This window comes from Rhizobium quercicola (genome assembly GCF_021168455.1).
Lineage (GTDB): Bacteria > Pseudomonadota > Alphaproteobacteria > Rhizobiales > Rhizobiaceae > Ferranicluibacter > Ferranicluibacter quercicola.
This window is the reverse complement of the sequence record NZ_JAJOZR010000015.1, coordinates 1-55,916: the sequence shown is the minus strand read 5'-3', so window position 1 is coordinate 55,916 and position 55,916 is coordinate 1. Positions and strand designations below refer to the sequence as shown.

Sequence of the window (55,916 nt, the reverse complement as noted above, 5' to 3'; positions counted from 1 at the left end):
TCGGCTCGGAATATCGCGCGCTGGTCAACCTGCCGGGCATCGAGACGGCCCGCGTGTGGGAGCCCGAGCCCGCCACCGTCTATTTCTGGGACCACGCGAAAGCCGCCTGAGACCCGAGGGGCGCCAGCAAAACGGGACCCGGTTTTCCGTCCGGCGTCCCGGCCATAGAGGAACACAATGCCGACATTCGATCTGTCCTCCACGCCGCTGCGCGACCTCAACAGTGCCCTCCACGCGCTGTCCGAGGGCGCCAACGACACGGCCTTCGACGTCGTCAATCCGCGCGGTGCCCATGCGGTCGCCGTCGGCATCGATGCGCCCGTCACCGTCGAGGTGCGGGGATCCGTCGGCTACTACTGCGCCGGCATGAACGACGGGGGAACGGTCACCGTCCACGGTTCGGCAGGTCCGGGTGTCGCCGAAAACATGATGTCCGGCACCGTCGTCATCGAGGGCGATGCCAGCCAGTATGCCGGTGCCACCGGGCAGGGCGGCCTGCTCGTCATCAAGGGCAATGCGGCCTCGCGCTGCGGCATTTCCATGAAGGGCATCGATATCGTCGTGCATGGCAATATCGGCCATATGTCGGCCTTCATGGGCCAGTCGGGCCATCTCGTGGTGCTGGGCGACGCGGGCGATGCGCTGGGCGACAGCCTCTACGAGGCGAAGCTCTTCGTGCGCGGCACCGTGAAGAGCCTCGGCACCGACTGCATCGAGAAGCCGATGCGGCCGGAACATCTGGAGACCTTGCGCGGGCTTCTCGACAGGGCGGGCGTCACCGATGCGACGCCGCAGGAGTTCCGGCGCTACGGTTCTGCGCGGACGCTCTACACGTTCAACATCGACAATGCCGACGCGTATTGAAGGCCCGAGGGATCATCCATGAGCTATCACAACCCCTATACCCCGCCGCGCAAGTCGGCGACCTTCGACGATGCGACGCTGGCCGAGATCCGCCGCGCCGCCGCCACCGGCATCTACGACATTCGCGGGGCGGGCACGAAGCGCAAGCTGCCGCATTTCGACGACCTGCTGTTTCTCGGCGCCTCGATCTCGCGCTATCCGCTCGAAGGCTACCGGGAGAAGTGCGACACCTCCGTCGTGCTCGGCACGCGGTTCGCCAAAAAGCCCATCCGCCTGAAGACACCGATCACCATTGCCGGCATGTCGTTCGGGGCCCTTTCCGGCAATGCCAAGGAAGCGCTCGGCCGCGGTGCGACGATCGCCGGCACCTCGACCACCACGGGCGACGGGGGCATGACCGACGAGGAGCGCGGGCACAGCGAGATGCTGGTCTACCAGTATCTGCCCTCGCGCTACGGCATGAACCCGCGCGACCTGCGCCGGGCGGACGCGATCGAGATCGTCATCGGCCAGGGCGCCAAGCCCGGCGGTGGCGGCATGCTGCTCGGCCAGAAGATTTCCGACCGCGTCGCCCAGATGCGCAACCTGCCGAAGGGCATCGACCAGCGCTCGGCCTGCCGCCACCCCGACTGGACCGGCCCGGACGATCTGGAGATCAAGATCCTCGAACTGCGCGAGATCACCGACTGGGAAAAGCCGATCTATGTGAAGGTCGGCGGCTCCCGACCCTATTACGACACGGCGCTGGCCGTGAAGGCCGGCGCCGATGTGGTGGTGCTCGACGGCATGCAGGGCGGTACGGCGGCGACGCAGGACGTCTTCATCGAGAATGTCGGCATGCCGATCCTGGCCTGCATCCGCCCGGCCGTCCAGGCGCTGCAGGATCTCGGGCTTCACCGCAGCGTGCAGCTCATCGTGTCGGGCGGCATCCGCTCGGGCGCGGATGTGGCGAAGGCGCTGGCGCTCGGCGCGGATGCTGTCGCCATCGGCACGGCCGCGCTGGTGGCGCTCGGCGACAACGATCCGAGATGGGAAGACGAATATCAGAAGCTCCGCACGACGGCCGGCGCCTATGACGACTGGCACGAGGGCAAGGACCCGGCCGGCATCACCACGCAGGACCCGGAGCTGGCCGCCCGCCTCGACCCGGTGGCGGCCGGACGCCGCCTTGCCAACTACCTCAAGGTCATGACGCTGGAGGCGCAGACGATCGCGCGCGCCTGCGGCAAGAACCACCTGCACAATCTGGAGCCCGAGGACCTCTGCGCGCTGACGATGGAAGCGGCCGCCATGGCGCAGATCCCGCTCGCCGGCACCAGCTGGTATCCGGGCAAGGGAGGATTTTGAAAGACCGTCCTCTCGCCGTCGCACGCCCCGAAGACGCAGCAAGCAAGCTTCGCCGGGGAATGCTGCGGCCGGACGGCACGGCGGGACCGCGTTTGGGAGGATGCGGTTCGCCCTCGTTGAGTGTCTGATAATCCATAAGGGGAACGACGTGACACTGGATCTCTCGACCTATGCCGCCGAACACGGCATCCGCTATTTCATGATCAGTTACACCGATCTTTTCGGTGCCCAGCGCGCCAAGCTCGTGCCGGCGCAGGCCATCGCCGACATGCAGGCGGATGGCGCCGGCTTCGCGGGCTTTGCCACCTGGCTCGACCTGTCGCCGGCCCATCCCGATCTCTTCGCCCTGCCGGATCCGTCCTCCGTCATCCAGCTGCCGTGGAAGAAGGACGTGGCCTGGGTAGCGGCCGATTGCCGGATGGATGACGCGCCGCTCGACCAGGCGCCGCGCGTGCTCCTGAAGCGGCTGGTGGCGGAAGCCGCCGAGATGGGGCTCAGGGTCAAGACCGGCGTCGAGCCGGAATTCTTCCTCACCACCGCCGACGGGTCCGTGATTTCCGACGTGCACGACACGGCGGAAAAGCCCTGCTACGACCAGCAGGCGGTGATGCGCCGGTTCGACGTGATCGCCGAGATCTGCGATGCCATGCTCGAGCTTGGCTGGAAGCCCTACCAGAACGACCATGAGGACGCGAACGGCCAGTTCGAGATGAACTGGGAATATGACGATGTTCTCGCAACGGCCGACAAGCATTCCTTCTTCAAGTTCATGGTCAAGTCCATCGCCGAGAAGCACGGGCTGCGCGCCACCTTCATGCCGAAGCCCTTCAAGGGGCTGACCGGCAATGGCTGCCACGCCCATATCTCGGTCTGGGATCTCGCGGGCAAGACCAATGTCTTTGCCGATGCCGACATGCCCTTCGGGCTGTCCGCGACCGGCAAGACCTTCCTCGGCGGCATCATGAAACACGCCTCGGCGCTTGCCGCCATCACCAATCCCACCGTCAATTCCTACAAGCGCATCAACGCGCCGCGCACCGTCTCCGGAGCCACATGGGCGCCGAACACGGTGACATGGACCGGCAACAACCGCACGCATATGGTGCGCGTTCCCGGTCCCGGCCGCTTCGAGCTTCGCCTGCCGGACGGCGCGGTCAATCCCTACCTGCTGCAGGCGATCATCCTTGCCGCCGGCATGTCGGGCATGCGCACCAAGGCCGATCCGGGCCCGCACCACGATATCGACATGTACCGCGAGGGTCATACGGTGACCGACGCGCCGCGGCTGCCGCTGAACCTGCTCGACGCGCTGCGCGACTACGAGAAGGACGAGGCGCTGCAGGCGGCGATGGGCCGGGATTTCTCTGCCGCCTATCTCAAGCTGAAGCATGGCGAGTGGACGAGCTATTGCAGCCATTTCACCGCCTGGGAGCGCGAAACCACGCTGGATATCTAAAGTTTGTCAGGGATAAGTGGAATCCGGTTATCCCGAGGAAGCAAACGACGACAAAGGACTCTCGGACCCGTCGTCCCCTCGACATCAACCCCGCACCCCCAAGGAAAGGACGCCTCTTGAACCCGTTCGTCCTCACCGTCACCTGCACGTCGCGGCGCGGCATCGTCGCCGCCATCTCGACCTATCTCGCCGACCGGCACTGCAACATCGTCGACAGCGCCCAGTTCGATGACCTTGAGACCGGTCGCTTCTTCATGCGCATCGGGTTTCGCTCGGAAGACGGCCTGCCGCTCGACGCGATCGAGGCCGGCTTTGCCGCGATTGCCGAACCTTTCGCCATGGACTACCAGTTCCACGATCCGGCCGCGCCGATGAAGGTCGTGCTGATGGTGTCGCGCTTCGGGCACTGCCTCAACGACATTCTCTACCGCTGGAAGATCGGCGCCCTGCCGATCGAGATCGTCGCCGTGGTTTCCAACCATTTCGACTACCAGAAGGTGGTCGTAAACCACGACATTCCGTTCCACCATATCCCCGTGACCAAGGCCAACAAGCCGGAAGCGGAGGCGCGGATTCTCTCCCTCATCGAGCAGTCCGGCGCCGATCTCGTCGTGCTCGCCCGCTATATGCAGGTTCTCTCGGATGCCATGTGCGCGCGCATGCCGGGCCGGATCATCAATATCCACCACTCCTTCCTGCCGAGCTTCAAGGGTGCGAACCCTTACAAGCAGGCCTATGGCCGTGGCGTGAAGCTGATCGGCGCGACGGCGCATTATGTGACGGCGGACCTCGACGAGGGCCCGATCATCGAACAGGACGTCGCCCGCATCACCCATGCGCAAAGTGCTGCCGACTATGTGTCGATCGGCCGGGACGTGGAGGCGCAGGTTCTGTCGCGCGCCATTCACGCGCATATCCATCACCGCGTCTTCCTCAACGGCAACCGCACCGTCGTCTTTCCGGCGAGCCCCGGCGGCTACGCCTCCGAGCGGATGGGCTGACCCCTCTCAGTCCTCGAGAAACGCGGCGCTCATGCGCGCGAGGTCGTCCCACAGGCTCTGGGCGAAGCCGCGCAGGACCATGATCTCGAAGGCCTCGTCTCCGACACGGGTGATATGGGCGGCGATATGGCCGATGAGCGTTGTCGTGGCGTCTCCCACCGGAAAGCGCGACACGGCGAGATCGGCCGCCGTGCCCTTGGCCAGCATCCGCTCGACCATCGGGCCGCTCGCCCGGATCCGGACGCGGCCCGCACTCTGGTCCACGCCGAACGCCTCCGGCTGAAGAGCGGCAAAGAGATCGGCAAGCTCGGCGTGCGTCTTGGCCCGGTCGCCGACGATGAACCACTGACCGGGGCCGGCCGCACGCACCGCCTGCGGCATGCCGTCGGAGAGGGGCGAAAGCCGTTCCATCGCAAGCGGGGCGTCAGGCGTGCCCAGCACCTGGATGACGTGACCCTCCGGCAACGCCTCCAGCCGGATCGCCCGGCTGACGAGGCGCGTGCAGCCCCGGAGCGCCGGCTGTGGTGTGAGGAGGGGCGTGATGCGAGGATCAGACATGAAGCTTCTCGTTTCCCGGATCGACGAACACCGGGTCGCAGAGGCGCCCGGGTGTGATTTCGTTGCGGATGCCGTTCCAGATCGTCACCGCCTCGCCATGACGACTGGCGCCGCGCGTGACGAGCGCAAGACCGATGGTGGAGCCCACATGGGGCGAACAGGCGCTGGAGGTGACATAGCCCTGGTCGTTTTCGAGCGTCGTCGCGGCCCCCTGTGCCAGAATATGCGATCCCGTGCGGAAGGACGTCGTCGGGTCGAGCGGCACGACGCCGACGAGCTGCGCGCGCGCCGGGTCCACGAGGCCCAGACGCCCGACCATGGCCTTGCCGATGAAATCGGGCTTGGTGGCCGAGACCATCTTGCCGAAGCCGAGATCGGCGGCCGTCGCCGTTCCGTTGATCTCGTTGTGGGTCACGTGGCCCTTCTCGATGCGCAGCACGCCCAGCGCCTCCACCCCATAGGGCTGGATGCCATGCGGCGCGCCGGCCTCCATGAGGGCCTCGGCGACGCTCTCGCCATAGCCGGCGGGCACGGCCAGCTCATAGGCGAGCTCGCCGGAAAACGAGATGCGGAAGAGACGCCCGTGCAGCGCGCCACCGAACAGCGACACCTCGCGGGCGGCAAGGAAAGGGAAGGCGTCGTTGGACAGATCCTCGTCCACGATCGTCTGCAGGATGAGACGCGCCTTCGGCCCCGCGATCGCCATCTGCGCCCACTGGTCGGTGGAGGAGGCGAGGCGCACGTCGAGATCCGGCCACAGGACCTGCGCGCAGAATTCGAGATGGTTCATCACCCCGGCGGCATAGGCCGTCGTCGTGGTCATGACATAGTGGTTTTTCGACAGGCGGCTCGTCGTGCCGTCGTCATAGATCATCCCGTCCTCGCGCAGCATCAGGCCGTAGCGTGCCTTGCCGACCGGCAGCTTCAGGAAGGCGTTCGAATAGACGCGGTTGAGGAATTCCGCGGCATCGTGGCCGCAGATCTCGATCTTGCCGAGCATGGAGACGTCGCAGAGCCCGGCATGGGCGCGCACGGCCAGCACCTCGCGGTCGACGCTCTCGCGCCAGGAGGTTTCGCCGGGGCGCGGGAAGAAGGAGGAGCGGTACCAGAGACCGGTCTCCACGAAGGTGGCGCCCTGTCTTCGCGCCCAGTCGTGCAGTGGTGAGCGGCGGACGGGCTGGAAATCATGACCGTGATGCGGCCCGGCGAGCGCCCCGAAGGACACCGGCGTATAGAACGGCCGGAAGGTCGTGGTGCCGACATCGGCCGGCGACAGCCCCCGCGCTTCCGCAAGAAGGCCGATGGCGTTGACGTTGGAAAGCTTGCCCTGGTCGGTCGCCATGCCGTTGGTCGTGTAGCGCTTGGCGAGCTCCACATGGCCGTAGCCTTCCTGCACGGCGAGGTCGAGATCGCCCCGGTGCACGTCGTTCTGGAAATCGACGAAGGCCTTGCCCCTGACGCCGGGCACGGTCCAGAGCGGTCTTGCCGGCACAGGGGCAGGCCCCGAGACGATATCGCCCTCGACCGCACCGAAGGGTGCCGGGGTCGCGTCGAAGGACATCTGTTCAAGGAGGGCCGCGGCCTTTCGCGCGCCCTCGCCGAGGCAGGCGGCGATGCCGGCCGTGGTGGCGACGGCGCCGGCGAGATCGAGGCCGACGAGATCGCCGGGCGCCAGAAAGGCCGAATGCGCATCCGACCATTGCGGCTTGCCGCCGCGATGGCAGGCGAGATGGATGATCGGGCTGAAGCCGCCGGCCATGGCGAGCGCATCCACCTTCACCGTTTCCGTTTGGCCGTTCCGCAGCAGCGTGATGGCGGAGAGGGCCTTGCCGCCCTGCGCATCGGAAACGACGGCGCCTGTGACGATGCGCGCCTTGCCGGTATACAGCGGGGCGGCGTCCGCCCGGCTGTCGACGATCGCGACGGGCGTGATGCCGCGGGCTTCGAGGTCGGCCGCCAGCGCATAGCCGCTGTCATTGGTGGTGAAGATCGCGACCTGCCGGCCGGGCGCAACGCCGTAGCGGTTGAGATAGGTGCGCATGGCGCCGGCCATCATCACGCCGGGAATGTCGTTGCCGCCGAAGACAAGCGGCCGCTCCTCCGCCCCGGTCGCAAGCAGCGCCTTCTGCGCGACGATGCGCCAGAGCCGCTCCACGGGCCGGGCTGCGGCGGGCACGCGGACATGCTTCTGCACGCGCTCCACAGCCCCGAAGACTTGGCCGTCATACCAGCCGAAAGCGGTGGTGCGCAGCAGGATGGTCACGTTTTCGAGCGCTTCCAGCTCGGCCATCGTCTGCGCCACGAATGCCGGCGCCGACTGTCCGCCGATCCGTGCCGTCTCCGACAACAGCGTGCCGCCGGCCGCCGCGTGCTCGTCCACCAGAACGACCCGGGCGCCCGCCCGCCCGGCCGTCAGTGCAGCGGCAAGCCCCGCTGGACCGGCGCCGATCACGAGCAGGTCGCAATGCGCCCAGCATTTTTCGTAAGCATCCGGGTCCGCCACGTGGGCAGCCGTGCCGAGGCCGGCGGCCTTGCGGATGAAGGGCTCGTATAGCTTTTCCCAGAGGGGCGCCGGCCACATGAATGTCTTGTAGTAGAAGCCGGCCCCCAGAAAGGGCGAGAGGAGGCCGTTCAGAGCACCGATATCGAAGGCGAGCGACGGCCAGCGGCTCTGGCTGCGCGCTTCCAGCCCGTCGTAGAGCTCCTGCATCGTTGCGCGGGTGTTCGCCTCGGTGCGCCCGTCCCGTCCGATCGTCATCAGGGCATTCGGCTCGGCGGCGCCGGCCGTGAGAATGCCGCGCGGCCGGTGATACTTGAAGCTGCGGCCGACGAGCAGCCGGCCATTGGCAAGCAGGGCCGAGGCGAGGCTGTCGCCGGCAAAGCCCTCAAGTGGTTTGCCGTCGAAGGTGAAGGAAAGCGGCGCGCGGCGGTCGATGAGCCCGCCGGCGGCAAGGCGATAGGGGGTCATGGGTGTGCGCCCTCCGTCCGTTCGGCCCCGACGGACGCGTCCCGGCTCGCCGCGATCTCGTGCGTGGCGGTGTCGCGCGTCACCACCAGCCAGCGCCGGCAGCCGGCCGTGTGGTGCCAGTGCTCCTCGTACCGGCCGCGCGGATTGTCGCGCAGATAGACGTAATCCATCCACGCCGCCGGATCGGCATCGGCGCGCGGTCGCGCCAGGGCCGCACCGCGGATGGTGAACTCCTCTTTCGGTCGGGCGCCGCAATGCGGGCAGGGAACGAGACTGGCCATGTCGGGCGTTTCCTTGAGCCGTGTCAGTGCAGGTTGGGCTGCGCGCCCTGACCCTTTTCGTCGATCAGATAGCCGCGCTCGAACCGGTCGAGCCGCATCTGGCGCGTGGTCTCGTGCGAGACGCCTTTGGCCAGAAGATGGGCGAAACAGAAGCCGGAGGCCGGCGTCGCCTTAAAGCCGCCATAGCACCAGCCGGCATTGAGATAGAGATTCTCCAGATGCGTGCGGTCGATGATCGGCGATCCGTCCATCGACATATCCATGATGCCGCCCCAGGCGCGCAGCACCCGGATGCGCGAGAGCGCGGGGATCATCGCCTTGCCGGCTTCCGCGACATGCTCGACGGTCGCGAGGTTTCCGCGCTGCGCATAGGAATTGTAGCCGTCGATATCGCCCCCGAAGACGAGGCCGCCCTTGTCGGATTGCGACACATAGAAATGCCCGGCCCCGAAGGTCACGACGCCGTCGATAAAGGGTTTAAGGCCCTCGGACACGAAAGCCTGCAGCACATGGCTCTCGATCGGCAGTTTCATGCCCGCCATCTCCGCGACGCGCGAGGAGTTGCCGGCGGCCGCCAGAGCGAGCTTGCCGCAGCCGATGAAGCCCCGGCTGGTCTCCACGCCGGTGACGAGGCCGTTCTCGCGGCGGATACCGGTGACCTCGCAGTTCTGGATGATATCGACGCCGCGCTGGTCGGCGCCGCGCGCGTAGCCCCAGGCCACCGCATCGTGGCGCACTGTGCCGCCGCGCTTCTGCAGCAGGCCGCCCTGGATGGGAAACCGCGCATTGTCGTAATCGAGGAAGGGCAGCATCTGCCGCACCGCAGCGCGGTCGAGCAGCTGCGCATCGACGCCGTGCAGCAGCATGGCATTGCCGCGCCGCGTATAGGCATCGCGCTGGGCATCCGAGTGAAAGAGATTGAGCACGCCGCGCTGCGACACCATGGCGTTGAAGTTGAAGTCCTGCTCCAGCCCTTCCCAGAGCTTCATGGACAGCTCGTAGAACGGATTGTTGCCGGGCAGGAGGTAGTTGGAGCGGATGATCGTCGTGTTGCGGCCGACATTGCCGGAGCCGATATAGCCCTTCTCCAGCACCGCGACATGGGTGATGCCGAAGGTCTTTGCCAGGTAGTAGGCCGTCGCCAGCCCGTGGCCGCCCCCGCCGACGATGATCACGTCATACTGCGCCTTCGGCTCCGGCTGCCGCCAGGCCGGCGTCCAGTCCCTGTTACCGCGGAGGCCGTTCATCAGAAGGGAGAGGGCGGAGTAGCGCATGGTCGGTGCCGTCGTGCCGGGAATCGTCCCGTCAGACTAGAGGACCGGTCGCACATACGATTGCACAAAAGGGACAAGTCGATATAGATTCGGGCCATGTTGTCCTCCGATACGCGCGCGCTGCAGCGCATGGGCTTCGTGCTGATGCCGAATTTCGCGCTGATGTCCTATGCGTCCGCGACCGAGCCCCTGCGCGCGGCGAACATGCTGGCGGGCCTGCCGCTCTACGCGCCGGTGACGCTGTCGCCGGGCGGCGGGCCGGTGCGCAGCTCGTCCGGCCTGACCGTCGATTGCGCCGACCTCGCCGAAGGCGGCTCCGGCTGCCATACGATCTTCGTCTGCGCCGGCGGCGAGGTGGCCGACTGGGGCGACACCGGCGGGCTTCACGCGGCACTGCGCCGGTTCGCGCGCCAGGGCATCCGTATCGGCGGCATTTCCAGCGGCGCGTACATCCTCGCGGCAGCCGGGCTTTTGGAAAACCGCGATTTCACCCTGCACTGGGAACACGCGGCCCTCTTTCGCGAGGCCTTTCCGCATCTCCAGCCCCGGCAGGCGCGCTATGTCGTCACCGGCGACCGCATCACCTGCGGCGGTGGCGTCGCGCCGCTCGACATGATGCACCGGATGATCTCGGAGCGGATGGGCACCGACTTCGCCCGCCGCGTCAGCGACTGGTACCTGCACACGGCCGTGGCCGAGCCGACGGCGCCGCAGCGCGGCTCCGCCGCCGAGCGGTTCGGCACGCATCACGCCGCACTCCTCACCGTGCTCGAAAAGATGGAGGCCGCCATTGAGCAGCCGCTCGACCGGGCGACGCTCGCGCGGCTCGCAGGGGTGAGCCCGCGCCACCTCGATCGCCTGTTCGCACAGGAGCTCGGCCGCGGCTTCCTCGAAACCTATCGCCGGATCCGCCTGCATCACGCGCGGCGCCTGCTGGAGCAGAGCCCCCTTTCCATCTCCGCCATCGCCTTTGCCACCGGCTTTTCCAGCGCCAGCCACTTCTCCCGCGCCTGCAGGACCGTGCTCGGGCAATCCCCCGGCGCCTTCCGCCGCAAAGGGATGGCTGCGCGATCGGCGTGAGCATGAAGAAGGGATGTGACCGCACTGCTTAAAGCAGGGTCTTTTGTGCCGGCTCCGGGGCGGGGTCGGGGCTTAAGTCCTGCCGTCCTCGACGCCGCCGCTCGAGCTCGGTCCTTGCGGTAAAGCGAATATCGACATCGCGGCTGCAGGCAAAATCGTCCAGCACCTCGTCGCTCAACCGATCCCAACTCCGCCCCCGTTCCAGGCCCGCCGGGACGCGCGGGAGGAGGCCGGGGAGGACACTCCAGGCGAGCAGTTGCTCCATCGGAACCGTGTTCAGCATGTCGCGCAGATGATGCGCCGTGACGTAGGCATCCGGCATGGCCCGGTGCGCCGGCAAGCCGATCTCGTGCACCAGCCCCTCCGGCATCCGCTGATAGCGCAACATTTGATTGGAAAAGCGCGGAAGGTCCGGCCAGATCCGCAACGCGCATTTCCAGGTGCAGATCCAGGGGAGGCCGCCTGTCAGCCTCGGCGTGCAATAGCGCTGCTCGAACGACGCGCGATGCGCCGCCAGGGCATCGATGCGCCCCTCTGGCCGGAGCACGCCGGGGGCGACCGCCTTCCAGAAGGGTGCATCGGTCACATGGGCATCGAGGATATGGTGCACGGCGATCGTATCGGGCGACATGGGGCGCCCGGGATTGACCAGCCGTGCGCCGCGCTCCTCGGTGACGTGCCAGGTCTCGTCATCCCCGAGCACCACATCCTGCCACCCGATCTCGCAGACGTCGTCCGGCCCGTTCCCGCCGGTTTCCAGGTCGATGACGCGAACCCTTGCGCGTGCCGTATCGGAAATGCCGCCCCCTTCCACGACATCGGTGCCGTGATGTTTTTTCGCTGCCGACTGTCGGCTATCCGTGTAATCCGCAGACGAGCACCATGGTTCCGCACGTCTACAGGGTCAACTTCCCTATACGTCTTTGCTGTCCGCCCCGATTTTCCCGCTGCGCGATTCCAGTCGATAGCGGCTGGCAGGGTAGACAAGGCGGGCGAGCGAGACGGTGTTCTGGAAGGACCAGGTGCGGCGGCGGATGGTGAGGCAGGGCTCCGACGGCAGGATGACGAGAAGCTTGCACTCCCAAGGCTGCGGCATGGCCGCTTCCACCACATGCTCGGAGCCGCTGAGCGGGGCGGTCTCTGTGAGGTAGGAATTGGGCGTTTCCAGCGTGAAATCCTGCGCCAGATAGTCCGGCGCCATGTCCGGATTGACGAAGCGGTCTTCGATCTGCACGGGGACGCCGTTCTCGCTGTGAACGATGAGCGAGTGGAACACATCCGCGCCGATCGGAAGGTCCAGCCCATCGGCCACGTCCGGCGCGGCCTGCTCGCGCGCGAGAACGATGACGCAGGCGGTGTGGAGATGCCCGCGCGACGTGATCTCGTCGGCGATATTGCGCACTTCGAACAGTTCGGAGTAGCCCTTGCGCTCGGCGACGAACGAACCGACGCCCTGGATGCGCACCAGTTCGCCCTCGCTCGCCAGCTCGCGCAGCGCGCGATTGGCGGTCATCTTGCTGACGCCAAGCTCGGCGACCAGCTCGTTTTCCGACGGTACACGGTGGCGCGGCGGCCATTCGCCGCTCTGGATGCGTCCGAGGATCATCTGCTTGACCCCGGCATAGAGCGGCGCCCCGTCGCCTTCCGTCCCGTCCCAACTCAAAGCCGGGGACTTGCCGTCCTTGCGTTTCATCTGCTTAATCCCTGGGCAAAGAAAAATTTGCTTCGAATGAAGCCTGGCATCTTGCATAGCACATCAAAAGGCATATGGTACCATATACAACGTGGTTTTCCGGTCTGTTCCGGAGGCACGGAGAAAGCCGGCGCAGATCGGCTCAGGGAATATGTGCAAACTCCGAGAGGAACCGGATCATGAACTTCGCCAGACTGCTCAGCGCAGGCGCCGTCGCGCTTGCCGCCCTGTCCACCGTCGCGCTGACCGCACCCGTCGCCGCGGCCAAGGACTGGAAGACCGTCACCATAACGCTCGAAGGCGCCTATGCGCCGTGGAACCTGACCAATCCCGACGGCACGCTCGGCGGGTTCGAGCCGGAGCTCGCCAAATATCTCTGCGACCATATGAAGGTCGAGTGCACGCTGGTCGCGTCCGACTGGGACGGCATGATCCCCGCGCTGACGGCCGGCAAGTACGACGTCATCATGGATGCGCTGTCGATCACCGAAGAGCGTAAGAAGATCATCGATTTCACCATTCCCTACGCCCATACCCACGCGGCCTTCGCGACCGCGAAGGACAGCCCGCTGGCCAACGCCGCCGGCACGGGCACGGTCATCAAGCTCGATCCCGGCGCCACCGGAAAAGAGATCGACGCGCTGAAGGAAGCCTTTGCCGGCAAGACCATCGGTATCCAGGCCGCGACCGTCTATTCCAAGTTCATCTATGACAATTTCGGCAGCATCGCCACGGTGCGCGAGTACAAGACCGGCGCCGAGCGCGATCTCGACCTCGAAAGCGGCCGCATCGATCTCGTCTTCGACGACGCGGTCTATCTGATCTCGGCCTTCGAGAAGGCCAACGGCACGCTCGGCTTCACCGGCCCAGAAATCGGCGGTACCATCTTCGGCAGCGGCGAGGGCCTCGGCCTGCGCCAGGCGGATACGGACCTGCGCGACATGTTCAACAAGGCGATCCAGTCGGCGCTGGATGACGGCACCATCAAGACGCTGTCCATGAAGTGGTTCAAGACCGACGTCACGCCCTGACGCGACATCTCGCGCCGCCGTCGGCCCCCGGGCCGGCGCCGGCGCGCAAGAGGGGTGAGGCAGCCACCCGATTCGCCACGGCCGGCGCATCGGGCAGCAGGGAAAAGGGCATTCCGGATATGACAATCCTGCAAACCATCGGCTTCGGGCCCACGGGCTGGGGCGGGCTTCTCCTCGTCGCCACGCTGATGACACTTTGCGTCACCGCGGTCGCCCTCGTCATCGGCATGGTTCTCGGCACGCTCGTCGCCTGGGCGAAACTTTCCGGAAGCCGCATCGCGCGCAGCATCGGCAGCGCCTATACCACCGTGTTTCGCGGCGTGCCGGAGCTGCTGATCATTTATCTCGTCTATTTCGGCGGCTCCAGCCTCGTCACCGCCGCAGGCGCGGCCTTCGGCTATCAGGGCTTTCTCGGCATGCCCTCCTTCGTCGCCGGGGCGCTCGCCGTCGGCATCATCTCGGGCGCCTATCAGGCCGAGGTCTATCGCGGGGCATTCCTCGCCATCCCCAGGGGTGAGCTGGAGGCGGCGCAGGCAATCGGCATGAACAGGACCTTGCGGTTCCGCCGCATCATCGCGCCGCAGGTGCTGCGCTTCGCCATTCCCGGCATCGGCAATGTCTGGCAGCTGAGCCTGAAGGATTCGGCGCTCGTTTCCGTCACCGGGCTTGCCGACCTGATGCGCACCAGCCAGATCGCGGCGGGCTCGACCCGGCAGCACTTCCTGTTCTTCATCGTCGGCGGCTGCCTCTATCTCGTGCTCACCAGCCTTTCGGACCGGGTGTTCAACGGTGCGGAACGCCGCGCTAACCGCAGCATGCCCGCCGGCATCGGCCAGGCCTGAGGAGACACGCATGGACCTCGACTTCATGGCCTCGACGATGCTGACGCTGGTGGCGGCCCTGCCGATGACGCTGGCGCTGTTCTCGCTCTCGGTCGTCTTCGGAGGCCTTCTGGCGCTGCTCGTCGTGTGGATGCGCGTCGGCGGCCATCCGGTCGCGCGCGGCTTTGCCAAGGGCTACATCTTCGTCTTTCGCGGCTCGCCGCTGCTCATCCAGATGTTTCTGGTGTTCTACGGCCTCGGCCAGTTCGGCTTCATCCGCTACAGCTTTCTCTGGCCCGCCCTGCGCGAGCCCTTCGTCTGCGCCGTGCTGTCGCTGTCGCTCTGCACGGCCGGCTATACCGCCGAGATCTTCCGCTTCGGCCTGCGCTCCATCCCCGCGCGCGAGATCGAGGCGGCCCGCGCGGTCGGCATGTCCGGTTTCCTGCTGACGCGCCGCATCCTCGCCCCCATCGCCTTTCGCAATGCCTTGCCCGCCTATTCGACCGAGGTGATGATGATGGTGAAATCCACCGCGCTCGCCAGCCTCGTCACGGTGTGGGAGGTGACGGGCGTCGCCCAGCGGCTGATCGCGCAGACCTATCGCACCATGGAGGTCTTTCTCTGTGCCGCCGCCATCTATCTCGTTCTCAATTTCCTCATCCTGCAGCTCATGGCGCTTCTCGAATACCGCCTGAACCCGCACCGCCGCGCAGCCCCGCTCTTTCCGGCGGCCCTGCAATGACACCATCCCCGTCCAGCCCGATCGGAACGCTCATGGCCAGTGCGCCCCCTCTTTCCGGCGCTCCCCGCCTGTCCGTCCGCAACATCACCAAGAGCTTCGGCCCCCACCAGGTGCTGCGCGGCATCTCGCTCGACGCGCAGGACGGCGACGTGATCTCGTTGCTGGGCGCCAGCGGATCGGGCAAATCCACCTTCCTGCGCTGCATCAACATGCTGGAGATCGCCGATGCCGGCGAGATCGTCGTCGATGGCGAGACGATCGCCATGACGCAGCGTGGCGGCCGCACGGTGCCCGCCGACCGCCGGCAGGTGGATCGCATGCGCTCCGAACTCGGAATGGTGTTCCAGTCGTTCAATCTCTGGTCCCATATGACCATCCTGGAAAACATCATCGAGGGACCGGTGCATGTGCTGAAGCGGCCGCGCGCCGAATGCATCGCCGAGGCCGAGGCGCTTCTCGTAAAGGTCGGCATCGCCGACAAGCGCCATGCCTATCCGGCGCACCTGTCCGGCGGGCAGCAGCAGCGCGCGGCCATCGCGCGCTCGCTCGCCATGAAACCGAAGGTCATGCTGTTCGACGAGCCGACCTCGGCACTCGACCCGGAACTCGTCGGCGAGGTCCTGCGCGTCATGCGCGCGCTGGCCGAGGAAGGCATGACCATGCTGGTCGTCACGCACGAGATGAGCTTTGCCCGCACCGTGTCGAACCGGGTGATCTTCATGAAAGCCGGCGAGATCGATTGCGACGGGCCGCCCGACACCGTCTTTGCCGACGGCGCCTCGCCGGCCTTCCGCCAGTTCATCGGCAATTTCGGGGGCTGACCATGGCTGTGGTGCTGGAAACGCGGCTCGACTGGCGTGCGGTCGCCCGCGTGGCGCACGGTGCGCCACTCGTCCTGTCGGACGCGGCGGTGGCGCGGATCGAGACGGCGCATCGCATCGTCGGCGCGCTGGTGGAAAGCGGCGTGCGCGCCTATGGCATCACCACCGGCGTCGGCGCGCTCGCCGATACCGTGGTCGATCGCCCGTCGCAGAGCCGGCTGTCGCGCAACATCGTCCTCAGCCATGCCTGCGGTGTCGGCCCGCTGCTCGATGCGACCTCCGTACGCGCCATCATGGCGGCACAGGTCGCCAATATGGCGCATGGACATTCCGGCGTCCGCGTCGATGTCGTGGCGACGCTCTGCACGTTCCTCGAAAAGAACGGCATTCCTGACATTCCCGCCCGCGGCTCGGCCGGCTACCTCACGCACAATGCCCATATCGCGCTCGTCCTCATCGGCGAGGGGCGGGCGCAGGTGGATGGCGTGTCCCTGCGCGGCGCCGATGCGCTGGCCGCGCTCGGCCTTGCGCCTCTGGTGCTGGAAGCCAAGGAAGGCCTCAGCCTCGTCAACGGCACGGCCTGCTCGACAGGGCTCGGCGCGCTCGCGCTCTCCCGCGCGGCCAGACTTCTGAACTGGGCCGATGCCATCGCGGCGCTGACGCTGGAAGCGCTGGGCGCGCAGATGACCGCCTTCGACGCGGAGGTGCTGGCGCTCCGCCCGTCGCCGGGTCTCCTCGCCGTCGGTGCGACCCTTCGCCGGCGTTTAGCCGGTAGCGGGCTGATCGCGGCCGCCCGCGGCCGGCGCACCCAGGATGCGCTCAGCCTGCGCGCCGTGCCTCATGTCCACGGGGCCGCCCGCGATGCGTTCGACGTCACCGCCACGGTGGTGGATCGGGAACTGGCGTCGGTCACCGACAACCCGGCCGTGGCTGGCACTCCGGAGGCGCCGCGCGTGTTCTCGCAGGCCCATGCCGTCGCGCCGGCACTCGCGCAGGCGCTCGATGGCCTTTCGGTCGCCATCGCCCAGCTCGCCGCCATGTCCGAGCGCCGGATCGACCGCCTCGTCAATCCGCTCGTGAGCGGCCTGCCGCCCTTCCTCGCCACGGATCCCGGTGCCGGTTCCGGCTTCATGATCGCGCAATACACCGCAGCGGCGCTCGCTGCCGAGAACCGCCGGCTCGCCACGCCCGCCAGCCTCGACGGGGGCCTCACCTCGGGCAATCAGGAGGATTTTCTGGCGCACCCGACCGCCGCCGCCAACAAGCTCCTCGCCATCCTCGACAATGCCGAACAGATCCTCGCCATCGAATATGCCGCCGCCGCGCAGGCCCACGACCTCATCGCCGCTCCGTTCGGCCACGGCGACACGCCCCCGCACACCCGCGCCCCCGGCACCGAAGCCCTCCATCGCCACCTGCGCCGCACCATCCCCCCCTACGCCGACGACCGCCCCCTCGGCCAGGACCTCGAAGCCGCCCGGCGCGCGATGACGGACATCGACGTCGACGGGGTGTGACCGCAGCTGACCGCTCGAGAATGGGGCCGCGCGAGCGGTGGTCCATGATAGGGATGGGAGACGTCACTTGATCGTCGACATGGAGTTCGGCTTCAGGAGCGTTCGGCCGTGCCGCATGCGCGGGGCGTTGTGCAAAGGCAGACGCTCTGCAGCTGCGAAGGGAGGGGCGCCAGGTCGGATCGGCGATAGCAGCGGTTAAGGCATTCACGCGACGGCAAACCGGAACCAACGGTTCAATGAGCTTCCGCGGCGAGAATCAAACCCCATCCAACCTGCTGCTCGGTCGCAAGCCCTTTAGATGCTCGACCAGCGCTCTCAGTTTCGGCGCCATGTTGCGTCGGCTGGGGTAGTAGAGGAAGAAGCCGGGGAAGCGGGGGCAGAAGTCCTGGAGAACGGGCACCAGCTCGCCGCGCGAAATCGCCGGGCGGAAGCTGTCCTCCATGCCGAAACTGATGCCGGCGCCCGCGGCGGCGAGCTTGATCATCAAGGCCATGTCCGTCGTCGTGACCGTATCCGCCACCGCCACCGAGAAAGCGCGCCCCTCTTCTTCGAACTCCCACCGGTAGGGCGCGACGTTTGCGGCTCGGCGCCAGCCGATGCAGCGGCGATTGGCAAGCTCGTTCGGGTGGTGCGGCGTCCCGAACCTCTCGAGATAGTCCGGCGACGCCACGGCCAGCTGGCGCTGCTCGCCCGAAACAGCCACGGCGATCATGTCCTGGGCGATCACCTCGCCCAGCCGAACCCCGGCATCGTAGCCTTCCGCGACGATGTCGAACTCCTCGTCGGTGACGGTGACATGCAGCGTCACCCCCGGGTTCTTCTCCAGAAACGCGGCGAGCAGCGGCCCGGACAGAAAGCTTTCGGCAATGGACGAGACCGCGATCGTGAGCTGCCCGCGAGGCGGGCCGCGTAAGTTGGCGGCCGCATCGATGGCGACCCGCATATCCCGCAGCGCTGGCGCCGCCTCGACGTAGAGCCGTTCCCCGGCCTCCGTCAACGCCACGCTGCGCGTCGTCCGGTTGACGAGCGCAATGCCGAGCGTCTCCTCGAGCCGGCGGATCGTCTGGCTGACGGCCGAGCGGGTAACGCCCATCCGGTCGGCTGCGGCACGAAAGCTCTTCTCCTCTGCAACGAGAGCGAAGACGGCGAGCGCGTTGAGGTCATGAAGCATTGGTTAGCTATCCTTACGGGTCCGTGTACGAATAGACGTCTTATCGCGACAGTGCCGCAGACGTATTCTTCTCGCCACCGCAATCAAGCGGATGCGAGAGGAAAAATCATGGACAAGATCGTTCTCATCACCGGCGCTTCCAGCGGCATCGGTGTCGGCATCGCCCACGAACTGGCAAGAGCTGGCGCCACTGTCGTTCTCGGCGCCCGCCGCACCGATCGTCTGAATGCCGTCGCCGAGGAGATCCGCGCCGCCGGCGGCAAGGTCATGACGCGCAAGGTAGACGTGACCGATCGTGCCGACGTTGCGGCCTTCGCCGAGGCCGCGCGGCAGGCATTCGGGCGGATCGACGTGATCGTCAACAATGCCGGCGTCATGCCGCTGTCGCCGATGGCCTCGCTGAAGGTCGACGAGTGGGACACCATGATCGACGTCAACATCAAAGGCGTGCTGTACGGCGTTGCCGCCGTCCTCAAGGAGATGACCGAGCGCGGCTCCGGCCAGATTATCAACATCGCCTCGATCGGCGCGCTGCAGGTGGTACCGACCGCGGCCGTCTACTGCGCCACGAAATATGCGGTCCGGGCGATCTCCGATGGTCTGCGCCAGGAAAACGACAAGCTGCGCGTCACCTGCATCCATCCCGGCGTCGTGGAAAGCGAGCTGGCCGGCACAATCACCGACCCCACCGCGATCGAAGGCATGAAGGCATACCGCGCGATTGCCCTCACACCCGATGCGATCGGCCGCGCCGTCCGCTTCGCGATCGAACAGCCCGAGGATGTCGACGTCAACGAGATCGTCGTTCGCCCGACCCGGGCGGCATCCTGACCGGCAGGACGCAACAAGACAGCAAGAGGAGAACAGGATGTTTCACAAGATCGGATCCCATGTCGCAGCGGCGGCGGCCGTCTCGCTTTTCGGCCTCTTCCCGGATGCCGCCAACGCTCAGACGACGGAGGAAAGGCGGGAGCGCGGCGCTGCGGTCGTTCGCAGCCTGAACAACGGCACGCCGCAGCCGACGCTTGAAGCCATGCGGCAAGAGTTCCCGTTTCTGGCGGAAGCGACGGAGGCCTATGCCCTGGGCGACGTCTGGTCGCGCCCGGGTCTCGACAACCGCACGCGCCAGCTTGCCGCGGTCGCGGCCTTCGCCGCGATGGGAGAGACGGCGCTGATGAAGGTTCATGCCGGCTATGCGCTGAACATCGGTGTGCCGGAAGAAGAGCTGAAGGAGGTCATCTACATGCTGACCGTGCCGGCTGGTTTCCCCAAAGCGATCGCGGCCTCCCAGGTCCTGTCGGAGCTTTTCCGGGAGCGGCGCGAGGCGAACGGCGGCGCGCCCGCCGGGCAGCGCCCGGCAACCGGACAACGCGGGGAGAACCAGCCTTGAGTGATCCCCTCATCGTCATCGTCACGGCCGCGTCTCTCGGCGCGGTCATCCTCCCGGCAAAGGCAGAGCACACCATGTCGACGCACGCCAACGACGCAGCAGACACCACCGACAGCATCGCGGCTGAGCCACAGAGCCATCCCTATCTCGGCATGTGGGTCACCGGCGACGGCCGCATCCGCCAGGAACTGCTTCCCACCGGCCGCTACGACGAGGCCCGCGGCACCCGCCGCAGCGCCTACCAGGGTCGCTACCGCGTGACCGGGACGCAAATCGACTACTGGGACGACACCGGCTTCACCGCCGAAGGCACCTTCGCCGACGACGACACGCTGCACCATGGCGGAATGATCTTTTACAGGGAAAAGCGGTGACGGACGTCATGCTGGCAGAGCACGCGCTCGTTCCGGCCTGCTCTGGTCTCACAGGGTCGGCCGGGGCCATTGAGACGGCCGTTTTCCGGGAGGCCAGAATCGTCAACGCGATTGCCGGCTCAAGGCATAGGAATCGAGATAGCCGCAGGCACTGCAGCGAAACGTCACCACCTCGTAGACGACCTTGCCCTTGAGGTTCAGACCGGAAAGGTAACTTTTCACGGGCTTGCCGGACACCCATGTCTCGGACGACAACAGGCTGTCCCCTTTCTCAAGAAGGAAACCCTCTTCCATGTCTGCGTTGCATCGACTGCATTGATAGGCCAAATCCTGATCTCCTTCACGTCGGTGCGAACCCGTTTCGGTGACGGCTTGCATGTCGCCGCCAGCGGACAGTGCAAGCCGCGCCCGACGGACACGTCGCAACAGCTCTCTCCATTGCCGCCGCGACTGACAAGCCCCTTTTCGCCGGCAATGTCCTAGCAAATCTGCGCATTTGCCGCATCATCATTGGCTGCAGCCGTCGGTGACCCTAGATGAGAATGGACGAGGACAGGGAAACTGCGGGATGTCGAGGGTAGGCCGTCTCTTTGAAATGCTGGGCGTGCTGCGCGCCCGCAGACGACCGGTGACGGCCCTCGAACTTGCGCAGGCGCTCGGGATTTCGGAGAGAAGCGTGTACCGCGATGTCGATACGCTTCGTCAGCTCGGCGCTCCCCTCGACGGACAGGCGGGCGTCGGGTTTCTCCTGAGAGACGGGTTCTTTCTTCCGAATTTTGCGTTCTCGCCTGAGGAAATACATGCCCTGATCCTCGGTCTGGGGTGGGTGCAGCAGAGGGCCGATCCGGCACTGGTTCAGAGCAGCGAGAGCGCCCTGGCGAAGATACGGTCGAGCCGGACCGACCGGATGTCTGCGGGAGATGAAACGCCTGCGCTCGTGACAGCCGCCTCGCTGTCCGAACGCTCCGATCCCACCCAGGTCGCAGCACTGCGCGATGCCATCCGCGGGATGCGGAAAGTTGCGCTCGCCTATGAAGACGCGGCCGGCTCGCTGTCGCAGCGGATCGTCTGGCCGATCACCATCGTCTACTTCGATGACGTGCGGGTCCTGGCCGCCTGGTGCGAAAGCCGGTCGGCGTTCCGCCATTTCCGCGTCGATCGCGTTCGAGCGGCAACGGTGCTTGCCGAGCGTTATCCGGAGCGGCGGGCGGCGCTGATCAAGCGATGGCGCGAGCAGGATCGAGACTGGCGTTCGCTCATGACAGGTTCTGACGGAGCCAGAGGATAGACTGTCAAGCAGGCGCATCAACGGCGCCCTGATGAAAGGAATATTCCATGGTTGCGTTTTCACCCGATGTCTTCGCCGACTTCCTTGCTGCCGAGGACGATGCCCCCGTGGTCATGTTGAACCTCCTCCGCTTCGTGCCCGACGGCGGTCGGGAGCGACATCTGGATTACCTGCGAATGGCAGAGCCGATCCTGGCGCGCTTCGGCGCGTCAATCCTGTTCCGCGGCGATGGTATGGACGTTCTGACAACAGGTGATGTTGAGGGCTGCGATGCCGTCCTGCTGGTGCAATATCCGCGACGGACGGCATTCCAGCAGATGGTGGAGGATCCGAAATACCAGGCTGCGTTTCAGGTCGGAAAGTCTGCGCTTGCCGATATCGTCCTGCAGCCTCTCAAACCCTCAAAGGGCCTCTGATGGCGGGGTGACGGATATGGGAATATGGTCATCAGCCGACCGCGGCTCCGTCGCACGCTAAACGTGACCGGCATCGTCATCCCTGTGCCGTCGGACGAATGACGATGCTGCCGACGTCGACGTCGGGCGGCTGGTCGATGGCAAACAGGATGCCGCGGGCGATGGCGTCCGCGGGCATGGCCATCGCGCCGAGATCGTCCTCGATCTTTTTCTTCATTCCCGCATCCGTGATGCTGTCGCTAAAGTTGGTTGCGGTCATCCCCGGCGAGATCTCGGTGACGCGGAGCGTCGGTCCTGCCTCTTGGCGCAAGGCTTCCGTCACCGTTCGCACGGCGTTTTTCGTCGCCGCATAGACCCCCATGGTCGGCACGATCTTCAGCCCGGCCGTCGAGATGACGTTGATCATGTGTCCGGACCCTTGGCGCGCGAAAACCGGCAGTGCCGCGGCAATCCCGTAAAGCGTTCCTCTCAGGTTCACATCGATCAGGTCCCAGTCTTCGACCTTGAGCTTATCGAAACGGGAAATCGGCCCGACGCCCGCATTGTTGATGATCACGTCGAGCCGGCCGCCTTTTTCGATGGCCAGCGACACCAGGGCTTCCAGGTCGGCCCGGTTGCGAACGTCCGTCGCCTTGAAGACAACCCTGCCGCCCGAGGCCGAGATCTCCTCCGCGACAATGCGGAGCGGCTCCGGTCTCCGCGCGCCGAGCACGACGAACGCGCCCCGTTCCGCCAGCAGCGTCGCCGTCGCTCTGCCGATGCCGCTGCTTGCTCCGGTCACGATGACGACTTTGTTTTCGATGCGCATGGATCTGTCTCCTCTTGGACGGTACTGCGCGAACCCTAGATCAACATCTCGAGAGCATCTATGCGAAGAGGTCTATGGTTTTGTCGCGATCGTCTACGACTGCGCGGGATCCGCTCTCCGATGTCCTCGACGTGCTCGGTGCTCATGTGGCAAGGCTCACGCGCATGGAGGCCGGGGGATCGTGGGCATTTGCATTCCCGCTGGCGAACCGCCTCAAGTTCGTTGCGGTTCTCGACGGTGAACAGTGGATGCTCGTGCCCGGACAGCCGCGCTGCCGGATGAAGGCGGGCGATGTCTGCCTGATCGGTCGAACGCCCTATGTGGTGGCGTCCGATCCCGAACGGGAACCGGAAGAGGGAACGTCCCTCTATCCGGAGAGCGGCTCAGATCTTGCGAGGGTCAATTCCGGGGATGGCGTCGCTGCGATTGGCGGCTCGATCGCGTTTCCCGACGAGAACGGCGATTTTCTGCTCGACCTGCTTCCAGGGTTCCTGCTGGTCGAGCGCGGCGCCCGCGCATCGAGTGCGATCGCCGCGGTTCTCGACCTCATCGGCAGCGAGTTTCGACGGGATGCGATGGGCAGCGACATCGTCGCCGCCCGTCTCGCAGATGTTCTCGTGATCGAGGCGCTGCGGGCGCTGTCCGACGACGGTGATCGAAGCCGGACGGGATGGCTCGGGGCGATTTCCGACCCGCGTCTCGGTCGGGCTTTGCGCGCTGTCCACCGCGATCTCGCCGCACCCTGGACCGTTGCCGCGCTGGCGGAGGTGGCCGGCATGTCGCGCGCGGCCTTTTCCGCAGCGTTCAGCCGGCATGTCGGCAGACCGCCTCTCGCCTATCTGCGCTACTGGCGGCTGACGCTTGCAAGAACCCTGTTGCGCAAGGGCACAGCCACGGTGGACGAGGTTGCCAGACGTGTCGGCTATACATCGCAGAGTGCTTTTGCGAACGCGTATCGCCACGCCTTTGCAACAACGCCGCGATCACGCTCGCCTGTCGCCTGACCTGACCTCGCGGACGGCGCTGTCGAAAGCTTCCTCGAACACCTCGTCCATCGGCCGCGCGCCCTTTTCCTGATTGAAGATCTCTGCCGCAATACGCATCGCGCCGACGGAAATCATGGCAACCACGCGCAGTGCCGTTGAGCGCTCGGGTTCTGGCCAACGCGCACTGAGCGCTTCGTGGATCGCACTTTCCTGCTGGACATAGGAGACCTGTTTGCGCGCCTGGACGCCCGGACTGGTCCGCATCAGCCGATCCATCTCGATCATGTCGTTCGTCGGAATTGTCTTGCAGACGCTGACCACCGCATCCCTAACCACCTCGATCGGCGACGAGGACGCGGGCGACGTTCGCACCGCATCGGCCAGCATCTCGCCTATTCCGCTTTGCAGGGACAGCAAAATCTCGTCCTTCGACGTGAAGTAATAGAAGAAGGTCCTGCGGGAAATGCCAGCTGCGACGGCAATTTCGTCGAGCGTCGTGTTGTCAAATCCCTTCTGGAGAAAGAGATCGATACCCTTTTCTGTGATGCGCTTCTTCGTCTCGCGCCTCTTTCGTTCCCGCAGGCCGACACTCGCTTTGCTGTCATGCTCCGAATTTTTCACCTCGACCTCTTGTTTAATTACACTCAGTGCGATATTAATTTTACACCAGGTGCGAATAATACGGAAGAGACGTGCGATGGCAAAATGGATTGACGCCGACATCCCAAATCAGCGCGGACGGTCCGCCGTGGTGACGGGAACGGGTGGGTTGGGGCTGCAGACCGCGCTGTCGCTGGCCCGCTCAGGATGCGATGTGACCATTGCCGGCCGGCATCCTCAAAGAGGGGCCGACGCCGTCGCGCGCGTTCAACACACGGTTCCCGGTGCAACGGTGCGGTTCGAGAAACTCCATCTCGCAGACCTCTCTTCGGTCGCCTCGTTTGCACAGAGGATGAAGACCAGCAGGGAGAGTCTGGACCTTCTGGTAAACAATGCCGGTATCATGGTGCCGCCGAAGCGGCAGGAAACGCGGGACGGCTTCGAACTGCAGTTTGGTACGAACTACCTTGGCCATTTCGCCTTGACCGGCCATCTCATGCCGTTGCTGTTAAAGGGGGCGGACCCCCGTGTCGTCACCGTGTCCAGCGTTGCCGCCCGCGGAGGAACAATCGATTTCGACGACTTGAATTCGCAGAAGCACTATCGTCCGATGGCGGCCTACAGCCAGTCGAAGCTTGCATGCCTGATGTTTGCGCTCGAGCTCCAGGATCGAAGCCGGGCGGCAGGGTGGCGTGTCACCAGCATCGCGGCGCATCCGGGCGTCGCCCGGACCGAATTGCTGTACAACGCGCCCGGCCGCAGGAGCATGCAGGGATTGGCGCGAACCTTCCTCTGGTTTCTGTTTCAGCCCGTGCCGCAGGGCGCCTTACCGCAAATATTCGCCGTCACATCGCCTGATGCAGAGCCGGGCGGCTATTACGGTCCCGATCGTCTGGGCGAAACGCGGGGGCATCCGGGACCAGCCCGTGTTCCCCCGAAGGCGCTCGATCGCGCCGCAAGGATGCGGCTTTGGGAGATTTCACAACATATGACCGGACTTTCGATGGTTTTCGCTCAGTAGCGATGGAACACCGGTTTGGCCCGTGAGGTCCGGATGTCGTTTTTTCAGACGTAGGCGAGATTGTCGTTCTGTTGGCAATTGGATTCTGCACCGTGCGACTTGTCTTTTAGCCTAGCGCAGCGGCTGGAGCACCGCTGTAAAGACAGCCAGCCGCTCGTTGAAGACTGCACGATTGGCTTTAAACAAAGCGAGCAAAACTGTCGCGCAATCCTCCCGTTGCCAAGGCAATGACTTTCCAAAAGTGCAAGGCCTGAGCCGATACCGTCTCTGGCACGCTGCCCTACCACGCCGCCTCTATTGTGCTATTGCGCAGTACTTTTTTAAGATAGTGACCCAGTACAAGAGGCTCACATACGATGAACTTACAAATCGTTGCGACGAGGCGGCAGGAGCCGTCGTGGCATTCCAGTCTGACCGCGAGACCTGCGAACATCAGCGCCAGATGCGGCAATTTTGCTATGCTTACTTCGTTTTTGGCGTAGGTGTGATACTGAACCCTGCCCATTGCAGCCTTAGGAATAGGCCGGGGCCCTTTCCACAGCTGCGTAAAACATTGCGACAGCTGGTTCCTCGACCCCAATCCTTTGGCCAAGCGGAACAACTAAAACCTCCGCTTGTTGTCCCGGGGCAACGGATCGGAGTTTCATTTGCTCATCTTATCGAACGAAAACAATTTTGCGTCGCGCGATGCGACTATCGCACTTAACACCTACACGACCGTCCTTCGTCGTCCGAAAGTGCCACACGAGACATTCGCGAATTATTGGCGAGATGTGCATGGGCCGCTGTGTTCCCGAATCCCAGGATTGGGGTGGTACGTCCAAAACCATTTCAACCGCGAACAAGATGCGCATCTTTGGCCACAAATCGAAGGGATAAGCTCGTTCAAAAACTATAGTCTGGACGGCGGGGTTGAGATTGGTTTCGAGACCCGGGCTGACCAGGAACAGTTTAACGAGGCCTGTTCGATTCTGTTTGCCGACGAGCAGAACATGTTCGCTGCGACTGTTGCATACGCACTTCCGAAAGGCTCGACGACGCTGGTGGACCGCAGCGCAGACCCTATTCCTAACGGACACGATGGCCTCGATCGCATTCATATCCACCTAGGTTCTCGGACAAACGATGTCGTTGCATTTCGACGGTTCATGACGGATTTCGCGGGAAAAATCGCAGCGGGCTCGGCTGCGTTAAAAGTGCGTCTGCACCTGCCCGACGTATACGACAATGCGCAGCCTGCTCCGCCTGCTCCCAATGTCGACCATGCTGTGCCAGAGGAGCGCCGGCATATTGCAGTGCTAGAACTAGCGTTTGCCAACCCACTTGAACGCAGACAATTCTATGGCAGCGACCTTTTTGAAGGCACGATTATAGATCAAAAGGCACATATCAGCTACGCTACCGCCTTTGCAGTAAGCGGCATCTATACCTATGTCCGAGACAAAGTGCTAACGACAGCGGGATTGAGGGGAAGTCGGCAGGCACAGTTGATAGAGACACTAGGCGCCGCCAACCAGATTTCCGCGGATGTCCGCACCCTTATCCATAAGGGCAAGTTGTAAGGCAAGGCGTCAGACTACCACTTCACTCGTGAGCCAAAAAATCGAACCTGGAGCATCGGACTTTCAAGTGGACGCATATTTGGTCGGTTACACCAGGCCGAACACTCTGCTCTCATGCTGGCAGCGTGACATTGGTTCTTACCCAAGTCGGATATCGTGTTTGATGAGGCGAACGGCGGACTTCCAAGAAATCAAAAAACAGGCTGAATAGCCAAAAAATGGCGCCAAGCGGAAGGCGTCAGTCAAACCTTGCCTGTCGACGGAAAATAGACTCACTAGGAGCTACCAACTTGCGAGAGATGCGGCTCAGCAAGTCCTCTGGTTGTCGTAGGAGACGCCGTTGCAAAGTCTTAAGAATGGACGGTGGCTCAATAGACCCTCGAATGCAAATGCATCGGATACCGAGCTTTCCGTGACGACCGACGCCAACACCGATTTCTGGCGGGAGACGCACTATGGCTTTGTGCGCGACAACGGCCACTTCTACGCATTCCGGTCCGAAGGCGATTTCACCGCCCAGGTTCGCGTTCAGGCAAATTTCGAGCATCTCTACGATCAGGCGGGCCTCATGGTGAGGCTCGACGAAAGACGGTGGGTTAAGACCGGGATCGAGTTCTCGGACGGATATGGCTTGCTCGGCAGTGTCCTGACAAATGAAGCCTCCGACTGGGCAACGGGGCGATATGATGGTGACCCATCAGATTACTGGATAAGAGTGGCCATCCAGAGCGGCGTTCTAAGGATACAAGCTTCAGGCGATGGCAAGACTTGGCCACTGGTGCGTCTCTGCCCATTCCCGGAAGCGGACCATTATCTCGTTGGGCCAATGTGCTGCACTCCCGAACGTGCAGGCTTGGAGGTCAGATTCAGTGAGTGGCAATTGGGGCCGGCCTTGGGCAAAGATCTTCACGACCTTACGTAGGCAGAAGTCGCAGGGAGCCGCCGCGCCACATGTCCTATCGCACCATCCTCCCGCATCTTATAGCGGCAGCCCTCCTTCTTCTTGGTCCGCCACCGGCCTTCGCAGAGGAGCCGGCCTTGCCACCAGGTGCCGAGACCGCGGGTAACGCACTGCCCAGCGACATCATGCTGCGTGTAGCACCCCTGATGCAGGCGGGTAGGCGCGACGAGGCAACGTTCTGGTTCTATGCCGGACAACTTCGCTGGCGCTCACGCCTGAACGCCAGCCCAACTCAGCACGCGACCGGCGAATCCGCTCTGTTCTCGTCGCTCTTCGAGACACTCAGGCCGCCCGTCAATGGTTGGGCCTTCGGCGACATCCTCAAGCTCCAGCGGACGATCGACGCCGTTCTCCTTTGGGACGTCCGTTATCCCGATCCTCCGCTGGATTCGGCCGTACACGAAAGAATGCGGGCAGGACTAACGGCTCTTCGCGACCAGATCGGCCGAGAAGCGGGCATGATCAGAGCCGAGCGCGCCTCACAGGGTCTGGAGAATAAATAATGCTGCGATTCCGGTGTTGGACTGACATGAAACGCTTGCCCCGCCTGCTGCTCGCATCCACGATGCTGCTTGCCATCTCCGGATCCGCATCGGCGCAGGATGGGCCTGTCGCGGATCCGTTGCGCAGTGGTCTGGAAGGCGCATTGCGCGGCTGCGAGATTTGGGTCCTCGACCCATCAAGCTGGCTGAACGATCCGGCGCGATTCCTCGCGGCCATCGATCTTGGCGGCGCGGTGTCCGAGACCGAGAGCCTGCCCGAGCCGCTCCTCCCTCCCAAGCCCTTCCGGCGCGGCAACCGCTACTGGCGGATCAATGCCGGACCCAACGAGGGTTACGCGCTGGTGGTCTCGCGCGACATTCCGATGTGCCACATCACGGGCGGCGGCGGGGTCGACTTCCAGCCGGCGGCCGAAGCGGTGGCCGCCTCACCGGACGTCTCCGATCGCTGGGAGCGCATCGGCGAGGAGCGCCGAGATGACATGGTCTCGACCTTTTTCCGACTGCGCAAGGAGCAAAAGCTTGCGCTGGTCTTCAGCCGTGCCAACGCACCGGGTGCACGACGCGACCGCCCCCAGGTGATCGCGACCGTGACCTACGACCTTGGTCGCTGAGGCAACGCAGGTTCGTCCGGCCAGTGTGGTGGAAATGGCCACACGAGAACCTCACCGCCCGGCGGGATTGGACCCAAATGGCGCAGGAAACGGTCATAGTGCTGGTTGCCCGGCGGGTAGCGCAACTCACCATGTCCGACAACGGACCCGGCTTCGCTCTCGGCTCGCAGCCATAGGACCAGCGTGCCATCAGGCTCGCGATGCGCTGAGCCGATCGACGCCTCTGCGGAAGAGGGAGCCGGCGCATGCCCCTGCGAACTGGCTCGCCCGTTGGCGGACACCGCCAACGCTTCCAGCACCGCGACAAGGCGTGGTCTCGGACAATCGGACCCGACCTCCTGCAGGACGTCGTCGCCATCGAACAGGGCGACGTTGCACAGGCGGTCTGTCGGCTCACCGAACACTGGCGTATCGCGAGCCGGGGTGATCCAGACCTCGTTGCCCGACGCGATCACGTTGCGCCGCTCGTCATCCGAAATGGCATCGGTGCGTTCGCTTTCGATCTCCACCAGCCCTCCCGCATCGGCCAGACGGGTCGTTGCCTGCCGGATGGTCATGAGGTCGAGATCGATGACGATCCAGCGCGCCAGCGGCGACAGGATGTTACCGGTCGCGACCAGCATCCCGCGACGCGGCAGTTCACCGGCAGGAAAGGCGAGACGGACGCCCGCGCGGCTCGTGCGTGCGGGCGAGGCAATCTTTGCGTCGGCGTAACCGGGCTCGTGCGCCTTCGCTGCGACCGGCAAGACGAGAAGGAGGACGAGAAGCTCGGAGATGCCGAGCCGTCGTAAACGGTCAAGGGCTCCTTCACGCCATCTGGTTCCGGTCTCGCTCCGGAATGCGTCCGTCCTACTGCCTTTCATTTGCGAGCCCGCTTCTGTTCGTTTCGCTCCGGCATCCTATCGACGCTGGTCTCAGCCGTCATCCGTCCGTGGTCAGCAATCCGGGTAGTAGGGACTGACTTCGACCAAACAACCGAGCCGCTCGCCCAGTTCTTGCCCCAGTGCCGTCATGCCGTCGGGATCGCTGTGCTGCGCTAGGAACACAGACTGGCTGTCCGCGCCGGGTGCGTGCGTGTAGCAATGGGCATGAAGCGACGAGCCGCCCCCGCCCTTGGCCGGCGTCATACGGATGACCTCAAGATGCAGAATGTCGCTGCGGGGCATGACGAAGAGCTGATCCGAAACTACGATCAGCGCCTCGCCGTCTGCTGATAGCCCAAGCATCCGCTGCCGGTCCTTGACCAGATCTTCTGGGTCGCGCGCATATTCGAGCTCCGTCTCGCCTGGCGCAAAGCGGCCCGCCTGTGCCATGCGCGCTGTCCCGACATCGCCGTCGAACGCGAGAGGCAGGAAGCCTGTCACCCATTCTTGTTCTCTCGCGCTGAGAGCCAGGCGGAAGCCCGTCGTTAGCGTCACGTGGCAGGCGGTCTTAAGGCGCGGGTCGCGATCCTCGGACGGGTTCTGCAGACCATGCGACTGCCAATCCGGCGGCCAAGCGGTCAGCGAGACTTCGGCCAGCCCTGACCGCCATCCTGCGACGACAGTGTTCCACCGCTGACCGACCGGCGCGCGGCCGAGAGATGCCGTGAGATGGTCAGCGATGCGCTGAAGGTTGGCGTGGGCGTCGTCCTTAAACCACGCAAGGGCGGTGAAGCGGGTGATCGGAAACTGGGGTGGTATGCGCTCGAAGGTGCTTGCCGTCCAGGGCGCAAGTGCGCCTGGTAGGGGTTCAGCGTCGGTGAGGACGAGCGCTGGCCAGTTGTAGATCGGATCTGGCAGAACGCCGCAGCGCGCGACGACCTCTGTGCGCGTTTCGTGACGGGGTAAGCGCCAATTGTCCGCAAGGCGGAGGATCGGGTTCATGCCATCGGGAAGGATTGGGATCTCAGCCGGCGCGGGGCCGTCCGGCCAGGACGTCAGCGCGACCTGCGTGCGGCGGAAAAGGCGGTCCAAAAATCGTATCGCGGCCTCCGTTCAAGCTCGCCGCTCGGCAACGTGTACCGGTAGAATACAAGATAGGCGCTGCCCATGTCCAAACGTCTTGCTTGCAACTGGATAAAAAACTCTCTCGGTTGCGAGGGAGGAAACTTACGGACCAGATTAGACCGCTCACGACCCAATACCATCATCCGCCCATCAGGCGGACGTTCAATCAGTGCGGTCAGCATGAGAATATGCCGTCCTCCGCAGGGGTAGTCTGATCTGTCGCGCTCTGCTTCAAATAGAGCTACCTGAGCGGATCAGATAGATAACCGCAGCCACACTCAGCAAGGCAATGAAGAAGGTGCCAATCAAGATCTGGGCGAGTTGCGGGCTGTTAATCGCACGCTCCAATGGCCCCCGATTGACCCGACTTCAAGCTGTTGACGCAACGGTGACCCACGTTGCCACTGCGTCATGCCGGCTTTCTTCGCCCGCTCAGTCTCACTAAGATCACCACGCACACCGGCAGCCATCGCCGTGCCCTTGACCAGCCGTGCCACCTCCCGGACGTTGAGACGATCCGGCCCGACGGCTTTGCCCTGTCCCGTCACCCGCCGGAAGAGTGGCCCATAACCAGCACCGCTACTTTCTGAACTGGAGGTTTGGCATGGCTCTTGCGGATGGCGGACATCGCCATGGCGATATGACGATCCTTGCGATCGAGGGCAAGACCGCGCTGGGCATAGTTCCACGATAGGGAGGCCAGACGCCGCTCGATCGGCGACACGGCATTGGCTTTCGTGCGCGCGTCGGGGTGCCAGCAGCACTGCCCGAGGCGCAGGCTGCGATGTAGAGGCCGACGGTTTGCGGGTGCGGGGAGAGGGGAGACAGGCCGGATCGGCGGCACTATGCGGAGAAATGCTTCCTGTTAGCGGCATAGGCTTTGCGGGTATTGGCCGCGCTGGTGGTGTCGACATAAGCGCACGCTCGGTTTGACAGGTCCGTGAGATGCGTGGACCATAGGTTTGGTTCTTTTGGGGAGGGAAAGACCACTCGACAACTCGGCTTCAGTACCCTTCGCAATGGCCACCCCTACAGCGGTGGTGCTGACGTTCCAGCGGTATGGCTTTCGGTGTTTAGCTTGGCAATCTGAACCATTCTCGCATCATGGAAAACACGTCCGATAGTCTCCCCAGGCTTCTATTTGAGGACGCCATTCTGGTCTGCCAACAAAGAGGATGACAGCGGCGGAGAACATGACTAAACCACTCATATATTCGTGCCGGTTTGAAACAACCGGCGCAAACGTCAGGAAATACGGGAAAGAGGTCGCGAAGGCATATGATGAACATAGACGCGCGCCTTCAGGTCTATGTCAGTCAACGACCAGCGCTCGTTACGTATGCATCGCGGATTCTTGGCTGCCGTGAAAGCGCTGAAGACATCGTTCACGATGCCTTTTTGAAGTTTATGCCGGCAGATGCGCGCGAGGCCTCAACGGGACAACTCGTCGCCTATCTCTTCAGGATCGTGCGTAATCTTGCATTCGATGTGATAAAGCGGCGAAAGCTCGAAGCACGGGAAAGCATCGATCCACCCTACTGGTCGGTGCCTTCGCCCTGTCCGACGCCGGAGGACATCGTCGCGACATCGGATGAAGTGCGGTTGATCGAAAAGTTGCTGGAGGACCTGCCTCTGGAAGCCCGGATCGCGCTCGAAATGCACCGGTTCGGCGGTTATACGCTGAGCGAGATCGCAGAACATCTCGGCATTTCGGTGACGAAGGTGCATCGGCACGTGCAAAGCGCGATTGTGCGTCTCGCCTCCGTTCTCCCCTCTTGAGTGTGTGGTCCAGCCGTAAATCATGAAAAATTGTTGCCTCCTGCTCGTCTTTGCTAGACGACGTGCATCCTGCACGAGACAGCAGCCAGCGACAGGACGCTCCGGTGAGCGCACCTCTGTCGAAGGCGATGCTGCGGCCATGGGATTTTCGCGACCGTGACAAGCAATCCACCTCTTCCGGACGCCGTGCTCGGCGAGGCGACGGACTGGTTCTTAGCGATGCGGGATCGCCCGGACTGTCTTGAGACGCGGGCCGCCTTCCAACGGTGGCTGTCGGCCTCCGAGGAAAACGCGGCCGCATGGCGCCAGATTGAGAAGGCTTGGGCTCTGCTCGGCGACACCCGTCCGGCTTACGCCGAGGACTGGGAGACGGTTGCAACGGGCATCGCGGCGGTCGTGCCTTTCACCGCGAAACGGCCGGAACCACGTCGAAAACGGCTTGCTGGTGCCGCCATGCTGGCTGCGGCGGCTTGCGCTGTGTCATTTCTGGCGGGCCCCGCTCTGCTCCTGCACCTGCGTGCGGACGAAGTGACGGCGTCGGGAGAAAGCCGGCGTGTCGTGCTTGCCGATGGAACCACCGTCGACATGAGCGGCGGAACCGCCTTTGCCGTGACGATCGCCAATCACAAACGCCATATCGAGCTACTGAAAGGCGAGGCCTTCTTCGACGTCACGCATGATGCGGACCGTCCCTTCACCATCGATGCCGATGGCGTCACCGTGGCAGTTCTCGGCACCGCCTTCGATGTGCAGACTGGCGTGCACGAGACGACTGTGGAGCTTGCGCGGGGATCGGTCGCAATCTCCTATGACGGGGAAAGCCAGCGCAGCACGTTCGAACTTTCCCCCGGCGAGACCGCAGCGATTGACCGGGAGACCGGAACGGCGATCCGGGGAACGGCCGATATCGAGGAAATGGGGGCCTGGCGAAGCGGCAAGCTCTTCATCGACGACGTCACCATCGCCAGCGCGATCGAGCGCATCCGGCGCTTTCACCCGGCATGGATCACGATCGCGGACGGCGCACTCGGCTCTCTCCGCGTGACCGGTCTCTACGATCTGCGAGATCCTGATCGCGCGCTGGAGGCGCTGGTACGCCCCTTCGGCGGCAAGGTACGGGCTGTCACGCCCTATGCGCGTATCGTCTCGCGCTACTAACGGCACTTTCGACGAATCTTGGAAAAATATCGATCTGTGTGAAAAAAACCGGAACGCCCGTCGTCTTTGCAATGACGCGCGTGTTGCGGCACGCGCTCAGGGAAACACGGAGTGGATGACGTTTGCCGACATGCCGACACCAGATAGCGGAGCATATAACCGTCAGCGGCAGGCTTTTCACCCTGCATGCGACGACCATTATTCTGGGGTTTGCCTCTCTTACAGCGGCTGTCATATCGCCGGCTATGGCGCAGGAGGCTGAGGCGAAACATGATTTTTCCATCGTCGCGCAGCCGCTTTCTCAGGCTCTGAAGACGTTCGGGCGTCAGTCGGGCCTCCAGATCACGCTGGCGGCAGAAGCGACGCACGGCGTGGAGGGGCGTCCCGTCAGCGGTCGTCTGACCGCGCGGAAGGCATTGACACGGCTGCTTGCCGGCACGGGACTCTCCCATGACATTGCCGATGGCACCGCGACCGTGGGCATGCTGGATCGTGCAAACATCGATAACGGCCTCGTTGCCGTCGAGGGTGCGACGGTTCTCGAGCCCATCGTCGTCTTTGGAAGCGGCATTAGCGGACCCGGCGGCATCGTCCTGTCAAGCCTGAAGCTTGAGCAGAAGAATCCGGCCAGCATTGCCGATGTCTTTCAAGGCGAGCCGGGCGTCTCCGTCGGTAGCTCATTACCCATGTCGCAGAAGGTCTATGTCCACGGCATCGAGGAGACCAATCTCGCGGTGACCATCGACGGCAGCCGGCAGAACAACAAGGTCTTCCATCACTCCGCCACCAACCTCATCGATCCCGGCCTGCTCCAGGCCGTCCGCGTCGATGCAGGCATTGCGCCGGCCGATGCCGGACCGGGCGCGCTCGGCGGCGCCATCGCCTATGAGACGAAGGATGCGCGCGACCTTCTCGATGGCGACGGCTATGGCGGTTTCGTCACCTCCAGCTACACTTTCAACAGCGACACAGCCGTCACGGGGCTTTCTAGCTATACATTGAAGGATGGGCTGGAGGCGCTGGGCTATATCACCTTCGGCAAGGGAAACGGGTTTCACGCCGGCAATGGCGACGACGTGCTCGGCACAAGCACGGACCTGATCAGCGGCATCGCCAAGCTCGCCTATGAATTCGAGAGCGGTGACCGGATCTCGATCAGCCACGATCGTTTGCGCGACGACGCCGAACGACCCTTCCGCGCCAATGCCGGTTTCATACAAGGTCGCCCGCCGTGGGAACCCCGGGTTCGCGACTACGCGCTAGAGCGGCAGAATACGGTCTTCACATACACCGACAGCACCCCGGAAGGCTGGTGGGATCCAAAGGTCGTCCTGGCCTATAGCCGCACCAGCGTGGAGACGCCGATTTACCTCGCGCCCGCGCTCGACATTCCGCCCTATGATGGGGCCGGCGATACCGGGAGCCTCAACGGCAAGGTCCAGAATACCTTCTCATTCGACAGCGGCAACATCGTCGCCGGCATTGATTTTTATAGCGACAAGGCCGAACTCGACGACCTCTTCGAACCTGCGCTGGAACGAGGCCGCAACGTCGGCATCTACGCGCAGGCGCGCATCGAGCCACTGGAGCGCACCCGCCTGTCGTTCGGTGCACGCGGCGACCGGCACTGGTTTACCGGCACCACCGGCGAGAAGCGGGATCATGCGGGCTTGAGCAACAATATCTCCGGAGAGTATGATCTGATCGAGGAGACGCTGACGGCCGGGGCCGCCTATTCTCGCGTCTGGGCCGGTATACCGCTAGCCGAGAACTTCATCATGAACCCCAACTGGGACTATGCCGGCGGCCCCGATCCGGTTCGATCAGACAACGTCAGTGCCGGCCTTAAGGCCAGGCTGGACGGCTTCACAATCGAGGGCAGCATCTTCCGCACGGTGATCGACAACGCCCGTGCGCCCCGTTACGCCATTCTGCGCGGCGTCGAGCAGCATGACGTCATGTCCACAGGTTTCGAGATTGGCGCCGGCTATGGTTCAGATGCGACGTCGCTTGAGGTCAAATACGCGAACATCGCCGTCGAGATAGACGGCAAGCCGGCAGACTCGGATCTCGGCAGCTACCTCGCGGCCCCCGCCGGACAGATCATCACCATCACGGCCATCCACACCCTTATTGATCGGGGCGTAACGATCGGTGCAGATGCGGAAGTCGCGCTCGCCTATGACGATGTCGCGCCCGGCAGTCGGCCTTACCCGAGATATCACGTGTTAAACACCTTCCTCGAATACAAGCCGCCTTCCAAGCCGAACCTGAGCTTGCGCGCCGAAATCAAGAATCTCTCCAACGAGACCTACTCGGACCGCGCCACCTACGGGCAGGAATTCGGCACCGTAACCCCACTTTACGAACAGGGCCGGACCTTCATTCTCACCGCCAAGGCCTCATTCTAGCCCGCCACGACGACACGGGTGGCGGGCATGCTCCGCCGCCGCGTTTGCCAAAACAGGATTTCTCAATGCTCGAAGCGACAAGCCGGTTTGAAACGAACGAGGGGCAGAAGTACCTCGTGCAGCTGTGCAAGCATTTCGCCCACAAGATAGAGGTCGAACACGCAGGCGACCGGGGCGAACTGCGTTTTTCCTGCGGCACGGGTTTTCTGCTGGCGAGCGCCGAAGGGCTCAGCATCCGCGTCCGCTCTCCCGACGATCGGAGCCTCGGCGAGACGAAGGCCGTGATCGAGAGCCATCTCCTGCGTTTCGCCTTTCGCGAGCCGTCTGGCCCCCTCCTGTGGACACCCGCAGCGTGAGAACCGGACCGAGAGGATGAGCGGCATGAAAGCTTACCGACATCGCAGAGCCTCCTGGCTTGTCGCGGTCGCCTTGACCTTGCTGCCGGCCGGGCTCGTCCGGGCGACCGATATCCAGACGGCAGCGGGCATCGTGCCGGTTGCCGAACGTCCCGGCAAAATCGCCGTGTTCGACATTGCGGCCGTCGATACGCTCAACAGCATCGGCGTCGAGATCGCCGGACTTCCGAGCAATCTCTATCTGCCGGAGCTGCAGGCACTCGCACGAAAGGCTGAGCCCGTTGGCACGATCTTCGAGCCCGACCTCGAGGCCCTGAGTGCGCTGCAACCAGATCTTATCATTCTCGGCGGCCGCTCATCACCGAAGCGGGCAGCGACCGAGCAGGTCGCGCCGACCATCGACATGACGATGGATGGCGACGATCTCCTCGATCAGGCGAAGGGGCGGCTGGCCGCCTATGGCGCGCTTTTCGGCAAGGAGGCGGAAGCCGGTAAGGTCGAGGCAGAGCTGGACGCTGCCGTCGCGCGGGCGAAAGCGGCCGTTGCGGGCAAGGGCCGGGCGCTGATCATCATGACCAACGGCCCCAAAGTCACCGCCTATGGCATGGGCTCGCGGTTCGGCTGGCTCCACAGGTCGCTCGACCTCACCCCGGCGGTAACCGACGTCGATGCGGCCATCCACGGGGAAGCCGTCTCCTTCGAGTTTATCCACGCCGCCAATCCGGACTGGCTCCTCGTGGTCGACCGGGCAGCGGCCATCGGCTCGCAGGACCAGAATGCGCGAGCGACGCTCGACAATGCGCTTGTCGCCAAAACGACGGCATGGGCGAAGAGCCAGGTCATCTACCTGCCGCCAGGCAATTTCTACATCGCAGCCGGCGGCACGCGATCGATGATCCGGGTTTTCGACGCGATCACACAGAGCTTTACGAAGGGCCCATGACACAGTCGGTGCCAGAACCGAAGAAGGCGCAGTGGCGCAAACGCATCACCTTGCCCCGGATGGCCGCAGCCGCAGCCCTTGTCGTGCTCGTTTGGCTCAGTCTCCTCATCGGTGCCGACACCCTGTCTCCGACGCAGGTTGTGAGCGATCCCGAAGCGCTCGAACTGCTGCTGGCCAGCCGCCTGCCACGCACGCTTGCAGCCCTTCTCACAGGCTCGGCCCTTGCCATTGCCGGGCTGATCATGCAGGCGCTGGTGCGAAATCGCTTTGTCGAGCCATCCACGGCCGGGACGGCGCAGAGCGCCGCACTCGGCATCCTCTTGATGACGCTCCTCTTTCCCGCGGCCTCCCTAGGCGTCAAGATGATCGGCGCGACCGCACTCGCTCTTCTCGGCACGTCCGTCTTCATGGCCACGGCCGACCGGCTGCCTGTGACCCAGCCGCATCTCGTGCCGCTGTTTGGCCTCGTCTATGGCGGCGTCATCGGAGCCGTCGTCACTTTCGTCGGCTGGCAGACGGATCTCCTGCAGTTCATCGACATCTGGACGAATGGCGAGTTCTCCGGCGTCGTTCGCGGTCGCTACGAGTTTCTCTGGGGCGCCGGCATCATCGTCGTCCTTTCCTGGTGGATCGCCGACAGGCTCACTGTTCTGTCGCTCGGTCGGGAGGCCAGCATCGGCCTCGGGCTCGATTACGCCTGGACCCTGCGTCTTGGCCTTCTCGTCGTCTCGGTCATCGCCGCGCTCACGGTGTCCGTCGTGGGCATTATCCCTTTCGTCGGGCTCGTGGTGCCCAACATCGTCTCCCGAGTCATCGGCGACAAGCTGCGCGCCTCCATTCCCTGGACGGCGTTGGCCGGAGCCCTGCTGGTGCTTGGCTGCGACATCGTCGGACGGCTGATCCGCTACCCCTACGAGATCCCGGTCGCGACCGTCATGGGCGTCGTCGGCGCGCTCCTGTTCCTAAAGCTGATGCGCCTGCGTCCATCCCATGCATAAGCGCCCCCTCGTCCTTCTGGCCGTTCTTGCGGTCTTCTCGGTCGCCGCCTTCCTGACCCTCGGCCTGCAGGGAAACCTTGCCTTCGTACTGCAGATCCGTGCGGTGAAGCTGCTCGCGCTCGTGCAGGTGTCCGTGTCCGTGGCGCTGTCCACTGTCTTGTTCCAGACCGTTACCGCCAACCGGATCCTCACGCCATCCATCATGGGGCTCGATGCGCTCTATCTTTTCGGGCAGGCTCTTCTCGTCTTTCTCCTCGGTGGGCTCGGCTATGCGGCGATCGGGGGAGGCTGGAAATTTGCGGCCGAAGTCCTCATCATGATCGTTCTTGCCGCCGTCCTGTTGCCCCCGCTACTTACAGCACGTCTCGACATGAGCCTCCTGCTTCTGACAGGCGTCACTATCGGTCTTCTCTTCCGCAGCCTGTCGCAACTTCTGTTCCGCCTGCTCGATCCCAACGCCTTCGCCGTGGTGCAGGCGGCGAGCTTCGCCAATTTCAATGCTCTGCGCGCCGACCTCACCATCATCGGCAGCATCGTGACCTTCGCCACCGCGGTTGTTTGCTGGCACCAGCGGCACAGGCTCGATGTCGTGGCGCTCGGCCGCGAAGCCGCCATCGGGCTTGGTATCGACTGGTCGCGGACAGCGGCGCTCCTCCTTCTCATCGTTGCGCTTCTGGTTGCCGTGTCTACAGCCCTCGTCGGGCCGGTCTCCTTCCTCGGTCTGCTCGTGGCGGCCCTTGCCGAGCGTATCCTCGGCACAAGCCGACATGCCGTCATACTGCCCGCTGCCGCTCTCGTCGCGATTATCCTTCTGGTCGGCGGCCAAGCGATTTTCCAGCATCTGCTGGGCAGCGCCGCAACACTCGGCGTCGTCATCGAATTCGCCGGCGGTATCGCCTTTCTTCTGCTGCTGTATCTGGGAAGCCGGACGTGATCCTCATCGAAGACCTCAATCTTGCCCATGGCGGCACACCGGTGCTCAGGGACATCAACCTGACGATCGATCGTGGCGGCATCGTCGCGCTCGTGGGGCCGAACGGTGCGGGAAAGTCGAGCCTTCTGTCGCTGATCGCGCGCCTACTCCCCCTGCAGACCGGCCGCATCTTCATCGACGGTCTGCCGGTGACGACGACCCCGGGGCGGGAGCTTGCTCGCCGGATGGCGATCCTGCGTCAGGACGGGGTATTTGCCGGCCGCCTGACCGTGCGCGAGCTCGTGAGCCTTGGCCGCTTTCCACACAATCAGGGGCGCTCGACGCCGCAGGACAGGGCGCGCGTCGAGGAGGCACTGGTGCAGTTCGGCGTGTCGGATCTCGCCGAGCGCTTTCTCGAGACCTTATCGGGCGGTCAACGCCAGCGCGCTCTTGTAGCCATGACCTTCTGCCAGGGTACGGACTACCTGCTGCTCGACGAGCCGCTCAACAATCTCGACATGTTCCATGCGCGCCACCTGATGCAGAGTCTGCGACGCATGGCGGACGAGGATGCGCGAACGGCCATCATCGTCCTCCACGATATCAACCAGGCCGCCGCCTATGCCGACCGGATCATCGCGATGCGGGATGGTCGTATCGTCTCCGACGGAACGCCAGGAGAGGTCCTGACCGTCGATACGCTCGCAGCGGTTTTCGGGTATCGGATGCAGGTGACGGTTGCGGCGGGAAGGCCGCTCGTAATGCATCACCTCTGAGACCCCCGGTAGAGACGCGTGAAGGGGGAACGCCCGGGAGGCGATATCCATCCTCGTCGGCCCATCCCTTCGCAGATCGAGGCGAGGCCTGATCGCCGTGCGTAACGAATGACGCACGGCGATCAGCAGTCGAGGGACCGACGCTGTCAGAAATCGAACGACGTGGACAACATGAAGGCACGCGGTGTGCCGGCCGAGAGGAAACCACGTGCCGAGGACGCCCAGTATTTCTCGTTCAGAACATTCTCGACATTGGCACGGATCTCGATCGGCTTGCCGTTCTCCCGCTCAAAGACGTAGCGTGCCCCAAGATCGAGTCGTGTCCAGTCATCGACCTTCTGCGTGTTTGCGCGATCGTAATAGGTGCTGCCGCTATAGAGCACGCGACCTGTCAGGGTCAGGTCCTCGATCCACGGGGTGTCATATTCGCCATAAAGGCTGATCGTCTTTGTCGGAACGCCAGGAACCTTCTTGCCATCGAACGTACCGGCAGGCGTGCTGTCTAGCTTGGCATTCATGAATGTCACACCACCGAGGACGCGGACACCTTGAAGCGGCTCTCCGAAGACCGAAAGCTCGAGACCACGGTTTATCTGCAGGCCATCGACCGAGAAGGTATTCGTCGTCGCATCGGTGAAAGCACTTTCCTGACGGATCTCGAACAGCGCCGCTGTCAGGAGGAGCGAACCGAAATCATACTTGACGCCGATTTCCTTCTGATCGTGAACGAAGGGCGGGAAAATCTCGTTCGCATTGGCGACAGTGGCCGGTGCGATGGCTCCCTCGGAAAGCGCCTCGACATAATTGGCATAGACCGAGAGACTGTTCGTTACGTTTACGACAGCAGCAACGGCCGGGCTGAACTTTGCGTCCTCATACAGGTAATTTCTGTCTCCCACGGGGAACAGCGGGTTTCCCGGCCGCGTGTTGAAGCCTCTCGAGCGGATGTCCTGATAGCGCCCGCCTACGGTCAACAGAAAGCGCTCGTCGAGGAACGACATCGTGTCGGACAATGCGACGCTGCTTGAGAGAAGGTCGGCAAAGGGTACGAGATCATCCGACTGGGGAAAGTTGCTCGTATCAACTGAGCCGTCGGGCAGATAGACCGGATTGTAGATGTTTGTGGGGTATGCCGGCGGCAATCCGAGTGCCCCTGGCAGGAAGCTGCCGCGATAGTTTTCATTCAGATTTCGGGCGACAGCGAAGTTAACCTGATGGCCGACAGGGCCGGTATCGAACTCCGAGCGCAGGCCGATTTCACCAGAGAAGCCCTGGATCTGCTGCGGCTGGATGGCAAGGCTGGATGTCGCGTCGCCATCTGCGTTAAGGATCGTATAGGACGATGTCAGGAAGTCTTCGCGGTACCGGCTTGCACCACCGGCAGCATAAATCGTCGTGTTATCAAGGATATCATATTCGACGCGACCGGCGATCATGTTGTACGTGCTGTCGTGATACTCGAACGGGTTGGCCGTGTTGATCTTGCCGTCCGGTGCGCGCGGAATCTTGATGCCGGGCACGGCACCGTTGAAGAGAGATGTCGGCGCATCGATGTTCTGCGTGGAATGATTGAAATCGAGCGATGCGCGAAGACGATCGCCGCGATAGTCCAGCCCGATGGACGCGACGCCGACCTGATTATCGTTGCTATCAAGTGGTGACTCACCGTCGCGGTAGGAACCGTTCACGCGAACGCCGAACTCTCCGCCCGGACCGAAACGACGGCCGACATCGGCATGTGTCCACAGTTGCGAGTCGGAGCGATAGCCGGTGGTCAGCCGTGTCAGCGGCTCGTCGGTGGCGCGCTTGGGAACGAGATTGATCGTGCCGCCGACCCGCCCGAGGCCGCCATTGGCGAAGGCGGTCGGCCCCTTTAGGATTTCCACGCGCTCGATGCCTTCGAGGAAACTGCGGCGGGGATTGGCGATATAGGGAAGCCCGTCATACAGCGTGTCGAGGTTAGTGACCGAGAAACCGCGGATGAAGAAAGCATCACGTTCGCTGAATGCAGGTGCGTCCTGACGCACCGAGGGATCGTTCAGCGTGAGATCGGCGACGGTTCGTGCCTGTTGATCGCGGATGAGCTGGGACGTGAGAGACGTGACGCTGAAAGGCGTTTCTAGAACAGGGCGATTGCCCAGAACCCCGATCCGGGCGCCGGAAGAGACTTGACCGCCGGCATATGGTGCCGGAGGCTGACCGATGACGCCCCTCGCCGGGGGCTTTCCTCCCGAATTGCCGTAGACGACGATCTCCTCGAGCGTCGTTGCCCCTGCCGCAGCGGAAGACCTTGCCACCCCCTGCCGGTTTTCCGCCTGCCCACCCTGTGCTTCCTGACCTTGCGCAGACTCTGCCGATATGGCGAGGAGCGACACACTCGTGAAGGCAACCCTGGTCCACCAACGCGGCCCCCGACCGATACAACCTTTTAACATTCCATGCCCCCTGTAACGCCTTTGACAGACGGCTTCGCGCTCGGTTTTCTGAACGTCGCGTCAATTGCATCAGCCGCCGTGCCAGAAAGACGATCCAGAGCAGGGAATTTTCCTCGGAATGATGATAATTATGTGCATCGTGTGTTTCCGGCGACGCATTTGACCTCTGTATAAGCGCGGATGGGCCTTGGAACCCGACCGACGTTCGTCGCGAGATCGTCGATGTTGCCTATATGGATATTGGTGGCTCCGAAGGCTTCGGGTTACGTCGTCCAGGGGTCGATGATATCTATTCCGAAGCCTCCGAAATCCTTGGTGTTGCGCGTCGCAAGGACCAATTGGTGAGCGACGGCTGTAGCGGCTATCAAGCCGTCCATAGAGGCCAGCCCGCGACCACTTCGCTTGGCGAGCGCCATGAGATCACCCCAAGCCAGAGCGACAGGCCCTTCCACTGGAATAATCCGATTTTCGAAGCGTTGAGGCAGATCATGCTCGAGCCACTCGCCCAGGTTGTCGCGTTTCCGTCCGCTATCCATCAGAGCGACACCGCGGCGAATTTCAGCAATTGTTACTATGCTGATGAACGTGCGGTCTTCGTCTAACCCATGGAGCCAATTCAGGACACTCTCATCGGGGCGAGGTTTTGTAACTTCCGACAGAACGTTCGTGTCGAGGAGTAGTCTCATAGGGACAAGTCGCTCGGCTCGTCGTGTTGTCGCTCAATATCCAAATCGGCGCCACGCAGAGGCGATGCCAACAGAAACTCGGCGAGTGATCCCCGGCGCGCAGTCCTCTTCTGCCATTCTTCTGCAGAAACAACTACCACGCTCGGTTTCCCATTGCGACTAATAGTCTGAGGTGCCAATTGCGCGCGCTCCATAACCTCTGAAAGCTTTGCTTTTGCACCAGCGACCGTCCAGTTCATATCATCGTGCGTTGATGCTTCCATCGTCTCACCTATAACAAAAATGACTATCGTGACTATAATGTCCAACTGATCTTATTGCAATCGCTCGGCGGAGAGAGGGCAACTAAAGCTTAGATGCCTTGGTCAAGTTTACACGGAAGCGATCGCGCCGTCGTTGATATCTCTGAGTCATCTCTGCGGACGCGTGGCCCAGTTGCTTCTGAAAATATCGCTCATCGACTTCGGCAGGAGAAGCGAGGCCTGCACGAAGGGAATGACCTGAGACCTTAAACACACACTCGATCTCGCTGAGATCACCGCGAAATAGCGGCCCTCTTCACCACCCGAGCCACTTCCCTGTCATTCAGCCTTTCCGGCACAACCGCTTTGCCTCGTCCCGTGACCCGACGGAAAAGGGGACGGGGACGCAAGCTTGGCGAACTTGACCCAGGTCTCGACTGCCGCGATCGGGCAGGTAGAGTCTGAAGAACCGCGGCCAATTTCGACTTCCCGCTATCCAGTTTTGCCGCGCAGGGTGACGAGCATTCTCTTGTCAAGGATTTCGATTCAGCCGCGCCCATCTTCGGTCTGGTCTGCCTTCGGATCAAGGCCAACGCTCTCGGAGCGGCGATGACCTCCTGCAAAGCCGATGCGCAGCATGGCACGGTCTCGCAGGCCGCGCAGCGAACGCTGGTCGAGCGTCTCGACCAGGGCAATGATATCCTCGGCTATGACCGACTTTTTCTGCACTGGCTGTTTGGCTTGGCTGTTGTGGATGCCGGCCCTTACAGAAGCGATATGTCTGTCCTTGCGATCAAGCGTGAGGCGACGCTAAGCTTATTTCCGGGATAGCAAGGACAGGCGCCGCTCAATGGTTGAGACGGAGTTGGCTTTGGAGCCACTTGTAGCCGTGCCAAAGGCACTGCCGGAAGCGCAGGTCGTGATGTAAAGCCCGACGGCTTGCGGATGCGGGGGGAGGGGAGACAAATTGGACCGCCGGCACCAAGCGGCAAAATGCTTCCAGTCGGCGGTGTAGGCTTTGCGCGTGTTGGCGGAATGGGCCGCTTGAACATAGCCACGAGCGCGATCGGCGAGGCTGGCGAGATGAGCCGGTGTCTCGTCGTCGCCGGCGAGAGAGGGGAGGGGGCTTTCACCCGACACTTCCGACGCGGAAACGTCACGCCCAAACGCCGTTCTCAGAGATGGCGCTGAGGTGTCCTTGACGTGAATTTCGGTGTTCTGCGATGATTTCGGCCATATCTATGTAATGAACAATAATGTCCGATAATGCAACATTATCGGACATATTTACTAGGCGACAGCGTGTGCGGATCAATAAGTTTTCAATGGCGTAATCCGCACATCCGAGCTACGCTCCTGTCATGACTTTGCGCAACATACCGGTCGGCTCTGCCACTGCCCCCGGCTTCATCCTGCCGTCATGGTCCGTATCACTGCGGCCTGTCGAGACGGAAAGCGATGCGGCCTTCTCCACCGGCATCGCCCTGAAAACGCTGGATGATCTGGTTCGCAGCGAGCCAGTGTGGGCGGGCTGCTGGCGCGCGCGTCTGACCCTTCGATCCGCAGCTGCGGCCGTGCGCCTGATGGGGCGCACCGAGGGGGAAGCCGAGCTGCGGGATGCCAAGCTGTTGTCCTCGGACGCCGGTGATCTCGGGCCGGCCGGAAACGTCTATTCCGCCTACAGGAAGCTCGGCGCCCGCAAAGGTCCTATGAACACCGCGTTCCTCCAGGAGCTCGCCACGCTGCTCTCGCTGCGCTGGGACGGTCATCTGGCCGGCGTGGTCGACCTGGTCGATGGCGCGCTGCAGTCGCCTCGATCCGCGCCCTTTGCCGCGGCCGATCTCGTCTCAGTCATCCATGCCGTTCGCCCGGATGCCGAACGCCTGGCCTGGGCGCTTGCTGACGGGTTGATTGCGCAGCGGCTCGGCTGGCAGAGGCCGGTGTTTCTCCTGATGGCGCAGCGCAGCGGACCGGCGTTCCGCACGCTGGGTGGCCGCGGACGGGTACGGCCAGGCGAGCCAGCTTTTGCACGCGCGGTGTGTCTGGCACTGGTGGACGGTGCGCGGGCCGCTTTGCAAAGCGCAAGCGAGATCGATCGACGCGCCCGGCAGCTCGTGACGGTGGCGCCAAAACTGCGCACGAAAGGCGGGGTGGCCGTGATCCGGCGATTGCTGGATGAGGATGCGGTATTGGCGTCCGCTCCCGGCGCGGATTTGTCGCGCTGGGCCAGCCGGCGGATGTTCGAGCGGTTGGAGACTTCTGGTGCCGTGCGAGAACTTTCTGGTCGCAGCACGTTTCGGATCTACGGGCTGTGACGATGGCGGACTCGAGCACAGGGGCCCGCCGTCGCGCCGGGAAACGGCACGGTGATCGCGTTTTTGACCGGGAGCTCGAGGACCTGCCAGCGGCGTTGCGGTGGCGGGAATGGATGATGCGGGTCGAGGCGGTGATCTTTGCGTCCGCCGAGCCTGTCACGCGCGAAACGCTGGCACGCGTCGTCGGCAAGGACTGCGCCATCGAGCTGCTGATCGACGACCTGCGAGAGGATCTGGTCGGGCGGCCCTATGAACTCGTCTCCGTGGCTGGCGGCTGGCAGCATCGCACCCGTAGCGTCTATGCGGATACCATTCGTGCATCGACGGTTGAGACGCGGTCACTGGCGGCGACGCTATCTCGCCAGGAGGCAGCCGTCCTGATGGCGATCGCCACCCTGCAGCCGGTCACCCGCGGCGAACTTTCAAAAACCTTCGGCAAGGAGATCAGCCGGGACACCATTGCGAGCCTGCGCAGCGCCGGTTTGATCGCTTCCGGCCCGCGCAGTCCGACAACAGGCGCGCCCTACACCTATGTCACCACCCGGCATTTCCTCTCCGCCTTCGGCATGGAGACGCTGCAGGACTTGCCCGATGTCGAGATGCTCGAGGATGCAGGGTTGATGGGACGGCATGGGGGGGATGTCACACTGCCCTTCGGTGGCGCAGATGAGACAGGCACAGAGGATGCGTGATCGGAAGCTCCCTCGGGTCTCATTTTTTGCGGCAGGTCTGCAGGCCTCTTTGCCGGAGACGACACGAATATCTTGTGACGGTCGCGGTCATGCTCGACGGCCCGCGTTACGACAGTTTCAGGATGGCAACGTGGTAACGGTCGATCCGTTGCTCATGCCACTTGGCCGCTGCCACGCGATGCCGGCACCTAACAAAAAATCTGTCTGAAACCCTAGTTTTAAGGAGAAAGTTCAAAAAGCCGAGTTCGTCAGACCGAAAGGATGGACTTTTCGTAAGTCGCTATCGACTCTTCGTAAGGTTGTGCGATGATCCCCGCCGTATCTAGGGGGAAAAACATTGAATTTCATGAAATATGCGCGGCTCGCGTTAGCCGCATCGATGACGCTCGCCTTAGCGAATTGCACAACCATCACGCAAGCCGAGTTCGCCAAAAATCCGAAAGCCGTCAGCCAGGCCTCTCTCTGCCGAACCTTTCTGCAGTCAATGAATCCTGTATTCCAGCAGCAGATTGCCGTCGAGCTCAATCGGCGCGGAATACAGACGTATGACTGCCCGGCCATGGTCCAGCAGCAGGACCAGGCTGCCGCGGCAATCGTCGCTGTCGCATTGATCGGGACGGCCGTGGCGGTCTGCGCCAACAATGACTGCGGGGCCCCATCCTACTCGAGCTACCGGGGCAATTGTCAGTATTCGTGGCAGCGGGACGCACGCGGGAGACGATGCGGGGATCGAGCAGCGGACCGGAGGGCAGGCGGTTGGTGATCGCACGCACCGTAGCTATTGCAGCCTTTGTTATTACGATGTGCCACGGCACGGTTTTGCAGGCTCATGGAGGGGGATGCCGGAAAGATTCTCCGCCCGGGCAGTGCTGCCATATGAACAGGAAGACCGGTCAAGCTCACTGCCACTGAAGGACAAGCCGCGGGAATTTCGCGCTCGCTTGAAGTGCCCAGCGCTTCACGCGGCCTGCCACACCTGATTGAGGATCTTTGCCGCGAGGGCCGCCTTGTCCTGCGGCAAGAACCGGCCATAGTGCTTGGCGACCATGTCGGGCGTATCCTGGATGGCATAGCTTGCCTGCTCGTAAGAACCGGTCTGCTTCAGGATGTGAGTGGCGAGCACATCGCGGACATTGTGCGGCCCGTGCGGTAGCAGACCCTCGATCGCACCGCGGCCCGTGTAGGGATTGTAGATCCCGTACCGTTGGATGGTCAGCCGCCACGCCTCATAGAAAGTCGTCTGGTCGTAGGCCGCATCCTTGCTGATGGTCTTCACCGTCTTGACGAAGAAGGTTTCGGGATCGCGAGCGTTTCCAAGAAGGACACTGCGGTGTCGTTCGACATAGGCGTCAAGATGCGTGTAGAGCCCCATGAGATCGGGCAGAACCAGTCGGAAGGGTTTCGATCCGAAGAACGACGAGTGGGCATTCTTGAAGGCGTTGGCCGGGATGAGCACTTCCCAGCCCCGCTCGCGGTCGTTCCAGCGCAGTTCGCCTCGCTTCAGTTCCTGCAGCCGCCGCTCGGAGCGCGGAAAATGACCGCGCGGGCAGAGCAGGAGCTGGCGCAGGTTCTTCTGGCGAAGCCCCAGATGCAGGCCGAGACGCAACATCAGGAAAGCACGCACGGCTTCGGCTGCGGCCCGCGGATACCGACGCTCGTCCGGCATCCGCTGAAGGATCTCCTCGGTAATCTTGCGATACTCGGCGAGCGGGCTTGCCGCCTCCAGAACCGGCATGATCGGCTCGAATGGATCACGGTGGACACGCATGACCCGTTGGATCTCTTTCGAGCGATGTCGCGCATACTGGAAGAAACGCTCGCAGGCAGCATGCCAGTCGCTGCGCGCGTCATCGATCTCGGCCTGAGAGATCAGCCCGGGCACGGGAGGAACGCGCTGCAGGAGTTCGGGATGCTGCCGCAGCCAGCCGGTTCCCTCGCGGGTCAATGACAGCGCAACGCTGAGCATGTCGACTTCCCAGGCGGTGTAAAAGCCGCGGCGGCGTTCACGCCATTGTACATACCAGTCCCAGATACCGGGGAAGACCAGCATGCCGAAGGTCAGGTGCGACAACGGCACGCCACGCCCACGCACGGCACTGCTGGGGGCAGCGGCAAGGGCCCCGAACATCAGTCCGAGATGCTCGATCTTCTGGGACGCCGTCTCTTCACCCCAGACCCCGTGACGTTGAAACCCGAGTGCCGTCAGCGTCGATGTCTTGAAGCTAATCAGATCGGCCATTTCCATCGCAAGGGCTGGCGGCGCATCGATCACGCCGGACAGGAGGTCCAGATCCTCGATCGACGTGACATCGTCTTCATCTGTATCGTCGACAGGTGCGAAGAGGTTATGACTGGTCGATGGGCTCCCGCCATAAGCAATCCCGGGAAAGCGTATGGCGTATCGCTGGCGCACCGCGGCTGCCTGATACCGCCTGTAGTCGGTGGCGCCAGTGATAACGACGCGGCGGACCCAGTCGAGGATCTCCTCGCGCTTGGAATGGGGCAGACTGTTGAAGTCGTCTGGAAGATGCCAAGCCAATCGACGCCGTTCCGCTGGACCGATGTCGCTACCGACGTCATGGCCCGATGCTGCGCGCGCGGCATGCGGCAGCTTGGCTTTGAAGTAGCCTTGGGGAAGACGATAGCGCGCTTCGATACGGCTGAGGATGTCGAGGCTTTCCAGCGTCCTCGGTGTTTTCATACCGGCGATCCAGCTCAGAAGCGTATTTTTGTCAAAGGTCTCGTTTGGACGAACGACGGCCTTATGCAAGCTATAGTAGGTCTCGCCAAAACGACGGATCTGGTAACTGAGTGCCTCCTGGAAAGAGGCGGGATCCTGCCCTTGGCTGAAGAGTGGCTCGGGGAAGGGGTCGATTGGTCGCGGATTCGGTCCAGGCTTCGACCGGGACGGCGCCGCCGCAGATGCCGTATTGCGCTGCGTCCTTGACGACCTGGACGGTGGTCCGTCTTTGACCGCGTGTTGGGCCCTCGCTATTTTGTCAGCAATCGGTGTTCTCGTACCTTGTTGTGTTCGTTGAGTTCGCCGGGATGGCGCTGGAGCCGGCTCCGCCTCGCCGACATCGCGCACCCACCGTTCGATTGCGTCCAGTCCCGGCTGCATCGCTTGCTTCAGCGCTTGAGACATCTCTTGCCGGAGATCACAATCATCAGCGATCTGCCGCCAATCCGTGCGCCCGGCGTCTATAGGCGGGCGCATGTGTTTGGTGATGAGGGACAGCATGTACCCCTGAATGTTCTGGCAGTCGCGTGGTTTCGCAACAGGAGCAATCCTCACCTGGCAGAATTGGGTGATCATGCGCTGGAGGGTCTGGGGCGAGGCAATGTGCTTTCGCATACGGCATCCACAGTTGGTTAAATTCGATCGGCCTGAGGCCGGGGCCGCCTGCTAATGCGATCATGTTAACAGAACGTATACAAGGAAATTCGGATATAGCCTCGGCAGTTTTGATCCAATGGGGTGACCGGCGGTCCTGTTGTGCACCTTGCATAACTCCATGTAGCTGAAGGTCTCCACACGTCGGACCGCTCGGAACCCGAGTGACAGGTGCACGTTACCGAACACGAACCTCCATCAATTAGGAAGTCAGGTGACGTTATGACCCGTGTGATCGTGATTGGAGCAACGGGACATGTCGGGACCTACCTCGTCCCCGCCCTTGTTGAAACAGGGCATGAGGTCGTCGCCATCAGTCGTGGCTTGGCCGAACCCTACCAGCCGCACGCAGCTTGGCGTCAGGTCGAACGTTTGCAAATGGATCGGGAGGCGCTGGAGCGCGCTGGTACTTTTGGCAAGGATATCCGGTCTCTGAAGCCAGATATCGTCATCGACATGATATGCTTTACGAAACCCAGTGCTGAAATGCTGGTTGAAGCGCTGTCTGGTCATGTCGGTCATTTCCTTCACACAGGCACGATCTGGACCCACGGTACGTCTGTTGCTGTACCGACCGTTGAAGACGCACCAAAATATCCGTTCGGCGACTATGGGGTGAAGAAAGCCGAGATCGAGACCTACCTGTTGAAGAAGGCGCATCAGGACGGGTTTCCCGTGACCATTCTTCATCCCGGCCACATCGTCGGACCGGGCTGGGCCCCGCTCAACCCGCAGGGCAACTTCAATCCGCAGGTCTTTTCGATGCTGGCGCGCGGCCAACCGCTTGTCCTGCCGAACTTCGGCCTGGAGACTATTCATCATGTCCATGCGGAAGATGTCGCCCGCTTGTTCATGGCGGCCACTACCTCTCGTGCAACGGCAATCGGTGAGAGCTTCCACGCGGTTTCTGACAAGGCTCTTACGCTGCGCGGATATGCGGAGAGCATGTCGCGCTGGTTCGGTCATGAGCCGGACCTAGAATTCCTTCCCTTTGAACAATGGGCGGCTGGCCAGAACGCCGAAGACGCGAAAGCCACATGGGAGCATATGGCGCGCAGCCCGAATTGCTCGATGGAAAAGGCGCGGCGTCTCCTAGGTTTCGTCCCCCGGCACACATCGCTGCAAGCCGTACAGGAAGCGGTCACGTGGCTCATCGCAAAGGATGAGGTAGAGGCACCAATCGGGTAAGTATATGTCGATGAGCGTGATGCGGCGGGGTCGATTTTGTTCTCATGATAGCTGTTTTGGAATTTCAAATATCAGTGGAATCTACTGGAGTTGGCGGGAATGGGCCGATAATTTTGAAAAGCTCTTTCGATGATCTAGACTAGCTGGGCGAATGTTGCGGCAGTTTCGCCATCCGCGGTCCGCTCATCGTCGTCTTGCAATCGTAATGATCTCGGGGCTCTCGTCCGTAAAAGGTCCTGGCTGGAAATCGCCGTATCGCTGTTCTATGGCAAATCCAAGCTTCGCCAGGAGCGGGTGCCAGCCTGGGGCTCAATCAGAATGGTAAACGCAATTTGTTTCCGCGTTCAAGGGCGAGTAATGCCCTCATACGCCTTCCTAAACTCAAGATATGAGGCGAGCTGCGCGGCCGCTGCGCCGGGTTGCATTGTTGTAATAGCTCGACGCCTGCTGGACAGACCGATGCCGTGATTGCTCCATGGCCTCCTGTAGCGGGACACCGCGATTGGCGGCCTCTGTCAGATAGCCGGACCGCAGCCCATGGGCGGAAAACGCCTCGGGATCGAGGCCTGCCTGCGCTGCTCGAGACTTGACGATCTGATTGATCGCACCCGGCTCCAGGGCCCGCTGCGAGAGATTGCCCCAGCGATCGATCTTGCGAAAAATGCTTCCCGTCTCGATGCGGCTCGCTGCAAGCCAGGCGTTGAGCGCCTCGACCGGCCGACCGGTAAGATAGACGACCTCGTCGTGATCGGCGCCCGAGGTCTTCGTGCGGCCGAGATGGATGGCAAGCGAGGGCAGGGGAGGGCCGCTCTCGACGGGAACGGGGGGCTCGGCGGTGAGTTGCTCGACCCGCAGTCCGGCGACCTCGCTGCGCCGACGACCGCCAGAGGCAAAGGCGATCATGAGGATCGCCCGGTCCCGCAGATCGGTCAGGCCGCCGCTGTCGCAGGTGGCGAGCATCTTGGTGAGGATATCGCCGGTGACCGCTTTGGCACTCTTCGGTTTGCGGGGTCGCGGCGTTGCGCGAACGGCCAGCCGGATGGCGGATTTCAGGGCAGGGGAAGAAAAGACACCGGGCAAACCGCGCCATTTCGTCAGCGTCGACCAGGTGGCAAGACGGCGGCGCACCGTATCGGGGGCGTGTGGGCCAACGGTCTTGAGGAAGCCCTGTTCGCGCAGGCTCTGTTCGATATCCGCCGGCATGCCGTGATGTGGATCGATCTCGCGTTGCCGCGGCTGCCAGAGGTGATGGGCGACGAACTTCAAAGCCAGGGCTTCCGGTGCTGGCCAGGGGAGGGACACGCCCGTTGCGGCCAGCGACCAGGCCTGGAGATAGGCGAGATCGGAGGTGAGCGCGCGCAACGTGTTCTCGCCCATGCCTTCGTTGACGAGATGGCGCAGCGTCTCGATGTCCTGATCGGTCAGCAGTTCGGCGAGCTCATCGCGCCGCTCAAGCGGAAGCACTGCGGCGATGGTGTCAAGCTCGCAGGCGCGGCGATCGACGGCACTCATATCGGCAGACCATGTTCGTCGTAGAGATCGTCGTGGTTCGAGGTGGTGCCCGGCGGCAAGTTTGCGCGGCTTTCGGCAGCCAGGTTCGTCCATTCGTCTATTGCATCTGCGCGCGACGCGATCGATGTCAGAACGGCTATCGGCCGCCCGTCGCGGCAAATCATGATCTCATCCTGACGCGCTGCCAGTTCGATCAATTCCTCCAGCCGCTCGGCAGCCTCGCCAATCTCTACAAGAATTTTCACGTCGAGCGCACCTCACCATACACGGTCGTGCAACACCGCATCAAACATCACATCCGTTGAGACAAACAGGCAATGTTCAAGCCGTGCCTGTGCCGCGAGGATCCGATCCCATGGGTCACGATGATCCCAATCGAAGGCGGCCGCCAGCTCGGCATGCATGTCGCTGATGGCGAGCGTTCGCAGACCACTGGCGGTCACCGCCGCGCGCAACTCCTGTGGCTTCAGATCGAGCTTCTTCAGGCGCATCTTGTTGTCCAGCTCGTAGAAGGAAACGGCGCTGACCAGGACAGCGTTCGCCTTGTCCTCGATCAGTGATCGCGCTCTTGAAGACAGACGTTCACTGCCGATCGTCCACCAGTAGACGGCATGGCTATCGAGCAGAATCCTCACGGTTCGATCTTCCGATCTGCCGGCTTGCCTTGCCAGATGCCGGTGTCATCGTTCCCTTCGCCGGCATCGATTGCTGCCTGCTCATCATCCTGCTCGTCGAATAGATTGTCGGGAAGGCCGCGCTGGCGCAAAAGTCCGAAAGGCCGCTTGCCACCAGGATCGGCCGGGCCGATGCGGGCGTAAACATCGTTACCGCGCATGATGATAATCTCTTCGCCCTGATTGGCCCGCTCAAGGACTTCGGCAAAGTTCTTGCGCGCCTCACTGATTTTATAGCTGGTTTTCGGCACGGTTTGCGGCTCCAATATGGATTTGAAGCGCATCATAGCACGGATGCAAAATGTGGTACAACGTTTCTGTACACATCAACATCGATAAGGGATACTTATCGATGGTTAGAACCACTCCCTGCGATTATACCATATGGCGAATGTTAAGATTTAGTTAGAGTTCCTTTAACGAATCATTTACCATAATTTCAATGACTTACGATTTCGCGACAATCAGCATGAGAGACCTGATGCGGCCGGCTTTCGACGCCGGGACCGCTTTGACGCGGCTGGACGAGCGGATCGCCCGTTCGCTGGTCGGCCAAGGTTTTGTCGAACGCTCCCAGTTCACCGACGCCTGCGCATCTCTGTGGATCGACGGCGAACTCGTCCACCTGGAAGACCTCGTCCTCCATGACGCCACCCGCGATGTTCGCACACCCACCCATGAGTTGACAATCGCCCGCGACGTCCTGCGCACCCGCCGGCGCATAGTCTCTCAGCCATCTGGCTGGGCGCTCTCTGCCGACGGCATCCGCTCGCTGCGGAAAACCTCGGAGATCGGGTCGGGCGGCGGGGACGAGGCGACGACGGCCAGAGTTATTCGGCCGGCGCTTGCGATCGCCGCGGAAGGGGAGGGGGAAGATATCGACGAGATCGAGAACCCCCCGGGTGTCGACTATGCCGCGATCGATGCGGTGCTGGCCCGGTCGGAAGCCGCAATCGCGAACGCAACAAGGCCCGGCGGCAGCCGTGCTGCGGAAAAAGATCCGCTGGTCTACGATCTCGATTGGGACGAGGACGCGCGGCTGGAGGAATGGCGGGGCGTGCTGCGCCAGGCCGAAAACTTGCCGGCGGTGCTGCAGGCGATCGTTGCCCTCGACGCCTGGAACGAGCTTTCGGTCCTGCAGCATGCGCCCTGGCTCGGCCGGCTATTTGCCGCCTCCGTCCTGCGCCAGGCCGGCGTCAGCACCGGCGCACATCTGGCCGCCATCAACCTCGGACTGAAAACCATTTCCGTCGATCGGCGGCGGCATCGCGATCGCGAAACCCGGTTGCTCGCGATCGCTCACGGCCTGCTCGCCGCCGCCGATATCGGCATGAAGGAGCATGACCGACTGACGTTGGCGAAAGCGATGTTCGAGCGAAAGCTGGACGGACGCCGGATGTCTTCAAAACTGCCGGAACTGGTCGACCTGGTAATGGCCAAGCCATTGGTGTCGGCCGGGATGGTGGCGAAGACGCTCAACGTCACGCCGCAGGCGGCGCGGCGGATCGTTTTGGAGCTCGGGCTTCGCGAGATGACCGGGAGGGGGAGGTTTCGGGCGTGGGGCGTGATGTAGCCTCGACCACTTCTGGAACGACAGCATCGCGTATCGGATGAGATCTACTACAGCCTGATATTGCTTCAACATTAGAATGACTTGAATGGCGCGCGGGGCACTAGAATGCACCCGGTGGCGCATGTGTTGATTATGGGATGGCCCGCCCTTCCGAGAACATCGAGTATGATGTTTCTTTTGAAGAGAAAGGAGCCGAGCCATGCGGATTTCCATATTGGGTGTCGACATTGGGAAGAACAGCTTCAGTATCGTTGGTGTTGACGGCCACCTAACCTCCAAGCGACCACAAAACTGGTCTTGCAGGCGTTGGCAAGCCACCTGAACAACATGGGCGGCCCGATGTTTCCGAGCCAAGAGCGCCTTGCGAAGTTGTGCTCCCTGTCAGAACGATCGGTCATTACTCACCTCCATAGAAAGTTCCAATAAGGCGCGGGTCGAAGATGAGTTTGCAGATTTCTGGGCGGCCTATCCGAACAAGGTAGGTAAACCGAAGGCGCTCGCGGTCTGGCAGCGTCTCAAGCCTAATTTCCAGGCCGTCATGTCCGGCCTCAAGCGCTGGAAGGGGTCCGAACAATGGACGAAGGACGGTGGCCGGTACATCCCCCATCCGAGATCGTGTCCCAGCGAGTGGTGTAGCTGGATTTCGTAGCCATCGGTAATTTCCGGTAGGGTCGGGTTGCTTAGAACCAACCTGAAGGACACCACCGATGACCGACGATATGATGAACCTGCGTTCGC

The 55,916-nt window shown here is 63.0% G+C and carries 55 protein-coding genes and 3 pseudogenes (1 of these 58 running past the window's edge); 36 read left to right on the top strand and 22 right to left on the bottom strand.

The genetic code is table 11. From position 1 onward, the window contains the following. From LRX75_RS20190 to purU, 5 genes are all read left to right on the top strand, one after another. Positions 1 to 110: the 3' end of a class II glutamine amidotransferase gene (locus LRX75_RS20190; RefSeq protein WP_231816444.1), read on the top strand. It extends 793 nt beyond the left edge of the window; 110 of the gene's 903 nt are visible here — the last part of the coding sequence; the start codon falls outside the window, past its left edge; the stop codon is at positions 108 to 110. Positions 111 to 177: 67 nt separating this feature from the next. Further along, positions 178 to 864: a GXGXG domain-containing protein gene (locus LRX75_RS20185; protein WP_231816443.1), complete on the top strand. Its 687-nt coding sequence runs from the start codon at positions 178 to 180 to the stop codon at positions 862 to 864. Between the two features lie 18 nt (positions 865 to 882). Then, positions 883 to 2,211, top strand: a complete 1,329-nt coding sequence (locus LRX75_RS20180; RefSeq protein WP_231816442.1) for an FMN-binding glutamate synthase family protein — start codon at positions 883 to 885, stop codon at positions 2,209 to 2,211. Positions 2,212 to 2,359: 148 nt separating this feature from the next. Then, positions 2,360 to 3,667, top strand: coding sequence for a type III glutamate--ammonia ligase (gene glnT / locus LRX75_RS20175; RefSeq protein WP_231816441.1), 1,308 nt, complete (start codon positions 2,360 to 2,362; stop codon positions 3,665 to 3,667). A 116-nt stretch (positions 3,668 to 3,783) separates the two neighbouring features. Then, positions 3,784 to 4,668: a formyltetrahydrofolate deformylase gene (purU, locus tag LRX75_RS20170; protein WP_231816440.1), complete on the top strand. Its 885-nt coding sequence runs from the start codon at positions 3,784 to 3,786 to the stop codon at positions 4,666 to 4,668. A gap of 6 nt (positions 4,669 to 4,674) precedes the next feature. Here the strand turns inward: purU and LRX75_RS20165 are convergent, their stop codons facing one another. Genes LRX75_RS20165 through LRX75_RS20150 form a run of 4 tightly spaced genes read right to left on the bottom strand, consistent with a single transcriptional unit; the run spans position 4,675 to position 9,749 of the window. Next, positions 4,675 to 5,226, bottom strand: a complete 552-nt coding sequence (locus LRX75_RS20165; RefSeq protein ID WP_231816439.1) for a sarcosine oxidase subunit gamma family protein — start codon at positions 5,224 to 5,226, stop codon at positions 4,675 to 4,677. Further along, positions 5,219 to 8,194 carry a sarcosine oxidase subunit alpha family protein gene (locus LRX75_RS20160; RefSeq protein WP_231816438.1) on the bottom strand — a complete coding sequence of 992 codons (2,976 nt, stop codon included), beginning with the start codon at positions 8,192 to 8,194 and terminating at the stop codon, positions 5,219 to 5,221. The genes LRX75_RS20165 and LRX75_RS20160 overlap by 8 nt, the downstream gene beginning before the upstream one ends. Next, on the bottom strand, positions 8,191 to 8,475 hold the full coding sequence (locus LRX75_RS20155) for a sarcosine oxidase subunit delta (RefSeq protein WP_231816437.1): 285 nt from the start codon (positions 8,473 to 8,475) through the stop codon (positions 8,191 to 8,193). The genes LRX75_RS20160 and LRX75_RS20155 overlap by 4 nt, the downstream gene beginning before the upstream one ends. 23 nt (positions 8,476 to 8,498) lie before the next feature. Next, a complete protein-coding gene (locus tag LRX75_RS20150; RefSeq protein WP_231816436.1) occupies positions 8,499 to 9,749 on the bottom strand; it encodes a sarcosine oxidase subunit beta family protein in 1,251 nt (416 codons plus the stop codon). 96 nt (positions 9,750 to 9,845) lie between these two features. Here LRX75_RS20150 and LRX75_RS20145 point away from each other — a divergent pair, with 96 nt between their 5' ends. Further along, positions 9,846 to 10,829, top strand: a complete 984-nt coding sequence (locus LRX75_RS20145) for a GlxA family transcriptional regulator (RefSeq protein ID WP_231816435.1) — start codon at positions 9,846 to 9,848, stop codon at positions 10,827 to 10,829. 28 nt (positions 10,830 to 10,857) lie between these two features. Here LRX75_RS20145 and LRX75_RS20140 read toward each other — a convergent pair whose 3' ends face one another. Next, a complete protein-coding gene (locus tag LRX75_RS20140; protein WP_231816434.1) occupies positions 10,858 to 11,643 on the bottom strand; it encodes an exonuclease domain-containing protein in 786 nt (261 codons plus the stop codon). Between the two features lie 99 nt (positions 11,644 to 11,742). Then, entirely contained in the window at positions 11,743 to 12,522 is a 780-nt protein-coding gene (gene hutC, locus LRX75_RS20135; protein ID WP_231816433.1) for a histidine utilization repressor, read from the bottom strand. A gap of 179 nt (positions 12,523 to 12,701) precedes the next feature. Between hutC and LRX75_RS20130 the strand changes: the two genes are divergently transcribed. From LRX75_RS20130 to LRX75_RS20110, 5 genes are all read left to right on the top strand, one after another. Further along, on the top strand, positions 12,702 to 13,553 hold the full coding sequence (locus tag LRX75_RS20130) for a transporter substrate-binding domain-containing protein (protein WP_231816432.1): 852 nt from the start codon (positions 12,702 to 12,704) through the stop codon (positions 13,551 to 13,553). Positions 13,554 to 13,672: 119 nt separating this feature from the next. Next, positions 13,673 to 14,395, top strand: a complete 723-nt coding sequence (locus tag LRX75_RS20125; protein WP_231816431.1) for an ABC transporter permease — start codon at positions 13,673 to 13,675, stop codon at positions 14,393 to 14,395. A 10-nt stretch (positions 14,396 to 14,405) separates the two neighbouring features. Then, positions 14,406 to 15,116 (top strand): ABC transporter permease, encoded by a 711-nt coding sequence (locus LRX75_RS20120; protein ID WP_231816430.1) that lies wholly within the window; start codon positions 14,406 to 14,408, stop codon positions 15,114 to 15,116. A gap of 32 nt (positions 15,117 to 15,148) precedes the next feature. Further along, positions 15,149 to 15,937, top strand: coding sequence for an ABC transporter ATP-binding protein (locus tag LRX75_RS20115; RefSeq protein ID WP_231816429.1), 789 nt, complete (start codon positions 15,149 to 15,151; stop codon positions 15,935 to 15,937). Between the two features lie 2 nt (positions 15,938 to 15,939). After that, complete coding sequence (locus LRX75_RS20110) at positions 15,940 to 17,454, top strand: HAL/PAL/TAL family ammonia-lyase (RefSeq protein WP_231816428.1); 1,515 nt, start codon at positions 15,940 to 15,942, stop codon at positions 17,452 to 17,454. Positions 17,455 to 17,710: 256 nt separating this feature from the next. Here LRX75_RS20110 and LRX75_RS20105 read toward each other — a convergent pair whose 3' ends face one another. Next, positions 17,711 to 18,625 (bottom strand): LysR family transcriptional regulator, encoded by a 915-nt coding sequence (locus tag LRX75_RS20105; RefSeq protein ID WP_231816427.1) that lies wholly within the window; start codon positions 18,623 to 18,625, stop codon positions 17,711 to 17,713. 108 nt (positions 18,626 to 18,733) lie between these two features. Between LRX75_RS20105 and LRX75_RS20100 the strand changes: the two genes are divergently transcribed. The 3 genes from LRX75_RS20100 (at position 18,734) to LRX75_RS20090 (ending at position 20,389) form a co-directional block, all read left to right on the top strand. Beyond that, on the top strand, positions 18,734 to 19,456 hold the full coding sequence (locus LRX75_RS20100; protein WP_231816426.1) for an SDR family oxidoreductase: 723 nt from the start codon (positions 18,734 to 18,736) through the stop codon (positions 19,454 to 19,456). Positions 19,457 to 19,493: 37 nt separating this feature from the next. Then, on the top strand, positions 19,494 to 20,015 hold the full coding sequence (locus LRX75_RS20095) for a carboxymuconolactone decarboxylase family protein (protein WP_231816425.1): 522 nt from the start codon (positions 19,494 to 19,496) through the stop codon (positions 20,013 to 20,015). Positions 20,016 to 20,089: 74 nt separating this feature from the next. Beyond that, the gene (locus LRX75_RS20090) at positions 20,090 to 20,389 is read left to right on the top strand and encodes an Atu4866 domain-containing protein (protein WP_231816505.1); all 300 of its coding nucleotides are present in this window, start codon (positions 20,090 to 20,092) and stop codon (positions 20,387 to 20,389) included. A gap of 102 nt (positions 20,390 to 20,491) precedes the next feature. Here the strand turns inward: LRX75_RS20090 and LRX75_RS20085 are convergent, their stop codons facing one another. Beyond that, positions 20,492 to 20,644, bottom strand: a complete 153-nt coding sequence (locus LRX75_RS20085) for a hypothetical protein (protein ID WP_231816424.1) — start codon at positions 20,642 to 20,644, stop codon at positions 20,492 to 20,494. Positions 20,645 to 20,984: 340 nt separating this feature from the next. On the opposite strand from LRX75_RS20085, the gene LRX75_RS20080 reads away from it, so the two are divergent. Both LRX75_RS20080 and LRX75_RS20075 read left to right on the top strand, forming a co-directional pair. Further along, a complete protein-coding gene (locus tag LRX75_RS20080; protein WP_231816423.1) occupies positions 20,985 to 21,677 on the top strand; it encodes a helix-turn-helix transcriptional regulator in 693 nt (230 codons plus the stop codon). A 113-nt stretch (positions 21,678 to 21,790) separates the two neighbouring features. Further along, a complete protein-coding gene (locus LRX75_RS20075) occupies positions 21,791 to 22,093 on the top strand; it encodes a DUF1330 domain-containing protein (RefSeq protein ID WP_231816504.1) in 303 nt (100 codons plus the stop codon). A 76-nt stretch (positions 22,094 to 22,169) separates the two neighbouring features. Here the strand turns inward: LRX75_RS20075 and LRX75_RS20070 are convergent, their stop codons facing one another. Continuing rightward, positions 22,170 to 22,901: an SDR family oxidoreductase gene (locus tag LRX75_RS20070; protein WP_231816422.1), complete on the bottom strand. Its 732-nt coding sequence runs from the start codon at positions 22,899 to 22,901 to the stop codon at positions 22,170 to 22,172. A gap of 74 nt (positions 22,902 to 22,975) precedes the next feature. Between LRX75_RS20070 and LRX75_RS20065 the strand changes: the two genes are divergently transcribed. Continuing rightward, the gene (locus LRX75_RS20065; protein ID WP_231816421.1) at positions 22,976 to 23,905 is read left to right on the top strand and encodes an AraC family transcriptional regulator; all 930 of its coding nucleotides are present in this window, start codon (positions 22,976 to 22,978) and stop codon (positions 23,903 to 23,905) included. Here LRX75_RS20065 and LRX75_RS20060 read toward each other — a convergent pair. Next, a complete protein-coding gene (locus tag LRX75_RS20060; RefSeq protein ID WP_231816420.1) occupies positions 23,885 to 24,610 on the bottom strand; it encodes a TetR family transcriptional regulator in 726 nt (241 codons plus the stop codon). The genes LRX75_RS20065 and LRX75_RS20060 overlap by 21 nt on opposite strands. On the opposite strand from LRX75_RS20060, the gene LRX75_RS20055 reads away from it, so the two are divergent. From LRX75_RS20055 to LRX75_RS20035, 5 genes are all read left to right on the top strand, one after another. Beyond that, positions 24,585 to 25,508 (top strand): SDR family oxidoreductase, encoded by a 924-nt coding sequence (locus LRX75_RS20055; RefSeq protein WP_231816419.1) that lies wholly within the window; start codon positions 24,585 to 24,587, stop codon positions 25,506 to 25,508. The genes LRX75_RS20060 and LRX75_RS20055 overlap by 26 nt on opposite strands. 647 nt (positions 25,509 to 26,155) lie before the next feature. Next, positions 26,156 to 27,070 carry an EthD domain-containing protein gene (locus LRX75_RS20050; protein WP_231816418.1) on the top strand — a complete coding sequence of 305 codons (915 nt, stop codon included), beginning with the start codon at positions 26,156 to 26,158 and terminating at the stop codon, positions 27,068 to 27,070. Between the two features lie 340 nt (positions 27,071 to 27,410). Continuing rightward, on the top strand, positions 27,411 to 27,992 hold the full coding sequence (locus tag LRX75_RS20045; protein ID WP_231816417.1) for a DUF1349 domain-containing protein: 582 nt from the start codon (positions 27,411 to 27,413) through the stop codon (positions 27,990 to 27,992). Between the two features lie 29 nt (positions 27,993 to 28,021). Continuing rightward, complete coding sequence (locus tag LRX75_RS20040; protein WP_231816416.1) at positions 28,022 to 28,534, top strand: hypothetical protein; 513 nt, start codon at positions 28,022 to 28,024, stop codon at positions 28,532 to 28,534. 26 nt (positions 28,535 to 28,560) lie between these two features. Further along, positions 28,561 to 29,145, top strand: a complete 585-nt coding sequence (locus LRX75_RS20035) for a hypothetical protein (RefSeq protein WP_231816415.1) — start codon at positions 28,561 to 28,563, stop codon at positions 29,143 to 29,145. On the opposite strand, the gene LRX75_RS20030 is transcribed toward LRX75_RS20035, so the two are convergent. The 3 genes and pseudogenes from LRX75_RS20030 to LRX75_RS20020 all read right to left on the bottom strand — a co-directional run bounded on the left by LRX75_RS20030 (position 29,127) and on the right by LRX75_RS20020 (position 32,141). After that, positions 29,127 to 30,008: a hypothetical protein gene (locus LRX75_RS20030; RefSeq protein ID WP_231816414.1), complete on the bottom strand. Its 882-nt coding sequence runs from the start codon at positions 30,006 to 30,008 to the stop codon at positions 29,127 to 29,129. The genes LRX75_RS20035 and LRX75_RS20030 overlap by 19 nt on opposite strands. Before the next feature lie 72 nt (positions 30,009 to 30,080). Continuing rightward, the gene (locus LRX75_RS20025) at positions 30,081 to 31,100 is read right to left on the bottom strand and encodes a hypothetical protein (RefSeq protein ID WP_231816413.1); all 1,020 of its coding nucleotides are present in this window, start codon (positions 31,098 to 31,100) and stop codon (positions 30,081 to 30,083) included. A gap of 338 nt (positions 31,101 to 31,438) precedes the next feature. Further along, positions 31,439 to 32,141, bottom strand: a pseudogene (locus LRX75_RS20020) (site-specific integrase). Positions 32,142 to 32,411: 270 nt separating this feature from the next. On the opposite strand from LRX75_RS20020, the gene LRX75_RS20015 reads away from it, so the two are divergent. From LRX75_RS20015 to LRX75_RS19980, 8 genes are all read left to right on the top strand, one after another. Continuing rightward, entirely contained in the window at positions 32,412 to 32,912 is a 501-nt protein-coding gene (locus tag LRX75_RS20015) for a sigma-70 family RNA polymerase sigma factor (RefSeq protein ID WP_231816412.1), read from the top strand. A gap of 156 nt (positions 32,913 to 33,068) precedes the next feature. Beyond that, a complete protein-coding gene (locus LRX75_RS20010) occupies positions 33,069 to 34,070 on the top strand; it encodes a FecR family protein (protein ID WP_231816411.1) in 1,002 nt (333 codons plus the stop codon). Positions 34,071 to 34,315: 245 nt separating this feature from the next. Continuing rightward, the gene (locus tag LRX75_RS20005; RefSeq protein WP_231816410.1) at positions 34,316 to 36,481 is read left to right on the top strand and encodes a TonB-dependent receptor domain-containing protein; all 2,166 of its coding nucleotides are present in this window, start codon (positions 34,316 to 34,318) and stop codon (positions 36,479 to 36,481) included. Positions 36,482 to 36,546: 65 nt separating this feature from the next. Further along, positions 36,547 to 36,837 (top strand): DUF2218 domain-containing protein, encoded by a 291-nt coding sequence (locus LRX75_RS20000; protein ID WP_231816409.1) that lies wholly within the window; start codon positions 36,547 to 36,549, stop codon positions 36,835 to 36,837. Between the two features lie 25 nt (positions 36,838 to 36,862). After that, a complete protein-coding gene (locus LRX75_RS19995) occupies positions 36,863 to 37,780 on the top strand; it encodes a siderophore ABC transporter substrate-binding protein (RefSeq protein WP_231816408.1) in 918 nt (305 codons plus the stop codon). Continuing rightward, positions 37,777 to 38,778, top strand: coding sequence for an ABC transporter permease (locus LRX75_RS19990; RefSeq protein ID WP_231816407.1), 1,002 nt, complete (start codon positions 37,777 to 37,779; stop codon positions 38,776 to 38,778). The genes LRX75_RS19995 and LRX75_RS19990 overlap by 4 nt, the downstream gene beginning before the upstream one ends. Continuing rightward, on the top strand, positions 38,771 to 39,712 hold the full coding sequence (locus tag LRX75_RS19985; RefSeq protein ID WP_231816406.1) for an iron chelate uptake ABC transporter family permease subunit: 942 nt from the start codon (positions 38,771 to 38,773) through the stop codon (positions 39,710 to 39,712). The genes LRX75_RS19990 and LRX75_RS19985 overlap by 8 nt, the downstream gene beginning before the upstream one ends. After that, on the top strand, positions 39,709 to 40,467 hold the full coding sequence (locus LRX75_RS19980) for an iron ABC transporter ATP-binding protein (RefSeq protein ID WP_231816405.1): 759 nt from the start codon (positions 39,709 to 39,711) through the stop codon (positions 40,465 to 40,467). The genes LRX75_RS19985 and LRX75_RS19980 overlap by 4 nt, the downstream gene beginning before the upstream one ends. Before the next feature lie 146 nt (positions 40,468 to 40,613). Here the strand turns inward: LRX75_RS19980 and LRX75_RS19975 are convergent, their stop codons facing one another. The 4 genes and pseudogenes from LRX75_RS19975 to LRX75_RS19960 all read right to left on the bottom strand — a co-directional run bounded on the left by LRX75_RS19975 (position 40,614) and on the right by LRX75_RS19960 (position 44,970). Beyond that, positions 40,614 to 42,827 carry a TonB-dependent receptor gene (locus tag LRX75_RS19975; protein WP_231816503.1) on the bottom strand — a complete coding sequence of 738 codons (2,214 nt, stop codon included), beginning with the start codon at positions 42,825 to 42,827 and terminating at the stop codon, positions 40,614 to 40,616. A gap of 338 nt (positions 42,828 to 43,165) precedes the next feature. Beyond that, positions 43,166 to 43,588 (bottom strand): type II toxin-antitoxin system VapC family toxin, encoded by a 423-nt coding sequence (locus LRX75_RS19970; RefSeq protein WP_231816404.1) that lies wholly within the window; start codon positions 43,586 to 43,588, stop codon positions 43,166 to 43,168. After that, entirely contained in the window at positions 43,585 to 43,851 is a 267-nt protein-coding gene (locus LRX75_RS19965) for a type II toxin-antitoxin system prevent-host-death family antitoxin (RefSeq protein WP_231816403.1), read from the bottom strand. Before LRX75_RS19965 ends, LRX75_RS19970 begins: the two co-directional genes overlap by 4 nt. Positions 43,852 to 43,933: 82 nt before the next feature. Then, positions 43,934 to 44,970 (bottom strand): annotated as a pseudogene (locus LRX75_RS19960) (tyrosine-type recombinase/integrase). Positions 44,971 to 45,191: 221 nt separating this feature from the next. Between LRX75_RS19960 and LRX75_RS19955 the strand changes: the two are divergent. From LRX75_RS19955 to LRX75_RS19945, 3 genes are all read left to right on the top strand, one after another. After that, positions 45,192 to 46,145: a DUF1403 family protein gene (locus tag LRX75_RS19955; protein ID WP_231816402.1), complete on the top strand. Its 954-nt coding sequence runs from the start codon at positions 45,192 to 45,194 to the stop codon at positions 46,143 to 46,145. 2 nt (positions 46,146 to 46,147) lie between these two features. Beyond that, positions 46,148 to 46,837: an SMC-Scp complex subunit ScpB gene (gene scpB, locus LRX75_RS19950; protein WP_231816401.1), complete on the top strand. Its 690-nt coding sequence runs from the start codon at positions 46,148 to 46,150 to the stop codon at positions 46,835 to 46,837. Positions 46,838 to 47,183: 346 nt separating this feature from the next. Continuing rightward, positions 47,184 to 47,600, top strand: a complete 417-nt coding sequence (locus LRX75_RS19945; RefSeq protein ID WP_231816502.1) for a hypothetical protein — start codon at positions 47,184 to 47,186, stop codon at positions 47,598 to 47,600. Positions 47,601 to 47,795: 195 nt separating this feature from the next. Here LRX75_RS19945 and LRX75_RS19940 read toward each other — a convergent pair whose 3' ends face one another. After that, complete coding sequence (locus LRX75_RS19940) at positions 47,796 to 50,192, bottom strand: hypothetical protein (protein WP_231816400.1); 2,397 nt, start codon at positions 50,190 to 50,192, stop codon at positions 47,796 to 47,798. A 261-nt stretch (positions 50,193 to 50,453) separates the two neighbouring features. Between LRX75_RS19940 and LRX75_RS19935 the strand changes: the two genes are divergently transcribed. Continuing rightward, on the top strand, positions 50,454 to 51,419 hold the full coding sequence (locus LRX75_RS19935; RefSeq protein ID WP_231816399.1) for an NAD-dependent epimerase/dehydratase family protein: 966 nt from the start codon (positions 50,454 to 50,456) through the stop codon (positions 51,417 to 51,419). 381 nt (positions 51,420 to 51,800) lie between these two features. On the opposite strand, the gene LRX75_RS19930 is transcribed toward LRX75_RS19935, so the two are convergent. From LRX75_RS19930 to LRX75_RS19915, 4 genes are read right to left on the bottom strand one after another with little or no spacing between them, the layout of a single operon-like run. Further along, complete coding sequence (locus LRX75_RS19930) at positions 51,801 to 52,931, bottom strand: tyrosine-type recombinase/integrase (protein WP_231816398.1); 1,131 nt, start codon at positions 52,929 to 52,931, stop codon at positions 51,801 to 51,803. Then, positions 52,928 to 53,176: a type II toxin-antitoxin system Phd/YefM family antitoxin gene (locus LRX75_RS19925; RefSeq protein ID WP_231816397.1), complete on the bottom strand. Its 249-nt coding sequence runs from the start codon at positions 53,174 to 53,176 to the stop codon at positions 52,928 to 52,930. The genes LRX75_RS19930 and LRX75_RS19925 overlap by 4 nt, the downstream gene beginning before the upstream one ends. Before the next feature lie 12 nt (positions 53,177 to 53,188). Further along, positions 53,189 to 53,566, bottom strand: coding sequence for a type II toxin-antitoxin system VapC family toxin (locus LRX75_RS19920; RefSeq protein WP_231816396.1), 378 nt, complete (start codon positions 53,564 to 53,566; stop codon positions 53,189 to 53,191). Next, on the bottom strand, positions 53,563 to 53,856 hold the full coding sequence (locus LRX75_RS19915) for a type II toxin-antitoxin system Phd/YefM family antitoxin (RefSeq protein ID WP_231816501.1): 294 nt from the start codon (positions 53,854 to 53,856) through the stop codon (positions 53,563 to 53,565). The genes LRX75_RS19920 and LRX75_RS19915 overlap by 4 nt, the downstream gene beginning before the upstream one ends. 191 nt (positions 53,857 to 54,047) lie before the next feature. Here LRX75_RS19915 and LRX75_RS19910 point away from each other — a divergent pair, with 191 nt between their 5' ends. After that, positions 54,048 to 55,178 (top strand): RHE_PE00001 family protein, encoded by a 1,131-nt coding sequence (locus LRX75_RS19910; RefSeq protein ID WP_231816395.1) that lies wholly within the window; start codon positions 54,048 to 54,050, stop codon positions 55,176 to 55,178. 282 nt (positions 55,179 to 55,460) lie between these two features. Continuing rightward, positions 55,461 to 55,604: pseudogene (locus LRX75_RS23460) on the top strand (helix-turn-helix domain-containing protein); the annotation flags it as partial. Positions 55,605 to 55,916: the final 312 nt, after the last annotated feature.

What these genes read in the sequence shown, in the direction of transcription:
- LRX75_RS20055 (WP_231816419.1), top strand. Translation starts at nt 24,585, where the DNA reads ATGGCAAAATGGATTGACGCCGACATCCCAAATCAGCGCGGACGGTCC.
- LRX75_RS19970 (WP_231816404.1), bottom strand. Translation starts at nt 43,588, where the DNA reads ATGAGACTACTCCTCGACACGAACGTTCTGTCGGAAGTTACAAAACCT.
- LRX75_RS20095 (WP_231816425.1), top strand. Translation starts at nt 19,494, where the DNA reads ATGTTTCACAAGATCGGATCCCATGTCGCAGCGGCGGCGGCCGTCTCG.
- LRX75_RS19995 (WP_231816408.1), top strand. Translation starts at nt 36,863, where the DNA reads ATGAAAGCTTACCGACATCGCAGAGCCTCCTGGCTTGTCGCGGTCGCC.
- LRX75_RS20150 (WP_231816436.1), bottom strand. Translation starts at nt 9,749, where the DNA reads ATGCGCTACTCCGCCCTCTCCCTTCTGATGAACGGCCTCCGCGGTAAC.
- LRX75_RS20070 (WP_231816422.1), bottom strand. Translation starts at nt 22,901, where the DNA reads ATGCGCATCGAAAACAAAGTCGTCATCGTGACCGGAGCAAGCAGCGGC.
- LRX75_RS19940 (WP_231816400.1), bottom strand. Translation starts at nt 50,192, where the DNA reads ATGCGAAAGCACATTGCCTCGCCCCAGACCCTCCAGCGCATGATCACC.
- LRX75_RS20145 (WP_231816435.1), top strand. Translation starts at nt 9,846, where the DNA reads ATGTTGTCCTCCGATACGCGCGCGCTGCAGCGCATGGGCTTCGTGCTG.
- LRX75_RS20165 (WP_231816439.1), bottom strand. Translation starts at nt 5,226, where the DNA reads ATGTCTGATCCTCGCATCACGCCCCTCCTCACACCACAGCCGGCGCTC.
- LRX75_RS20130 (WP_231816432.1), top strand. Translation starts at nt 12,702, where the DNA reads ATGAACTTCGCCAGACTGCTCAGCGCAGGCGCCGTCGCGCTTGCCGCC.
- LRX75_RS19985 (WP_231816406.1), top strand. Translation starts at nt 38,771, where the DNA reads ATGCATAAGCGCCCCCTCGTCCTTCTGGCCGTTCTTGCGGTCTTCTCG.
- LRX75_RS19910 (WP_231816395.1), top strand. Translation starts at nt 54,048, where the DNA reads ATGACTTACGATTTCGCGACAATCAGCATGAGAGACCTGATGCGGCCG.
- LRX75_RS19955 (WP_231816402.1), top strand. Translation starts at nt 45,192, where the DNA reads ATGACTTTGCGCAACATACCGGTCGGCTCTGCCACTGCCCCCGGCTTC.
- LRX75_RS20115 (WP_231816429.1), top strand. Translation starts at nt 15,149, where the DNA reads ATGGCCAGTGCGCCCCCTCTTTCCGGCGCTCCCCGCCTGTCCGTCCGC.
- hutC (WP_231816433.1), bottom strand. Translation starts at nt 12,522, where the DNA reads ATGAAACGCAAGGACGGCAAGTCCCCGGCTTTGAGTTGGGACGGGACG.
- LRX75_RS20120 (WP_231816430.1), top strand. Translation starts at nt 14,406, where the DNA reads ATGGACCTCGACTTCATGGCCTCGACGATGCTGACGCTGGTGGCGGCC.
- LRX75_RS20100 (WP_231816426.1), top strand. Translation starts at nt 18,734, where the DNA reads ATGGACAAGATCGTTCTCATCACCGGCGCTTCCAGCGGCATCGGTGTC.
- LRX75_RS19990 (WP_231816407.1), top strand. Translation starts at nt 37,777, where the DNA reads ATGACACAGTCGGTGCCAGAACCGAAGAAGGCGCAGTGGCGCAAACGC.
- LRX75_RS20160 (WP_231816438.1), bottom strand. Translation starts at nt 8,194, where the DNA reads ATGACCCCCTATCGCCTTGCCGCCGGCGGGCTCATCGACCGCCGCGCG.
- LRX75_RS20040 (WP_231816416.1), top strand. Translation starts at nt 28,022, where the DNA reads ATGTCCTATCGCACCATCCTCCCGCATCTTATAGCGGCAGCCCTCCTT.
- LRX75_RS20110 (WP_231816428.1), top strand. Translation starts at nt 15,940, where the DNA reads ATGGCTGTGGTGCTGGAAACGCGGCTCGACTGGCGTGCGGTCGCCCGC.
- LRX75_RS19930 (WP_231816398.1), bottom strand. Translation starts at nt 52,931, where the DNA reads ATGAGTGCCGTCGATCGCCGCGCCTGCGAGCTTGACACCATCGCCGCA.
- LRX75_RS20180 (WP_231816442.1), top strand. Translation starts at nt 883, where the DNA reads ATGAGCTATCACAACCCCTATACCCCGCCGCGCAAGTCGGCGACCTTC.
- LRX75_RS19935 (WP_231816399.1), top strand. Translation starts at nt 50,454, where the DNA reads ATGACCCGTGTGATCGTGATTGGAGCAACGGGACATGTCGGGACCTAC.
- LRX75_RS20015 (WP_231816412.1), top strand. Translation starts at nt 32,412, where the DNA reads ATGATGAACATAGACGCGCGCCTTCAGGTCTATGTCAGTCAACGACCA.
- LRX75_RS20000 (WP_231816409.1), top strand. Translation starts at nt 36,547, where the DNA reads ATGCTCGAAGCGACAAGCCGGTTTGAAACGAACGAGGGGCAGAAGTAC.
- LRX75_RS20030 (WP_231816414.1), bottom strand. Translation starts at nt 30,008, where the DNA reads ATGAAAGGCAGTAGGACGGACGCATTCCGGAGCGAGACCGGAACCAGA.
- LRX75_RS19945 (WP_231816502.1), top strand. Translation starts at nt 47,184, where the DNA reads ATGAAATATGCGCGGCTCGCGTTAGCCGCATCGATGACGCTCGCCTTA.
- LRX75_RS20080 (WP_231816423.1), top strand. Translation starts at nt 20,985, where the DNA reads ATGCTGGGCGTGCTGCGCGCCCGCAGACGACCGGTGACGGCCCTCGAA.
- LRX75_RS20005 (WP_231816410.1), top strand. Translation starts at nt 34,316, where the DNA reads ATGGCGCAGGAGGCTGAGGCGAAACATGATTTTTCCATCGTCGCGCAG.
- LRX75_RS20155 (WP_231816437.1), bottom strand. Translation starts at nt 8,475, where the DNA reads ATGGCCAGTCTCGTTCCCTGCCCGCATTGCGGCGCCCGACCGAAAGAG.
- LRX75_RS20035 (WP_231816415.1), top strand. Translation starts at nt 28,561, where the DNA reads ATGAAACGCTTGCCCCGCCTGCTGCTCGCATCCACGATGCTGCTTGCC.
- LRX75_RS19965 (WP_231816403.1), bottom strand. Translation starts at nt 43,851, where the DNA reads ATGGAAGCATCAACGCACGATGATATGAACTGGACGGTCGCTGGTGCA.
- scpB (WP_231816401.1), top strand. Translation starts at nt 46,148, where the DNA reads ATGGCGGACTCGAGCACAGGGGCCCGCCGTCGCGCCGGGAAACGGCAC.
- LRX75_RS20075 (WP_231816504.1), top strand. Translation starts at nt 21,791, where the DNA reads ATGTTGAACCTCCTCCGCTTCGTGCCCGACGGCGGTCGGGAGCGACAT.
- LRX75_RS20090 (WP_231816505.1), top strand. Translation starts at nt 20,090, where the DNA reads ATGTCGACGCACGCCAACGACGCAGCAGACACCACCGACAGCATCGCG.
- LRX75_RS20105 (WP_231816427.1), bottom strand. Translation starts at nt 18,625, where the DNA reads ATGCTTCATGACCTCAACGCGCTCGCCGTCTTCGCTCTCGTTGCAGAG.
- LRX75_RS20060 (WP_231816420.1), bottom strand. Translation starts at nt 24,610, where the DNA reads ATGTCGGCGTCAATCCATTTTGCCATCGCACGTCTCTTCCGTATTATT.
- LRX75_RS20065 (WP_231816421.1), top strand. Translation starts at nt 22,976, where the DNA reads ATGGTTTTGTCGCGATCGTCTACGACTGCGCGGGATCCGCTCTCCGAT.
- LRX75_RS20185 (WP_231816443.1), top strand. Translation starts at nt 178, where the DNA reads ATGCCGACATTCGATCTGTCCTCCACGCCGCTGCGCGACCTCAACAGT.
- LRX75_RS20125 (WP_231816431.1), top strand. Translation starts at nt 13,673, where the DNA reads ATGACAATCCTGCAAACCATCGGCTTCGGGCCCACGGGCTGGGGCGGG.